Here is a 55,789-nt window from a genome sequence, read left to right on the forward strand (position 1 = left end):
TCCACCGAACAATCCCCACCTCGAGATTGTGAAGCAGTCCCGCAAACCGGGGGACAACTCGGCGGCAAGTCTAACAGAACTTGCCTACACGTAAGAGATATTTGCGCCGAACTAAGTTTCAGCAATGCCTGCAAATTTCTCACGCAATTTGTCTAGAGCGCGTTTGTACCGCATTTTTGTTGCACTCAAACCCATGTGCATGATGTCTGCGATCTCCTGAAACTCCAGCTCTGCGACAAATCGTAGCACCAGAATTTCACGGTCAATCGGGTTCACATACACCAGCCAGCGATCGAGTCCGCCCTTTTCCTCGGGTTTCGGCGCCTTCTCTTCAGACGCTTCCTCAAGGGGGTCCAGACTCAAAGCATCCATCAAGCGACGCTTTCGCCGTTCTTTCCGATACTGCGTGATGCACTCGTTGTACGTGATGCTATAGAGCCATGTCTTGAACTTCGATTTGCCCTCGAAGTTCTTCAAGCCGTAAAGCACCTTCAACATCACTTCCTGACAGACATCGTCTGCATCTCGATCGTTCCCAAGATATCGTGCACAGACGTTAAATAATGTTCGTTGGTAACGCCGCATCAGTTCTTCATAGGCGCGCGTTACGTGAAACAGCTCGGTGTGCGAGCGCGCGACCAACTCCTCATCAGAGAGCTCGCGGGGGTCGTAGCGCGTGGAGAGCGATTGAGCTTTATTCAAAACAAGTCGGGCCGACAGTCAGGTCAATGTCCGCCGCAGCCCTTCAGGGCATTTAGCGGCGGCATACATTAGCAGGGTTTGCCGGGTTAGCGGCTACTCACATGCTGCTCCAGGAGGATCCGATTGGAGAGAGAGACTAGCTCACCCTCATCGGTCAGCAATGTGGTTTTAACCGTGCCGATCTCCTCGATCTGACCTTCGACCTCGCCAACACGCACTTGTTGCCCAACCTGATACAACTCACGCACGTAGATTCCCGCAAGAATCTGGCCGGCAATTTCCCGGCTTCCCAACCCCATGGCCAGCGCAACCGCCAGACCAACGGTAATCAAAACAATCACAATCACATGGTTCAGAAGGTCAGTCTTGACCTCCAACTGGCTGATTGCCACCGAAATACTGATGATAATCACCAGGCCCTGGGCAATTCGCCCCAGACCGGCGGCGTAATCCAGCCCTACACCCTCTGCCGCACCACGCACCAGCCCATTGGCCAGTTGCGCCAGCAATACACCCACCAACAGCACCAGCGCAGCACCGAATACCTTCGGCAGATACAGCGCAAGCATATCAAGCGTAGCTGAAACTCGCTCAAGTCCAAGGGATTCTGCCGCAGAAACCAGAAAAATCAGCAGAACGAACCAGTAGACAATCTTGCCGATCAACGTCGAGATCGGCACCTGGAGACCGGCCCGGGACAGCAATTTTGTCAGACCGGTGCCGCCCATCAGGCGATCGAGTCCCAGCTTGGCGAGCAACTTAGACAGCAAAGTGTCTAAAAGTTTCGCCACGACAAAACCTAGCAGCAATACAACCAACGCGCCAAACAGGTTCGGGATGAAATTTGCAACCTTGGTCCATAACGCAGTCATTGCAGTGACGAGGCTCTGTGTCCAGAGATCAAGTTCCATATTCAATCAGCCTTATCAGCAGTGCGAACGGTAGGTTTACGGTGACGGGAAACCGGCGAGACATGGGCCGATCCGTTATTCAGGGCGATCATCAGCGCGGGCAGCCAGCGGCCCAGCAGGCTGAACAGATCACCGGCGCCGACCTGGCGGTTGGCGGTTTTCAGTACACGGCCAAGGCACGCATCGTCGTCCCGAGTGGACGGTGATGCCTTGAGCATGTCACGCAAAGACTGTTCAAACGGATCGTGCATACGCACCTCTCGTGATGTCTGTGAAAGACGCGACCAAATTTGCCCGGGTCACATGGCTCACCTTCAGACCCAGCGCAAACGTCGGAATAACCACCACTGCCCGAGCGCCACCGAGACCATCATCAGGCAGGCAATCAGGAAGCCATAAGGGCTTGCCGAGAACGGAATTCCACCGACGTTGATGCCCAGAAGACCGGTCAGAAAACTCATCGGCAAAAAGATCCCGGTGATGATCCCGAAACGGTACATCGTGCGATTCATGCGCACGCTCAAACGTCTATCTTCGGCCTCAAGGACCAGCCCCACCCGCTCCCGGGTCAATTCCAGCTCTTCGAGATAGCGGGTCAGGCTGTTGTTCAATTCGTTCCAGTAATCGCCGTCATCCTCGACAAACCACGGCAGTTTTATCCGCGTCAGCTGAGCGAAAATATCCCGCTGCGGAGCGAGAAAGCGCTTCAACGCAGCAGCCCGCCGACGGATCTGCAAAATGGCGCCATGCTCGGGTGTATACCGTTCGTCGGCATCCAGCTTTTCTTCTTCCTCATCGACCACTTCCGAGAGGCAACTGACCAGATCCTGCACTTTGTTGGTGAGGAATTGCGCCATATAAAGGACGAGTTCGGAGGCGGTTTTGGGGCCTTTGCCTTCCGCGAGCTGTACCAACAACTCATCAGTGGCGCGCAAGGGACGCAAACGCAGGGAAATCACCCGTTGGGCCGAAGCGAAGATCCGCACCGAGACCATGTCTTCCGGCTCGGCGCCGGGGTTCAGGTTGACCCCACGCAAAAATAACAGCAGTTCGCTGTCGGAAAGCTGTAGAAGACGCGGTCGGGTGTTCTCTTCGAGCAGCAGGTCACAGCTGAATTCGCTCAGACCGCTGGATTTGCGCAGCCAGGTCTGGGTTTGCGGGTGACTGCGATCCCAGTGCAGCCACAGGCTTTCATGGGCCTGCAGCTGCAAGTCATCGAGTTCAGTCCGGGCTATCGAACGCGCACCGCCTTTTCCGTCCAGCACCAGGGCATGCACCAGCCCCCACTGCGCGTTTTCTTCCTCGAACATCCTCACCCCTTTGTTGGTCCAGCGCTTTATTCAGGCATTTTCAGCGGGCTTGGCGAGATGATCACGCCGTTGTTGTCCGCGTAAATGAAATGGCCCGGATGGAACGTCACGCCCGCAAAGGTCACCGCCACGTTGAGATCGCCGAGACCGCGCTTGTCGGTTTTCATCGGGTGGCTGGCCAGGGCCTGAACCCCCAGGTCGGTTTGGGCAATGACGTCGACGTCGCGGATGCAACCGTAGATCACCAGCCCTTCCCAGCCGTTACTGGCGGCTTTCTCGGCGATCATGTCGCCCAGCAGCGCTCGGCGCAGGGAACCGCCACCATCGACCACCAGCACCTTGCCATGCCCCTTGAGTTCGGCTTGCTCCTTGACCAGCGAGTTGTCTTCGAAGCACTTGATGGTGACGATTTCACCGCCGAAGGAATCACGGCCGCCGAAATTGCTGAACATCGGTTCCAGCACCTGCACCAGCTCTGGATAGGCGTCGCACAGGTCAGGCGTGAGGTAATGGTTCATCGAGAAACTCCTGTAAAGAGGAAGGCACATCGAGGATGTCGCAAAGTGACCAGAAAAGCTCAATGCGTCATATCTTAGCCGCAAGCCGATCAGAGCGAAATGCCCTTGTTAGAGCATCAGGCTCAAACTGCCGCGGCCAAATCCGGCTTCCCACCCAGTAACGGCGTTTGCTGATCCGCCAGCCAGCGGGCCACCAACGGCCAGACTTCAGTCTGGGCGGCTTTGCTGACGAGCATTTCCACGTGACCGAAATTATCGCCAAAGCCCTGCTCGCGTCCCAGGTTGATAAATTGCTTGTGCTCGGAGCCCACCTGATCGAACAACTTGCGACAGGCCCAGGCCGGGTCCTGATGATCGCCCGCTGCGCTCACGGCCAGTACGGGTAACTGAACCTCCGCCAACCCAGCCCACCAATCCTTGTCGGCATCACCGAAGCGCCCGAACAGGCCGTACCAGCGCATGCTTTCCAGGGCCAGGCCAATCGGCTCGTCCTCCGGGCCACGCTTGAGCCGGGAACCGGACAGTTGGGCAAAACGCTTGAGAATGAAGCGTCCGCTCCACTCCACCGGCGGGATCTTCAACGGCCAGTAGGTGCGGCTGACCTGCGTACCGAAAAACGCCGCAGAGGCCACGACCGGTTCGCCGATGTACTCACCGCCCAATGCCGCCGCCAGGGTAATCCCGCCCAGCGAGTGACCAATCCAGTGCGGGACCTGGCCACTTTGCTCACGTACGAACGCGCCAATGGCCGGCAGATCGTAGCGCGCATAGTCGGATACGCGGTTCTTGCGGTAGTCGTGGTTGCGCTGGGACAGGCCATGACCGCGCATTTCCGGAATCCACACGTCGAACCCCAGGCGAGTCAGGTAAGCGCCCAACCCCAGGCCTTTCGGGGAAAACCAGAAGCGTCGATTGGAAAAACTGCCGTGCAACAGGATCACCGGCACGCCACGCACGGACGATTCATCGGCCAGGCCGAGGCGGGTTACAGCCAGTTCGACGGTGCCGTCGGGGCTGTTGCCAGGTTTCAAACGATAGACGTCTTCGCTCAGATCGCCGCGCCGCTCGGCGCTGATCAGGGCGACAGGAAATAGGTTGCTGCTGCTTTGCATAATGCTCTTGCACAAAAAAGGGCGGCTTCCAGAGGAGCCCGCCCTGCTTGAATCTTAATGGAACCGGTCATCGACCGCGCCGCCAATCATTGTAGGAGCGAGCTTGCTCGCGATGGACTTCAAAACAGCGCGTTTATCCAGCAAGCACGCGTTTTCGTTAGCGACCATCGCGAGCGAGCTCGCTCCTACAGCAACATCATCAAGCCGAGGCTTGACCTTCAGCCAGGAAGAACCAGGTTTCCAGTACGGAATCGGGGTTCAGCGAAACGCTTTCAATGCCCTGCTCCATCAGCCACTTGGCCAGATCAGGGTGGTCCGAAGGGCCCTGACCGCAAATGCCGATGTACTTGCCCGCCTTGTTGCACGCGGCAATGGCGTTCGCCAGCAGCTTCTTGACCGCAGGGTTACGCTCGTCGAACAGGTGAGCGATGATCCCGGAGTCACGGTCCAGGCCCAGGGTCAACTGGGTCAGGTCGTTGGAGCCGATGGAGAAGCCATCGAAGAACTCGAGGAATTCTTCAGCCAAAATTGCGTTGGACGGCAGTTCGCACATCATGATGATGCGCAGGCCGTTTTCGCCACGCTTCAAGCCGTTTTCCGCCAGCAGGTCGATGACCTGGCTCGCTTCGCCCAGGGTACGGACGAATGGCACCATGATTTCGACGTTGGTCAGGCCCATCTCGTTGCGCACGCGCTTGAGGGCACGGCATTCGAGTTCGAAGCAGTCGCGGAACGATTCGCTGATGTAACGCGAAGCGCCACGGAAGCCCAGCATCGGGTTTTCTTCTTCCGGCTCGTACAGTTTGCCGCCGATCAGGTTCGCGTATTCGTTGGACTTGAAGTCCGACAGACGCACGATGACCTTTTTCGGGGTGAACGCAGCGGCCAGGGTGCTGATGCCCTCAACCAGCTTCTCGACGTAGAAGCCGACCGGATCGTCGTAGCCGGCAATCCGCTTGTCGACGCTGTCCTTGATGTCCTGCGGCAGCCCGGCGTAGTTCAGCAGCGCCTTGGGGTGCACGCCGATCATGCGGTTGATGATGAATTCCAGACGGGCCAGGCCCACACCGGCGTTCGGCAGCTGCGCGAAGTCGAAGGCGCGGTCCGGGTTACCGACGTTCATCATGATCTTGAACGGCAGATCAGGCATGGCGTCGACGGAGTTTTTCTTGATGTCGAAGCCCAGTTCGCCTTCGAAGATGTAGCCGGTGTCGCCTTCAGCGCAGGAAACGGTCACGCCCTGGCCGTCTTGCAACAGCTGGGTGGCGTTGCCGCAACCGACCACGGCCGGGATGCCCAGCTCGCGAGCGATGATCGCCGCGTGGCAGGTACGACCGCCACGGTTGGTGACGATGGCGCTGGCGCGCTTCATGACCGGTTCCCAGTCCGGGTCGGTCATGTCGGAAACCAGCACGTCGCCTGGCTGGACTTTGTCCATCTCGGACACGTCCTTGATGATGCGGACCTTGCCGGCGCCAATGCGCTGGCCGATGGCGCGACCTTCAACCAGCACGGTGCCGGTTTCTTTCAACAGGTAACGCTCCATGACGTTGGCCTGGGTGCGACTCTTCACGGTTTCAGGACGGGCCTGAACGATGTAGAGCTTGCCGTCGTCGCCGTCTTTGGCCCACTCGATGTCCATCGGGCACTTGTAGTGCTTCTCGATGATCATCGCTTGCTTGGCCAGTTCGCTGACTTCGGCGTCGGTCAGGCAGAAACGTGCACGATCAGCTTTGTCGACGTCGATGGTCTTGACCGACTTACCGGCCGTGGCCACTTCGCCGTAGATCATCTTGATGGCTTTGCTGCCCAGGTTGCGACGCAGGATGGCCGGACGACCGGCGGCCAGCGTGCCCTTGTGGACGTAGAACTCATCCGGGTTCACCGCGCCTTGTACGACGGTTTCACCCAGGCCGTAGGCGCCGGTGATGAACACCACGTCACGGAAGCCCGATTCGGTATCGAGGGTGAACATCACGCCGGCGGTGCCGGTTTCGGAGCGGACCATGCGCTGCACACCGGCCGACAGGGCTACCAGCTTGTGGTCGAAGCCCTGGTGGACGCGGTAGGAAATGGCGCGGTCGTTAAACAGTGAAGCGAACACCTCTTTGGCGGCGCGAATGACGTTTTCGACACCACGGATGTTCAGGAAGGTTTCCTGCTGACCGGCGAAGGAAGCGTCCGGCAGGTCTTCGGCGGTAGCGGAAGAGCGCACCGCCACGGCCATGTCAGGGTTGCCGGCCGACAGTGTGGCGAACGCAGTGCGGATCTCGGCGTTGAGCTTCTCGGGGAACTCGGCTTCCATGATCCACTGACGGATCTGGGCGCCGGTCTTGGCAAGGGCATTGACATCGTCGACGTCCAGGGCGTCGAGGGCGGCGTGGATCTGATCGTTCAGGCCGCTCAGTTCGAGAAAATCACGATAAGCCTGAGCTGTCGTGGCGAAGCCACCGGGCACCGATACACCGGCACCTGCAAGGTTACTGATCATCTCGCCAAGGGATGCGTTCTTGCCCCCTACGTGCTCTACATCATGGACGCCGAGCTTATCGAGGGAAACTACGTACTCTACCAAGGTGATCTCTCCACTAACTGTGTTGGAAAAGCTCAGAAGCCGGCTGCTCGGGGGAGCGTTTGCCAGCTGTATGGCCTGGACCTGGAAAATAAGTGAGAATGCGGGCCACTGGCGGCCAGCAAATCGCGCCTATCATATCCAAGAATGATCATTAGCTTAAGGCCCAAGGTGCAAATGAAACGATCTGCTTTCTTTATTTCCGACGGCACCGGCATCACTGCCGAGACCCTTGGCCAAAGCCTCTTGGCGCAGTTCGAGAACATTACCTTCAGCAAATTCACGCGTCCGTATATCGACAACGTGGATAAAGCGCGGGCCATGGTACAACAAATCAACAAAGCCGCCGAAAACGACGGCTTTCGGCCGATCATCTTCGACACCATCGTCAACCAGGACATTCGTGAGATCCTCGCAACGTCCAATGGTTTCATGATCGACATTTTCTCGACCTTCCTGGCGCCGCTTGAACAGGAACTGACCGAGCATTCTTCCTACACCGTTGGCAAATCGCACTCGATTGGCAGCAGCACCAATTACATGGAGCGCATCGAGGCGGTGAACTTCGCCCTCGACAACGACGACGGCGCCCGTACGCACTATTACGACAAGGCCGACCTGATCCTGGTGGGCGTGTCGCGCTGCGGCAAAACCCCGACCTGCCTGTACATGGCCATGCAATTCGGCATCCGCGCGGCCAACTACCCGTTGACCGAAGACGACATGGAGCGCCTGCAACTGCCCAACGCGCTGCGCGCCCACCAGCACAAGCTGTTCGGCCTGACCATCGACCCGGACCGCCTCACCGCGATCCGCAACGAACGCAAGCCCAACAGCCGCTATTCGAGTTATGCACAGTGCGAATTCGAAGTGCGCGAGGTGGAGAACCTGTTCCGCCGCGAGAACATCCCGAACATCAATTCCACGCATTTTTCGGTGGAAGAGATTTCGGCGAAGATTCTGGTGGAGAAAGGTGTTGAGCGGCGGTTCAAGTAGTTCTTTAGCGTCTGTTGCACCGCCTTCGCGAGCAAGCCCGCTTCCACATTTGACCGAGTCTCGGCAAAGGTACGCGGTCAAATGTGGGAGCGGGCTTGCTCGCGAAGAACGATTACACGGTCTCTCCCAATGCCCCCGCCAACGCCTCAAACCCTCGAAGCAACAACCGATCATCCCCCGTTGAATGACACACACTCGCCCTGATGAACTGCGGCACCGCGCCATGCCCAACCGCAAACATCTCGGCCGTAGCCACCAGATAGTTGTTTTCCTTCAACTCCGCAGCAATCTGCGAGGCCCGCCACGGCTCAGGCACTTCGATCCAGAAATGCGGACTGTGAGGATGGGTTTTGAACACCAGACCGTCCAACTGCCCGCTGACCAACGCCTTGCGCCGGCCAATCTCGACAATCTGCTGGCCCAGCAACTGCTGTGCAACGCCGTTTTCTATCCACTGGCTCGCCACTTCCAGCGTCAACGGGCTGGCCATCCAGCACGTCCCGCGCACTGCCGCACTCAAGCGTCCGATCAACGGTTGTGGCGCATGCAGGTAACCGACCCGCAACCCCGCCGAAACCGCCTTGCTCAGGCTGCCAATCAGCACCGAGCGCTCCGGGGCGAAATGGCTCAACGGTAACGGACGCTGTTGAGCCAATACCGCGTGGGCCTCGTCCTCGAAGATCAACAGATTATTCTGCCGGCAGACCTCTGCAATCGCCTCGCGCCGTGCGACCGACATCACTGCCGCCGTAGGATTCTGGATTGTCGGCGTGCAATACAGCGCTGAGACGCGATGGTGACGGCAAACCTCCTCGAGGGCAGCGGGATCCAGTCCTTCATCATCCATCGCTACGCCGATGAGTTTTATCCCCAGCAGGCGTGCGGCGCTGATCAATCCTGGGTAGGTCAGGTGTTCGGTCACCACGGTGTCGCCAGCCTTGAGCAACCCCATCAATGCACACAACAAACCGTGCTGACCGCCGTTCACGCAGACGATCTGCTCGGCGCTCGGAACAAACGCCCCGTGCCGGAGCCAATGCGCGCCCGCCGCTCGGTAGCGGGGCAGTCCGGCCTCGGCGGTGTAGACACCGAGGTGTTGCATCGCGTGGGGATCGAGGGCCAAGGCTCGTAGAGTCTGACTCAGGAAATGCGCTTCCTGTCCCGGAATCGGCTGATTGCGGCTCATGTCGAAAAACGGCCGGGGTTCATCGCTGACATTGCGAAAGCCGACGTCTCGCGGACGCTCCATCCCCCGCTGACGCACATAAGTGCCGTCTCCTACACGGGCGACCACCAACCCCACACGTTCCAGTTCGCCATACGCGCGACTGATGGTGCCAATGGTGACGCCCAGGCTATCCGCCAACAGTCGATGCGGCGGCAATTTGCAGCCGGGTTCGATCAGCCCTTCAGCAATGCCTTTTTCAACCGCGTCGGCGAGGCGTTTGTACTTCACGCCCAGACCGTTGGCGAGGCCGTCGCGCAGGATTGACACCATGGCAATACTTACTTTGACAGTCATTACAGCCCCGAATAGCGTGCTTGAAACAGGTTCAATCAGGGATAGACCTTTTGCCTTTAAAGGTCAATTCCGACAACAACAGGAATCGAGCATGTCCATCGCTATCGGCGCGCCTGCAAGCATTCGTAAACCCTGGTTGACCGCGTTGGTCACCAGCACGTTGTTTCTCATCGTGTGCCTGAGTTGGGGGACGACGTGGCTGGGGATAAAAATCGCCGTGGAAAGCGTGCCGCCGCTGACGGCTGCCGGCCTGCGGTTCCTGATCGCCTTCCCGCTGTTTCTCTGCTTCGCCCGGCTGCGTCGTGAGCCGCTGCTGTTTCCCAGGGAAAGCCGCTGGTTCTTTGTGTTCGTCACGCTGTCGTATTTCAGCCTGCCGTACTACTTGCTCAACTACGGCGAAATGCACGTTTCGTCCGGTCTGTCGGCGCTGCTGTTCAGCTGCATGCCGGTGTTTATCCTGCTGTTTTCCGCGCTGTTTCTGCGGGAGAAAATCTACCCTTCACAGGTGCTGGGCATCGCCATCGGCTTCGGCAGCCTGTTCATGATTATCCGCAGCCAAGGGCTGCATCTGGACCATGCCGAATTGTTCGGGGTGCTGGCGATTCTTTGCGCGGCGGTGATGCATGCGCTGTGTTACGTGGTGACCAAGAAACACGGCACGGCGATCAGCGTGATCACCTACAACACCCTGCCGATCGGCATCGCCGGGCTGATGCTGTTTGTCGCGGGATTAAGTGTTGAGGCGCCGGTGTTTGCGGCCATCAGCTTGCGCTCGTGGAGCGCCCTGCTCTATCTCGGGCTGGTGGCGTCGGTGGGTGGATTTATCGTTTACTTTTTGCTGCTCAAACGACTGAGCCCGATCATTTTGTCGTTTGTGTTCATTATTTTTCCGGTGTTCGCGGTAGTGATGGGTGCGTGGTACGAAGGGCAGGTCATTTCTCGAGAACTTGTGATCTATTCGGCGGTATTGCTGACGGGGTTTGCCATCACCAAATTGCCCATCGAGAAATGGCTCAACGGTTGAACACATTCCTGTAGGAGCCAGGCTTGCCGGCGAAGGCGCCCTCAAGAACGCCTTCGCCGGCAAGCCTGGCTCCTACAGGGATTGATGGGTGTCAGATCACGAATAGATCGACAAACCGATTCACCGGCGTGGCTTCAAGCTTCGCCTGATCGGTGCACAACGCAAAAATCTCGGCGCTGCGTTGCGCTGTAAAACGCGTCGCCAGATTGGCCTTGAACTTGTCCTCCAGCAGCGGGATGCCATCGACACGGCGACGACGGTGGCCGATCGGGTACTCCACCACCACGTTCTCGGTGCTGGAGCCGTCCTTGAAGAACACCTGAATGGCATTGGCGATCGAACGCTTGTCGGCCTCCAGGTATTCGCGGGTGTAGCGCGGCTCTTCGACGATGACCATTTTCTCGCGCAGCACATCGATGATCGGGTGCGCCGCATGGAACTCGTCTTCGTACTGCTCGGCCACCAGATTGCCGAACGCCAACGGCACGGCGGTCATGTACTGGATGCAATGGTCGCGATCCGCGGCGTTGGCCAACGGGCCGACCTTGGAAATGATGCGGATCGCCGATTCATGGGTGGTGATGACGATCCTGTCGATTTCGTGCAGGCGATTCCGGACTTGCGGATGCAGGGTGACCGCAGCTTCGCAAGCGGTTTGCGCGTGGAACTCGGCGGGGAAGCTGATCTTGAACAGTACGTTCTCCATCACATAACTGCCGTACTTGCGCGAGAAGCTGAACGTGCGTTTGTCTTCGGGCTTGAGCGCCAGATCATTGTTGGTGTGGCTGAACAACACGTCGTAGAAGCCCCATTGCTTGGCGGTCAGCACGCCGGGGATGCCCATTTCACCGCGCATCGCGATGTCTGCCAGGCGCACGCCACGACTCGACGCATCACCGGCCGCCCAGGACTTTCGCGACCCGGCGTTCGGCGCATGGCGGTAGGTGCGCAGCGCCTGGCCATCGGCAAACGCGTGGGACAACGCCGATAGCAATTGCTCACGATTGGCGCCCATCAGTTTGGCCGTGACGGCGGTCGAGGCGACTTTCACCAGGATGACGTGATCGAGGCCTACACGGTTGAAGGAGTTTTCCAGGGCGATGACGCCCTGAATCTCGTGGGCCATGACCATGGCTTCGAGCACGGCGCGAACGGTCAGCGGCGCCTCGCCATTGGCCAGGCGTTTTTGCGACAGGTGATCGGCCACCGCGAGAATCCCCCCGAGGTTATCGGACGGATGGCCCCACTCGGCCGCGAGCCAGGTGTCGTTGTAATCGAGCCAGCGCACGATGCAGCCGATGTCCCAGGCCGCCTTGACCGGGTCGAGACGAAAACGGGTGCCCGGCACCCGGGCGCCAAAAGGCACGACGGTGCCCTCGACGATAGGGCCCAGGTGTTTGGTGCATTCGGGAAAGCGCAGGGCCAGCAGGCCGCAGCCTAGCGTGTCCATCAGGCAGTTGCGGGCGGTGTCCAACGCTTCTTGGGATTCGATGTTGAAGGTGAGGACATAGTCAGCGATGTCCTGCAGGACCGTGTCGTAGTCGGGGCGGTTGTTCAGGTCGACGTTGGCGCTCATGTTCGATTCACTCGGTCAGTGGTTCGTTGATGGGACCTCGGTTCAGGTAAATCTCGGTGTCTGCTTTCTTATTCTGAAAATGCAATCCCCCTGTAGGAGCTGTCGAGTGAAACGAGGCTGCGATCTTTAGATCTTGCTCTTTGAAAACAACATCAAAAGATCGCAGCCTCGTTTCACTCGACAGCTCCTACAGGGTTGGGGATCAGTTGGAGGCAAGGTTTGTGTTTGATTAGAAGGAATCACCCGGCACGCGGACGAAGCCTTCCATCAATACCCGTGCACTGCGGCTCATGATGGCTTTGTTCACGGTCCATTCACCGTTGACCTGGCTGGCCTCGGCGCCTACGCGTAAGGTGCCCGACGGATGGCCGAAGCGCACGGCGTTGCGTTCGATGCCGCCCGCCGCGAGGTTGACCAACGTGCCGGAGATTGCCGCGGCCGTGCCAATCGCCACGGCTGCCGTGCCCATCATTGCATGGTGCAACTTGCCCATGGACAACGCACGCACCAGCAAATCGACATCGCCGGCCGCGATGGCCTTGCCGCTGGACGCGACGTAATCAGCTGGCTTGGCCACGAACGCCACCTTGGGCGTGTGCTGACGCTTGGCCGCTTCGTCCAGGTCCTTGATCAGGCCCATACGCAACGCACCGTAAGCGCGGATGGTCTCGAACATCAGCAGCGCTTTCGGGTCACCGTTGATCGCGCCTTGCAGCTCGGTGCCGGTGTAGCCGATGTCTTCGGCGTTGACGAAGATGGTCGGGATGCCAGCGTTGATCATGGTCGCCTTGAAGGTGCCGACGCCGGGCACTTCCAGGTCATCCACCAGGTTGCCGGTGGGGAACATCGAACCGCCACCGCCCTCTTCTTCCGCTGCCGGGTCCATGAATTCGACCTGCACTTCGGCGGCCGGAAAGGTCACACCGTCGAGTTCGAAATCGCCGGTTTCCTGCACTTCACCGTTGGTGATTGGCACGTGGGCGATGATGGTCTTGCCGATGTTGGCCTGCCACACGCGCACCACGGCCACGCCGTTCTGCGGGATGCGGCTGGCGTCCACCAGGCCGTTGCTGATGGCGAACGAACCGACGGCGGCCGACAGGTTGCCGCAGTTGCCGCTCCAGTCGACGAAAGGCTTGTCGATGGACACCTGACCGAACAGGTAATCGACGTCGTGATCGGCCTTGATGCTTTTCGACAGGATCACGGTTTTGCTGGTGCTGGACGTCGCGCCGCCCATGCCGTCGATTTGCTTGTCGTACGGGTCGGGGCTGCCGATAACGCGCAGCAACAAGGCATCGCGCGCCGGGCCAGGAATCTGTGCCGCTTCGGGCAGGTCTTGCAGGCTGAAGAACACGCCTTTACTGGTGCCGCCACGCATGTAGGTGGCGGGGATCTTGATTTGAGGTGCGTGAGCCATAGTGTTCCCTATCAGCAGACACGGGACCGAACGTCCCGTGTCGCGTAGCGTGTGTTAGACGGCGACCGCCGATTCTTCGAGGAAGTCCTGGGCGAAGCGTTGCAGCACGCCACCGGCCTCGTAGATCGACACTTCTTCGGCGGTGTCGAGGCGGCAGGTCACCGGCACGTCGACGCGTTCGCCGTTCTTGCGGTTGATCACCAGCGTCAGTTCGGCACGCGGCGTACGCTCACCGATCACGTCGTAGGTTTCGCTGCCGTCGATGTTCAGCGTGTGACGATCAGTGCCCGGTTTGAACTCCAGCGGCAACACGCCCATGCCCACCAGGTTGGTGCGGTGAATACGCTCGAAGCCTTCGGCGGCAATCGCTTCGACACCGGCCAGACGCACGCCCTTCGCTGCCCAGTCGCGGGACGAGCCCTGACCGTAGTCGGCGCCGGCAATGATGATCAGCGGCTGCTTGCGTTCCATGTAGGTTTCGATGGCTTCCCACATGCGCATCACTTTGCCTTCCGGCTCGACGCGCGCCAGCGAACCCTGCTTGACCTTGCCATTTTCCTGGACCATTTCGTTGAACAGTTTCGGGTTGGCGAAGGTCGCGCGTTGCGCGGTCAAGTGGTCGCCACGGTGCGTGGCGTAAGAGTTGAAGTCCTCTTCCGGCAAGCCCATTTTCGCCAGGTATTCGCCGGCGGCGCTGTCGAGCATGATCGCGTTCGATGGCGACAAGTGATCGGTGGTGATGTTGTCCGGCAGCACGGCCAACGGACGCATGCCCTTGAGCGGACGTGCACCGGCCAATGCGCCTTCCCAGTACGGCGGACGGCGGATGTAGGTGCTCATTTCGCGCCAGTCATACAACGGCGTGACTTTCGGGCCGGTGTCTTCATGGATGGCGAACATCGGAATGTAGACCTGGCGGAACTGCTCCGGCTTGACCGAGGCTTTTACCACCGCGTCGATCTCTTCGTCGCTCGGCCAGATGTCTTTCAGGCGGATTTCCTTGCCCTCGGCGTCGAGGCCCAGCACGTCTTTTTCGATGTCGAAACGGATGGTCCCGGCGATGGCGTAAGCCACCACCAAAGGTGGCGAGGCGAGGAACGCGTTCTTCGCGTACGGGTGAATCCGCCCGTCGAAGTTACGGTTGCCGGACAGTACCGCAGTGGCGTACAGGTCGCGGTCGATGATCTCTTGCTGGATCACCGGGTCCAGTGCGCCGGACATGCCGTTGCAGGTGGTGCAAGCGAAGGCCACGACGCCGAAGCCGAGCTGTTCCAGCTCATCGGTCAGGCCCGCTTCATCGAGGTACAACGCCACGGTTTTCGAACCCGGCGCCAGGGACGATTTGACCCATGGCTTGCGGGTCAACCCGAGCTTGTTGGCATTGCGCGCCAGCAGGCCGGCGGCGATGACGTTGCGCGGGTTACTGGTGTTGGTGCAGCTGGTGATGGCGGCGATGATCACTGCGCCGTCCGGCATTTGCCCTGGCACATCGTCCCACTGGCCGGAGATGCCTTTGGCGGCCAGATCCGAAACCGCCACACGGGCGTGCGGGTTGCTCGGGCCGGCCATGTTGCGCACGACCGAGGACAGATCGAAAGTCAGGCCGCGCTCATACTGCGCGCCTTTGAGGCTGTCAGCCCACAGGCCGACCTGCTTGGCGTAGGTCTCGACCAACTGCACTTGCTCGTCTTCACGGCCGGTGAGTTTGAGGTAGTCGATGGTCTGCTGGTCGATGTAGAACATCGCCGCCGTGGCGCCGTATTCCGGGGCCATGTTGGAGATGGTCGCACGGTCGCCGAGGGTCAGCTTCGATGCGCCTTCGCCGAAGAACTCCAGCCACGCGCCGACGACTTTTTGCTGACGCAGGAACTCGGTCAGCGCCAGCACCATGTCGGTGGCGGTGATGCCCGGTTGCAGCTTGCCGGTCAATTCAACACCGACGCTTTCCGGCAGACGCATCCACGACGCGCGGCCGAGCATCACGCTTTCCGCTTCCAGGCCACCGACGCCGATGGCGATCACGCCCAGGGCATCGACGTGCGGGGTGTGGCTGTCGGTGCCGACGCAGGTATCAGGGAAAGCAACGCCGTCACGCACCTGGATCACCGGAGACATTTTCTCCAGGTTGATCTGGTGCATGATCCCGTTGCCCGGCGGGATCACGTCGACGTTCTTGAACGCCTTCTTGGTCCAGTTGATGAAGTGGAAACGGTCTTCGTTGCGACGGTCTTCGATGGCGCGGTTCTTCTCGAACGCCTCCGGATCGAAACCACCGCGCTCGACGGCCAGGGAGTGGTCGACGATCAGTTGCGTCGGCACCACCGGGTTGACTTGCGCCGGGTCGCCACCTTGCAGGGCGATGGCGTCACGCAGGCCGGCGAGGTCGACCAATGCGGTCTGGCCGAGGATGTCGTGGCACACCACGCGCGCCGGGAACCACGGGAAGTCGAGGTCGCGTTTGCGCTCGATGAATTGCTTGAGGGATTCGGTCAGCGTGGCCGGGTCGCAGCGACGCACCAGGTTTTCCGCCAGCACGCGGGAGGTGTACGGCAGAGTGTCGTAGGCGCCGGGCTGGATGGCTTCGACAGCCGCACGGACGTCGAAGTAATCCAGATGGCTGCCGGGCAGCGGTTTGCGGAATTCAGTGTTCATCGTCAGGACTCGGTCACGGTAGTTTCAAAAGGTGGGGCCTGGCACCGGGTTTGAATTGAAACCGGATCACATGTGGGAGCGGGCTTGCTCGCGAAAGCGGTATGTCAGTCGACATCAATGTTGAATGTCAGTCCGTCTTCGCGAGCAAGCCCGCTCCCACATTGGTTTCGGTTCCTTCAGTTATCGATACTCAGGCCACCCACCGGTCAGCGTTGTTCGATTGGCACGAACTTGCGCTGTTCGACGCCGACGTACTCGGCGCTTGGGCGGATGATGCGGTTGTTGGCACGTTGTTCGAACACATGCGCAGCCCAGCCGGTCAGGCGCGAGCAGACGAAGATCGGTGTGAACAACTTGGTCGGAATACCCATGAAATGGTACGTCGACGCATGGTAGAAGTCGGCGTTCGGGAACAGCTTCTTCTGTTCCCACATGGTCTTGTCGATGGCCTCGGACACCGGGAACAACACCGTGTCGCCCACTTCGTCAGCGAGTTTTTTCGACCAGCCCTTGATCACCTCGTTGCGCGGATCGTTGTCCTTATAGATCGCGTGGCCGAAGCCCATGATCTTGTCCTTGCGCTCGAGCATGCCGAGGGTGCCTTTGATCGCCTCTTCCGGCGAGCTGAAGCGTTCGATCATTTCCATCGCCGCTTCGTTGGCGCCGCCGTGCAGCGGACCGCGCAGCGAGCCGATGGCAGCAGTGATGCAAGAGAACATGTCCGACAGGGTCGATGCGCACACCCGCGCGGTGAAGGTCGATGCGTTGAATTCGTGTTCCGCGTAGAGGATCAGCGAAACGTTCATCACCTTGACGTGCAACTCGCTCGGCTTCTTGTCATGCAGCAGGTGCAGGAAGTGGCCGCCGATCGATTGTTCGTCGCTCACGCAGCTGATGCGCTTGCCGTCGTGGCTGAAGCGATACCAGTAGCACATGATCGCCGGGAACGCGGCCAACAGACGGTCGGTGACGTCGTGTTGTTCGGAGAAGTCCTTCTCCGGTTCGAGGTTGCCCAGGAACGAGCAACCGGTGCGCATCACGTCCATCGGATGGGCGTCGGCGGGAATGCGTTCCAGCACTTCTTTCAGCGCTTGCGGCAGGTCACGCAGTTTGCTCAGCTTGCTCACATAGGCAGCGAGTTGCGTTTTGGTCGGCAGCTCGCCGTACAGCAGCAGGTAAGCCACTTCTTCGAATTGTGCGTCAGCCGCCAGTTCGCGAACGTCGTAACCGCGATAGGTCAGACCGGCGCCCGACTGGCCCACGGTGGACAGTGCGGTTTGCCCGGCAACCTGGCCACGGAGCCCGGCGCCACTGAGTACTTTTGCTTCGGCCATTGCTGTCTCCAGTTTTCTTGAAATTTTTAGGGGAAACTTGTGGGAGCGAGCCTGCTCGCGATGGTGGACGCTACACCTCGGTGCATCAGGGACACCGCATTATCGTTAACGTCCATCGCGAGCAGGCTCGCTCCCACACGGGTGTTCATTACTTCTTGGCAGCAAACAACGCATCAAGCTTCTGTTCGAAGGTGTGGTAGTCGATGCGATCGTAAAGCTCCATGCGGGTCTGCATGGTGTCGATCACGTTCTGCTGCGTGCCGTCGCGGCGGATGGCGGTGTAGACGTTTTCCGCAGCCTTGTTCATCGCGCGGAAGGCCGACAACGGGTACAGCACCAGCGACACGTCGGCAGCGGCGAGTTGCTCGGTGGTGTACAGCGGGGTCGCGCCGAACTCGGTGATATTGGCCAGGATCGGCGCTTTCACGCGACTGGCGAACAGCTTGTACATTTCAAGTTCAGTGATGGCTTCCGGGAACACCATGTCGGCGCCGGCCTCGATGCACGCCGCGGCGCGATCCAGTGCGGACTCCAGACCTTCCACCGCCAGGGCGTCGGTGCGGGCCATGATCACGAAGCTGTCATCGGTGCGCGCATCCACGGCGGCCTTGATCCGGTCGACCATTTCTCCCAGCGACACGATCTCTTTATTAGGGCGGTGACCGCAGCGCTTGGCGCCGACCTGGTCTTCGATGTGGATCGCCGCGGCGCCGAACTTGATCATCGCCTTGACGGTGCGCGCGACGTTGAACGCCGAGGAACCGAAACCGGTGTCCACGTCCACCAGCAGCGGCAGGTCGCAGACGTCAGTGATGCGGCGCACGTCGGTTAGCACGTCGTCCAGGCTGGTGATGCCCAGGTCCGGCACGCCGAGGGAGCCGGCAGCCACGCCGCCACCCGACAGGTAAATAGCCTTGAAACCGGCGCGCTTGGCCAGCAGCGCGTGGTTGGCGTTGATCGCGCCGACCACTTGCAGCGGATGTTCGCTGGCGACCGCATCGCGGAAACGCTGGCCTGGAGTGCTCTTGTTCAAACTCATGACTCACCTCGTTCAGTGGCTGTCGGGTTAGCGCCGTCCTGGTAATGACGGGCGATATTGCGTTTGGAGGCGCCGATGTGGCGGCGCATCAACAACTCGGCCAGTTCACCGTCACGGTCGGCGATGGCGTCGAGAATTCGGTGGTGCTCGGCAAAGGCCTGGCGCGGGCGATTGGGCGTGGTGGAAAACTGGATGCGGTACATGCGCACCAGTTGATACAGCTCGCCGCAGAGCATTTGCGTCAAAGTGCGGTTGCCGCTGCCCTGGATGATTCGGTAATGAAAGTCGAAATCGCCTTCCTGCTGGTAGTAGCCGACACCGGCCTGAAACGCCGCATCGCGCTCGTGGGTTTCGAGGACCCGGCGCAGTTCGTCGATTTCTTCGAGGGTCATGCGTTCGGCTGCCAGGCGGCAGGCCATGCCTTCGAGGGACTCGCGAATTTCGTAGAGTTCCAGCAGTTCGGCATGATTGAGCGACACCACCCGCGCCCCGACGTGCGGTACGCGCACCAGCAGGCGCTGGCCTTCGAGGCGGTGGATCGCCTCGCGCAGCGGCCCGCGGCTGATGCCATAGGTACGCGCCAGTTCCGGCTCGGAGATCTTGCTGCCCGGGGCGATCTCGCCCTTGACGATGGCCGCCTGAATGCGTCGGAAGACGTTCTCGGAAAGCGTTTCCGAATCGTCTTGAGCAATGACCGGGGGATCGAGTTGATCCAGCATATTGTCGACACCTTGAAAGCTGATGCCGCAAAAACTAGCGAATACAGGCCAAATAGTCAAAGAGAAAATCGGTATTGTCGACAATCGTCTAATAACCGGCCGCACCATAACGAAGCAGCACATCTGTTTATAGCCGCCTGCCAGCGCTGGCGCCATACACCCACCGTGCTAGAATGCCGCCCGCATTTGTCTGTGACATCTGCACTGCTTGTCATAAACAGCTGATAGGCATACGAGGGAGCTTGCGCAGCGATGCCAGGGCCTTGAATCGAAACACGGACCGCTGCGCACCAGGATTTATGAGACTCAAGCCCTTCCCCGCTTTCCTTTACCTACTGTGCCTGCCCGGTGTTGCCGCGGCGGGGGGAAAGACCGTGTACGGCCTCAATGAGTACGCGTCCCTGGACGGCATCGACCTGGAAGTCGCCGCCAAACTCGACACCGGGGCGAAAACCGCGTCCCTGAGCGCCCGTGACATCAAGCGCTTCAAACGCAATGGCGAATCCTGGGTGCGCTTTTATCTGGCGATCGACGCCGCTCATTCGCACCCGATCGAACGCCCGCTGGCCCGCGTCAGCAAGATCAAGCGCCGGGCCGGCGACTACGACCCGGACGAGGGCAAGAAGTACACCGCCCGTCCGGTGATCGAGCTGGATATCTGCATGGGTTCGGCTTTACGCAGCATAGAAGTGAACTTGACCGACCGCAGCGCCTTCCAATACCCGCTCCTGATCGGCTCCGAAGCGCTCAAACGCTTCGATGCGCTGGTCGACCCCAGCCTTAAATACGCTGCTGGCAAACCCGCCTGCGCCACCGACGCACATACCGCAGAGTAATTCCAATGCGCTCTCTTACCCTCCACCTGAAGTTCCTGATCGCCATCCTGGTGGTGCTGGGCATTTCAGTTACGGCCTATCAGATCTTCGTGCTCGGGATTCCCGTGACCGAAGACGCCACCGACGACTTGTGGAACATCGACGCCAAGGTCGAGTTCGTCGCCAGTGCCAAAGACCCGGTCAAGATCCAGATGTTCGTGCCGCCGCTGAGCCGCGATTACGTCAGCCTCAACGAGAGCTTCATCTCCAATAACTACGGCGTGGCCGTGAACCGTGTCGACGGCAACCGCAAGGTCACCTGGTCGGCACGTCGGGCCAAAGGCAACCAGACCCTGTATTACCGCCTGGTACTGACCAAGCGCTACTCCGGTGAAAAGCTCAAGGTCAAAGGCCCGACCTTTCGCGACAGTATCGCCGTCGAAGGCGCGGAAAAAATCGCCGCCGAAGCCCTGCTCGCGCCAATCCGCCAACACTCGGCCGACGTCGAAACCTTCATCGGCGAAGCCATCAAGCGGGTCAACAACCTCAACGACGACAACGTGAAACTGCTCCTGGCTGGCGATCCGGCCACCGCCAACAAAGCCAGGATCGTCGAGTTGGTCCTGTCGATTGCCCACGTGCCGGTGGAAAAGGTCCACACCATCCGTCTGGTGGCCGACCAACCGCAAGTCCCGGAACTCTGGCTGCGCAGCTTCAACGGCACCGACTGGCTGTACTTCAACCCGGAAACCGGCGAACAGGGCCTGCCGACCGACCGCCTGCTGTGGTGGACCGGCGATGAAAACCTGATCACCGTCGATGGCGGCAAGAAAGCCACCGTGACGTTCAGCATGAACAACAGCGAAATGAACGCGATTCGCCTGGCCAAGCTGACCGACGAAAACACCGACGCCAACTTCCTCGAATACTCGCTGTACGGCCTGCCGCTGCAAACCCAGCAGACGTTCATGATCATGGTGATGATCCCGATTGGCGTGCTGGTGATCCTGATCCTGCGCAACCTGATCGGTATCCAGACCCTGGGCACCTTTACGCCGGTGCTGATTGCCCTGGCCTTCCGCGAAACCCAGCTCGGCTTCGGCATCGTGCTGTTTACCATCATCACGGCGCTGGGGCTGTCGCTGCGCTCCTACCTTGAGCACTTGAAGCTGCAAATGCTGCCGAGGCTGTCGGTGGTGCTGACCTTCGTGGTGGTGCTGATCGCGACGATCAGCCTGCTCAGCCATAAACTCGGCCTCGAACGCGGGCTGTCGGTGGCGCTGTTCCCGATGGTGATTCTGACCATGACCATCGAACGCCTGTCGATCACCTGGGAAGAACGCGGCTCCGGCCACGCCATGAAAGTGGCGATCGGCACGCTGTTCGCAGCATCCCTGGCGCACCTGATCATGACCGTGCCAGAGCTGGTTTACTTCGTGTTCACCTTCCCCGCGATCCTGCTGATCCTGGTGGGTTTCATGCTGGCCATGGGTCGCTATCGCGGTTACCGCCTGACCGAACTGGTGCGCTTCAAGGCTTTCCTCAAGAAGGCTGACGCCTGATGTTCGGTTTCTGGAAAACCTGGAAGGCCCTGGAAGCCCGGGGCATCATGGGGATCAATCGGCGCAACGCGGACTACGTGCTCAAGTACAACAAACGTAGCCTGTACCCGATTGTCGATGACAAGATCATCACCAAGGAGCGCGCCATCGCCGCCGGCATTCACGTGCCGGAACTGTATGGCGTGATCTCCACCGAGAAGGAAATCGACAACCTCGACGAGATCATCGGCGGGCGCAACGATTTCGTGATCAAGCCGGCCCAGGGTGCGGGCGGCGACGGCATCATTGTGGTGGCCGACCGTTTCGAGGGCCGCTATCGCACGGTGTCCGGCAAGATCATCAGCCATGAGGAAATCGAGCACCATATTTCGAGCATCCTCACCGGCCTCTATTCGCTGGGCGGGCACCGGGATCGCGCGCTGATCGAATACCGCGTAACCCCGGACCAAATCTTCAAGAGCATCAGCTACGAAGGCGTGCCGGATATTCGCATCATTGTGCTGCTGGGTTATCCGGTGATGGCCATGCTGCGGCTGCCCACCCGCCAGTCCGGCGGCAAGGCCAACCTGCATCAGGGCGCCATCGGCGTCGGTGTCGACCTCGCGACAGGCCTGACATTGCGCGGCACCTGGCTGAACAACATCATCACCAAGCACCCGGACACCACCAACGCGGTGGACGGCGTGCAACTGCCCTACTGGGACGGTTTCATGAAACTCGCCGCCGGCTGTTATGAGCTGTGCGGGCTGGGTTACATCGGTGTCGACATGGTGCTGGACCAGGAAAAAGGCCCGCTGATTCTTGAGCTCAATGCCCGGCCGGGGTTGAACATTCAGATTGCCAATGATTGCGGCCTGACGTTGCGCACCCATGCGGTCGAGGCGCGGCTGGAAGAATTGAAGGCGCGCGGAGTGATAGAAACGGTTGAAGAGCGCGTGGCGTTTGTTCAGGAAATGTTTGGGCATATTCCGGCGGTTGAGGGTTGATCCGAGACCGCGTTGCTGCCTTCGCGGGCAAGCCTCGCTCCTACAGGTTTTGCGTCGTTCGCCCAATATATGAACCACACAAAACCTGTAGGAGCGAGGCTTGCCCGCGAAGACTGACTACCCGTCACCACAGCACTCAACCCTGCCCCCAATCTGCCAATCCCCTCTAGGAGCAATTCCCGCAGAGGACTACAATCGCTGCCCCGCCACGATGGCTGACCTGCCCCGCCCATGTTGACCTGTTCCGTACACCCGCTGCCCTATCGCGCCAACCCCGCCGAGTACTTCGCGGCGATTCGTCATGCCCCTGGCGCCGTGCTGCTCGACAGTGGCAGGCCGATCGCCGATCGCGGCCGTTACGACTTGCTCAGTGCCTGGCCGCTGGAGCAATTGGCCGTGTTGCCCGAGGAAAGCGGTGACGATTTCCTGCAACGCCTTCGTGTCAACTTGACTCGACTCGGTGAAGCGAACGTTCCTGATGAACTGCCGTTTGCCGGCGGCCTGATCGGTTACCTGAGTTACGACTTCGGTCGGCATCTGGAAAACCTGCCGAGCCAGGCGCAAGACGACCTGCAATTGCCCGACGCACGCTTCGGCCTGTACGACTGGGCGTTGATCAGCGACCACCAATTAATGACCAGTCAGTTGGTGTTCCATCCAACACTGCCCGAGACTGAGCGTCAGCGCCTGATCGTGCTGTTCAGTGATCCAGCACCCGCCTCCATTGAGCCCTTCAAACTGAACGGCCCGATGAGCGCCGATTTGAGCGCTGAGCAGTATCGTCAGGCGCTGGAGCGCATTCAGAATTACATCCAGGCTGGCGACTGTTACCAGGTCAACTTCGCCCAGCGTTTCCGCGCTCAGTGCCAAGGCGATCCGTGGGCCGCGTATGTCGCGTTACGGGCGGCGTGCCCGACACCGTTTTCCGGTTTCCAGAGCCTGCCCGACGGCGGCGCGGTATTGAGCCTGTCGCCGGAGCGTTTCGTCAAAGTCAGCGAACGTCATGTGGAAACCCGCCCGATCAAAGGCACCCGGCCTCGTGGGCTGACCCCGGCAGAAGATGCCGCGAACGCCGCCGAGTTGCTGGCCAGCCCCAAGGACCGCGCGGAAAACTTGATGATCGTCGACCTGCTGCGCAACGATTTGGGTCGCACCTGCCGCATCGGCTCGGTGCGAGTGCCGGAATTGTTCAGCCTGGAAAGCTACCCGAACGTGCATCACCTGGTGAGCAGCGTGACCGGGGAATTGGCGGATGAGCGGGACGCACTGGACTTGATCGCCGGCAGTTTCCCGGGCGGTTCGATCACCGGGGCGCCGAAGATTCGCGCGATGCAGATCATTGATGAGCTGGAGCCGACCCGACGCGGGTTGTATTGCGGTTCGTTGCTATATCTGGACGTGCGCGGCGAAATGGACAGCTCCATCGCCATTCGCAGCTTGCTGGTCAAGGATGGGCAGGTGTGTTGCTGGGGCGGCGGCGGAATCGTCGCAGACTCCGAGTGGCAGGCCGAATACCAGGAATCGATCACCAAGGTGAAAGTGCTGCTCGATACCCTGCAAAACCTTTAAGAGCTTCGCGGGCAAGCCTCGCTCCTACAGGTTTGTGTCGTTCGTCGGTCATTTGATCGACACAAACCTGTAGGAGCGAGGCTTGCCCGCGAAGGCGTCCTCGAAAATGACTACAAACTCAATGCGCGGTTGGAGGCCTTGATGAATTCCTGCTTCAAATCCTCAAACGTATGCACCGCCGGGAACTGCGGGAACTCGCGAATCACGTTGTCCGGCGCATGGAACAGAATCCCGGCATCAGCCTCGCCCAGCATCGTGGTGTCGTTGTAGGAATCACCCGCCGCAATCACCCGGTAGTAAAGGCTCTTGAAGGCCAACACCGACTGACGCTTCGGATCTTTCTGACGCAACTGATAGCTCGTCACCCGACCGGCATCGTCGGTAATCAAACGATGGCAGAGCAAGGTCGGGAAGCCCAGCTGACGCATCAGCGGCTGGGAGAATTCGTAGAAGGTGTCCGACAGAATCACCACCTGAAAGCGCTCGCGCAGCCAGTTGACGAACTCGATGGCACCGTCCAGCGGCTTGAGCGTGGCGATCACTTCCTGGATGTCGGTGAGTTTCAGGCCGTGCTCATCCAGAATCCGCAGGCGCTGCTTCATTAGAACGTCGTAGTCGGGGATGTCCCGAGTGGTGGCCCGGAGGGATTCGATCCCGGTTTTTTCGGCGAAGGCGATCCAGATTTCCGGGACCAGTACACCTTCAAGATCCAGACAGGCAATTTCCACAAGACACTCCCATTTGTATTGATTATTGAGTCGAGCGAACAAAAAGATTGCCGAACTCTAGCGACTCGAGCCGGCCTGCGCAACGCAGAGGGCGCGCCAGTGGCCGCAGGTTTTTGTTACCATCAGGGCCATATAGAGCGCCCAGCGCCACCGACCTGTAGGAAGCCGCCCTGATGAGCCCAACGTTCGACGTCGTGGAACTCGCCACGACCTATGCCAACAAATCCGCCCAGGACATCCTGAAACTCGCGTTCGCCGAGTTCGGCGATGACCTGTGGATATCTTTCAGCGGCGCCGAGGATGTGGTGCTGGTGGACATGGCCTGGAAGCTGAACAAGAACGTCAAAGTGTTCAGCCTCGACACGGGCCGCTTGCACCCCGAGACCTACCGCTTCATCGATCAGGTGCGCGAGCACTACAAGATCGACATCGAGCTGGTGTCGCCGGACTACACCAAGCTTGAACCGTTCGTGAAGGAAAAGGGCCTGTTCAGTTTCTACAAGGACGGCCATGGCGAATGCTGCGGCATCCGCAAGATCGAGCCGCTGCGCCGCAAGCTCTCGGGCGTCACCGCCTGGGCCACCGGCCAGCGTCGGGACCAGAGCCCCGGCACCCGCAGCGCCGTGGCCGTGCTGGAAATCGACACCGCGTTCTCCACGCCGGAGCGCACCCTGTACAAATTCAACCCGTTGGCGCAAATGACCAGCGAAGAGATCTGGGGTTACATCCGCATGCTTGAGCTGCCGTATAACAGCCTGCATGAGCGCGGCTTTATCAGCATTGGCTGCGAGCCGTGCACCCGCCCCGTGTTGCCGAACCAGCACGAGCGTGAAGGTCGCTGGTGGTGGGAAGAAGCGACGCAGAAAGAATGCGGGCTGCATGCCGGCAACATCATCAGCAAATCCAAGGCCTGACCCCCGCCTCATAGAGATCCAAATGTGGGAGCGGGCTTGCTCGCGAATGCGGTGGGTCAGTCGACATCACCGTTGACTGACCCACCGCATTCGCGAGCAAGCCCGCTCACACAGGGGATTCGTTTTCAGCCTGAGAAATGTGTACACAGGAATGTCACCATAGGTGCCATTTATGTGTGCACTTTTTGTTTCTGCGCCCCCAAAAGTTACATCCTCGTGTCCTGACTTCCTCAGTCAGACTTTCCTGAAAATCCCGCTTAAAAATAAATACCTGTTCAATCGGTCAATTTATAGTGCCTGTTTTTCAGCAACTTACAGAACAAGCATAACGAAACGAAATTAACAGTGAAATTCATAGACCGGGAACTGGCATAGATCTGGCTTAAGTGCATACATGTTTTGTATACAATCACAATCAAAACATACACACACTTTAGATCCGCAAGCCTGAAGCGCCCTATCCCGTACAGGCTGCAGATGCCCCGTAACCAATGATGCTGACTACCCGCGACGAAGATTTGTCGAGCCCACGCTCATGCACAGTCATCGCGACGCCAAGCTTCAGGAGCCTGCCGGAATGCGTACTAGTCTCTCCAATAACAACATCGCGCTGGATCTGCCCTCCTCCCACCCCACTTCCGTCACCCACGATCAAACGTATCAAGCACCCGTGGTGCTCAGTCCCCGACTGCACAACAAGGACCTGGCGCCGACCAAGGCCGAAGGCCGGCGCTGGGGCCGTTACAGCATCTTTGCCCTGTGGACCAATGACGTTCACAACATTGCCAACTACTCCTTCGCCATCGGTCTGTATGCGTTGGGTCTGGGTGGCTGGCAGATTTTGCTGTCCCTGGGGATCGGCGCGGCGCTGGTGTATTGCTTCATGAACCTTTCCGGTTACATGGGCCAGAAGACCGGCGTGCCGTTTCCGGTCATCAGCCGGATCAGTTTCGGCATTCACGGGGCGCAGATTCCTGCGTTGATCCGCGCGGTTATCGCCATCGCCTGGTTCGGGATTCAGACGTACCTGGCGTCAGTGGTCTTTCGCGTGTTGCTGACAGCGGTACATCCCGGCTTCGCCGAGTACGACCACAACTCGATCCTCGGCCTATCGACCTTGGGCTGGGTATGTTTCGTGGCGATCTGGTTCGTGCAATTGGCGATCCTGGCGTACGGCATGGAAATGGTGCGGCGCTACGAAGCCTTCGCCGGGCCGGTGATTCTGCTGACCGTCGCCTCTCTCGCCGGGTGGATGTACTTCCAGGCCGACGCGACCATCGCCTGGTCGATCCGCGAACCGCTGACCGGTGGCGAGATGTGGCGCAACATCTTTGCCGGCGGCGCGTTGTGGCTGTCGATCTACGGCACGCTGATCCTCAACTTCTGCGACTTCGCCCGCTCTTCGCCGTGCCGCAAGACCATCAAGGTCGGCAATTTCTGGGGCTTGCCGGTGAATATTCTGGTGTTCGCGAGCATCACCGTCCTGCTGTGTGGCGCGCAATTTCAGATCAATGGCCGGATCATCGAAAGCCCGACAGAAATCATCGCCTCGATCCCCAACACCTTCTTCCTGGTACTCGGCTGCCTGGCGTTCATGATCGTTACCGTGGCGGTGAACATCATGGCCAACTTCGTCGCCCCGGCCTTCGTGCTCAGCAACCTGGCGCCGAAATACCTGACGTTCCGCCGCGCCGGGCTCATCAGCGCAACCATCGCGGTGCTGATCCTGCCGTGGAACCTCTACAACAGCCCGCTGGTGATCGTGTATTTCCTCTCCGGCCTCGGCGCCCTGCTCGGCCCGTTGTACGGAGTGATCATGGTCGATTACTGGCTGGTACGAAAAGCTCAGGTCAACGTGCCGCAGTTGTACAGCGAAGATCCCAACGGCGCTTATTACTACAGCCGCGGGGTCAACTTACGCGCCGTGGCGGCGTTCATTCCTGCGGCGCTGATCGCCATCGTCCTGGCGCTGGTGCCGGGTTTCCACAGCGTATCGCCGTTCTCCTGGCTGATTGGCGCCGGTATCGCCGGAATGCTCTACCTGATCATCGCCAAGCGGCAGCCGCATTACGCCGACGTCAGCGGTGAAGCCATAGCGGTCGATAACGTCTGCCATTAATCCCACGGCGGCCCTGCACCGTCGGGCCGCAGAACCACCCGCTATAAGGACTTCCCATGCGAATTCTCGTGGTCAACGTCAACACCACCGAATCCATCACCCAGGCCATCGCCCGCCAGGCGCAGACTGTCGCCGCGCCCGGCACTGAAATCGTCGGCCTGACGCCTTACTTCGGTGCCGATTCCATCGAAGGCAATTTCGAAAGCTACCTGGCCGCCATCGCCGTCATGGACCGGGTGATGGCCTACGACCACCCCTTCGACGCGGTGATCCAGGCCGGTTACGGCGAGCACGGTCGCGAGGGTTTGCAGGAATTGCTCAACGTGCCGGTGGTGGACATCACCGATGCCGGCGCCAGCACCGCGATGTTTCTAGGCCATGCCTATTCGGTGGTCACCACCCTCGACCGCACCGTGCCGCTGATCGAGGATCGCCTCAAGCTGTCCGGGCTGTGGGACCGCTGCGCATCGGTTCGGGCCAGTGGTTTGGCAGTACTGGAGCTGGAGTCCGATCCCGAGCGTGCGCTGGAGGCGATTGTGCGCCAGGCGGAATTAGCGGTGCTTGAGGACAAGGCCGAGGTGATTTGCCTGGGCTGCGGCGGGATGGCCGGGCTGGGCGAGCAGATTCGTCGGCGCACCGGCGTGCCGGTGGTGGATGGCGTGACGGCGGCAGTGACGATTGCCGAGTCGCTGGTGCGGTTGGGGTTGTCCACGTCCAAAGTGCGGACGTATGCGACGCCACGGCCGAAAAACATTATCGGCTGGCCGGGGCGGTTTGGCCGTTGAGTTTGCAGCTTTAGACCGGGTCGACCCCTTCGCGAGCAAGCCCGCTCCCACATTTGATTTGTGCACGACACAGATCCAATGTGGGAGCGGGCTTGCTCGCGAAGGCCGCACTGCGGTATCGAGCCAAACTCAGATAGCACTAAACCGCTGCCCCAACCCCTGCTCCGCAAACTGCTCAATGATGAAATCCACAAACGCCCGGGTCTTGCCCGGCAGCAGTTTGTGCTCAGCGTAATAGATAGAAATGTTGCCATCGTCGACGTACCAATCGGGCAACACCCGCTGCAAAGTCCCCGCCTGCAGATACCCCGAAGCGAACGGCATGCTCACCAGCGCGATACCCAAGCCCTGAGTCGCGGTCGCACACGCGGCTTCCGAATCACTCATAGTCATCCGCGCGGTGAGCGTCAACGGACTGTGTTGCCGGGTGCGACTGGTCAATTGCCACGAACGCACGCGACCGGTCTGCGGTGACCGAATGAGGATGCCATCGTGAAGCTTGAGATCTTCAGGCTCGATGATCGCCTCACGTTCCGCCAGATAGTCGGCTGACGCCACCAACACCCGATGCGCCGGGGTCAGCTTGCGCGCCACCACGCCTTGGGGCAGCTCGAATCCGCCACCAATCGCCGCATCGAAACCCTGGGCAATCAGGTCGACCTGACGATTGTCGAAATGCCAGTCCGGATTGATCGCCGGGAAGCGCCGCAGAAACTCCCCGAGCAACGGCACCACGTACAGACGCCCGAACACCGTGCCCATGCTGACTTTCAGCGTGCCGGCCGGGCGCCCTTCGGCGCTGGCCAGATTGGCCACGGCATTCTGGATCGTGTGCAGGCTGGCGCTGACTTCGCCGAGAAACAACTGACCGGCTTCGGTCAATGTCAGGCTGCGGGTGCTGCGCTGAAACAGCCGCACACCCAACCGCGCCTCAAGCTTGGCGACGCTCTTGCCCACCGCCGCCGGGGTCAGGCTCAGGCGTCGCGCGGCTTCGGCGAAGCTGCCGACCTCGGCACTGCGCACGAAGCATTCGATACTGCTGAAGGTTTCCATAAGCGCCACTATAAACTTTTGGTTTACACAGACTATCGCAATTACCGTCTACACAGCCTGTAATCCGCAATCGATACTAGGCTCCATCAACCGAGACAATCTCGCCTCGGGACTTCGGAGATCGATATGACTACTCAGAACCTCAGCGGCAAAGTGGCGTTGATTCAAGGCGGGTCTCGCGGCATCGGCGCAGCCATCGTCAAACGCCTCGCCGCTGAAGGCGCGACAGTCGCCTTCACTTACGTCAGCTCCACGGCCAAAGCCGAAGCATTGCAAAACAGCATCACCGATAACGGCGGCAAAGCCCTGGCTATCAAGGCTGACAGTGCTGATGCCGAGGCCATTCGCAACGCCGTGAACACCACCGTCGAAACCTTTGGTCGCCTGGACATTCTGGTCAACAACGCCGGTGTGCTGGCCGTTGCACCGCTGGAAGAGTTCAAACTCGAAGACTTCGACCAGACTCTCGCAATCAACGTGCGCAGCGTATTCATCGCGACCCAGGCCGCCGCCAAACACATGACCGAAGGCGGTCGCATCATCAACATCGGCAGCACCAACGCCGACCGCATGCCCTTCGCCGGTGGCGGCCCGTACGCCATGAGCAAATCGGCACTGGTCGGCCTGACCAAAGGCCTGGCCCGTGACCTCGGCCCTCGCGGCATCACCATCAACAACGTGCAACCGGGCCCGGTCGACACCGACATGAACCCGGCCGACGGCGACTTCGCCGACAGCCTGATCCCGCTGATGGCCGTAGGTCGTTATGGCAAAGCGGAAGAAATTGCCAGCTTCGTCGCCTACCTCGTCAGCCCGGAAGCCGGCTACATCACCGGTGCCAGCCTGACCATCGACGGTGGTTTCGGCGCCTGATACCGGTCACAACGCCAATCAAATGTGGGAGCGGGCTTGCTCGCGAAAGCGCTGTGTCAGCCAACATCAATGTCGACTGACACTCCCTCTTCGCGATCAAGCCCGCTCCTACATTTGTTCTGCGTCAGGCCCAATCGAGCGCTGGTAATCCACAGGCGCTCGGCTTGAACGCCTTCAACGTACGAAGAATGCCATCGGCGTGTGCGTACTTTTCGTCGGCCATCGCCGCATCCGGGATCGCAATCGCCGTCATCCCCGCCGCTTTCGCCGCCGTGACACCAAACGGCGAATCCTCGAACACCAGGCAATCCTCGGGCGCGACGCCCAGGCGTCGTGCCGCCGTGAGAAAGATGTCCGGTGCCGGTTTGGCGGCGCCCACTTCCGGGTCGTCAGCCGTCACGACAAAATCGAACAGCGCAAACCAGTCACGGTGCAAGGTGGTTTTCTGGCCAAACGACTGGCGCGAAGAACTGGTGCCCACCGCGATCGGAATGTTGTTGGCCTTCAAGTGCCGAACCAGTTCCTGCGCCCCCGGCATGGCCAGCGCTTTAGGAAAACGCTCGCGCATCAAGGGTTCGCGAATCAACAGGAATTCTTCGGCGGTAATCGGCAGGTCCAGCGCCTCGACCACATAACGCGCCAGATCACCGGCACCACGGCCAATGATGTGCTGCTTGATGCTCCAGTCGAACGTCCGGCCGTAACGCCCGGCAATGATCGACGTGACCTCGGTGTAAATGCCTTCGGTGTCCAGCAGCAAACCGTCCATATCGAAAATAACGGCCTTGATCGGGCCGAATTCTTTCAGCGGTGCATTCATCGCATCTGATCCGTTTTTAATGACATCCCAGGCGGCTCAGGTACGGCCGGATCCGTGATCGATTAAAGGTTTCAGCAGCATAACGAGCGCCGTGGGCATAGGGCAACGACCAATGCCCCGGCGGTCATCATCAATTAGCGATTCGCCCTACACCAAACACCTCTTTTCCCGACTTCTTTCCCCGTTGATACCCCGCAAAGTCTCGCGACCCACATCGATCCGTGCGAGAGGCTGCGAATGTTCGACCCCGATAAGCTCCTGGCCTTGAACAACAGCATCGGCCTGCTGGTGGTCGCCGCCATGAACCCCGAGCATCCGGATGTCGAAGCGTTGCTCGGTGATTTCCGGCTCTGCCTCAATGATTACGAGGCCTGGGCGGAACGCTTCTGGACCGGTTCGGTGCTTGATGTCGAGCAAGTATTCAAGGTCGGTGACGAGGTCCGACTCAGCGCGCCGACGGATTCCACCGGCCCCAGTTCGACAGTCGCCCTGTGCCCGGCCAGCGGTCCGTTGACCCTGGTGCATATGTTTGAAGCCGCGAGGTTCGTGCCGATCGGTAATACGCCGGTCATGCTCGAACGCATCCTCTCGGAGCACAACGGCGAGTGGGTGGTCGCAGACCCCATTCACGAAACCATTGGCCCCAGCGGCATCCTCGAAATTCCCGAATGCTGGCGTGGCCATCGCTACCGCATCACTTTTTTTCCCCATGTTTCGGCCGCGCACGTCAAAGCGCTCTACGCCTCTTATCAAGGTGTGATCGGCGAGCTGGAAGGCTGGCTGCGTAACGAGTGGACCACAGAGTTCCAACCGTTGTGGGCCGCATTTTCCGACGCCGGTTTCAGCCAACGCTACGGCATGCTGCAACAGGCTGACTGGCGTGGCTTCGAGAACTCGCTGAACAGTCTGTGGGATGACGTGAAGCAGCTCTACGCCCTGATTGCGGATCTGCAGACCAACAGCGAAAAGCTCCTTGAATACTTGACCCAAAGCGAACTCGAAACCCTGCTGAACGCCTCGGCTGAAGCCATCGCCACCGTGTTAATGGTGTTGAGCGACGAGCCGTTGCTGTTCATTTACCTCGCGGCGTTCACCAGTTGGCTGAGGATGTTGCCGCCGCAACACGTCGCCGAAGTCGTAGCGGAAATCCGCACAGGCCTATTGATCAGCTTCCTGCTGCTATGCCTCACAGGTCCTGCGGGTTTGAAGCTCGGCTTTAGCGCGAAAGTGTTGGGCAAGATCAAGTCTGCGCGAGCCCGGGAATGGCTGGCGGGTGCGGGCTTGCGCCTGTCCGGACTGATGACCAGGTCTGACCTCAATGCGCACGCGGGTGTGCTCAAGCCGTTGATGGTCAGCGCCCGCAATGCGCCGCTCAAACCTGCGCCGGCGGTTCCTTTGCGTATCGCCGCCGCCGATTCGCCGGTGCTGCTGGTGAACAATCCGGTCGCTATGGCTCGCAACAAGTCCGAGGCCATGACCAGGATAGTCAGGCAGGAGCATCGCGATGAGGCCCCTGCTCAGGCGAAAAACCCCAACGGCGACAGCGCCGATTGCTCAGCGCTGACCTGCACCAGCGGTTGTCCGGTATCGATGGTCACGGGCGAAGAGTTGCTCACGCTGACCGATGGTTCGCTGGATGGGAACTTGCCGTTCGACTTCACCCGGCTCTATCGCACCAGCGCCGCCGAACTCGATTGCGGGCTCGGCTTTGGTTGGAGTCACAGCCTCGCGCATCGACTGGACATCGATCACAACGACGTCATCTGGATTGACCATGAAAACCGTCGTACGACTTTTCCGCTGCCGAGTAGCGAGCGTCCGACGATTCACAACAGCCTGTCACGGGCGGCGATTTATCGGGGGGCAGAGCCAGAAGAGCTGATCGTTGCACTGGCCGGCGAGAAAACGCGATTTTTGCATTTTCGTACAGGACTCCTGACCGCGATCAGCGATGCCTATGGCAATCGACTGACGGTTCAGCGGGATTCTTCCGACAGGATCAAGCGCCTAGACAACGGCGCCGGGCGCTCCCTGCTCTTGCGTTATGAACGCCGACATCTGATCGCCATCGATTATCAGAGTTTTCATCCCGCCGACACCCTGGAGCACGCCTGGCGTACCGAGCAGACACTGGCTGCCTACCGCTATGACGCCTGCCATCGCTTGATCGAAGCGACCAATGCCGCCGGCGAAAGCGAACGTTATGACTACGACGATCAGCAAGTCCTTCTCCAGCGGCAATTGGCGGGTGGGGCAAGCTTCTTCTGGGAGTGGGAAAGGTCTGGCAAGGCGGCGCGATGCGTGCGGCATTGGGCGTCGTTTTCGCAGATGGACACGCGCTACGTCTGGGATGACCACGGCAGCGTCACCGTCCTCAACGTCGATGGCAGCGAAGAAGTTTACGTCCATGACGACCGGGCGCGACTGGTGCGCAGGGTCGGCCTGGATGGCGGCGAACAGCTCAAGACCTACGACGATGCGGGTCGGTTGATCGCCGAACAAGATCCACTCGGCGCGATAACCCGATACGACTATGACGAGATGGGGCGGCTGGTTGCGCAGATTCCACCGGAAGATGCACCCACCACCTACGAGTACCGCCACGGTTTCCTGCACGCTCGGTATCGCGGTAAAGCGGTGTGGAAATATCAGCGCAATGTTCAGGGTGACGTCACCGAAGCGACCGACCCCGAGGGCCATGTCACCCACTATTACTACGACGAAAAAGGTCGGCTGCTGTCGATCCGCTATCCGGATAGCAGTCGGCAGGTGTTCGTCTGGAATGCCTTGGGACAATGGGTCGAGGAGACCCTGCCGGACGGAGGTCAACGGCGGTTTTCCTACGATGCGTTGGGCCGGCGGATTACTCGTCAGGATGAACACGGCGCCATCACCCGTTATCAATGGGACGCCGTCGGCCGACTGATTCTGACAACGCTGCCCAATGGCGCCAGCCGCGCGTTCAGCTACAACGCCTACGGCAAGGTTACCGCCGAACGCGATGAACTGGGCCGCATCACCCGTTTTGAATACGCCGAAGACCTGCACCTGGTCAGCCGTCGGATCAATCCCGATGGCACCCAACTGCGCTATCGCTACGACAACGCCCAGCTATTGCTGACGGAAATCGAGAATGAATCCGGCGAAAAGTATCAGCTGGACTACACGCCCAATGGATTGATCCGACAGGAAACCGGTTTTGACGGTCGACGCACCGCTTATGCCTACGACCTCGCCGGTCAGCTGTTGGAGAAAACCGAGTTTGGCAACGACGGTACACAGCGGGTTACAGGCTATCAGCGCAATTCGACGGGTCGGCTGCTGGTCAAGACGCTGCCCGACGGGGTCAAGGTCGAATATCGCTACGACAGCCTGGGTCGACTGGTCAGCGTCGACGATGGCCACGATCATCCGCTCGAGTTCGAGTACGACCCTCAGGATCGCCTGATCACCGAGCACCAAGGTTGGGGCACGCTGCGTTACGGCTACGACGCCTGTGGCCGACTCAACCACCTGCGACTGCCGGACAACAGCAAACTCGATTACCACCACGTCAAGGGCGGCGCGCTTACGGCCATCGACCTCAATGGCACCCAACTGACGGCTCATGCATTCCTCGCTGGCCGCGAGCAAAGCCGTCAACAAGGTCTGTTGCTCAGCGATTATCAGTACGACGATCAGGGCCGTCTGAAAGCTCACTCTGTCAGACTACAGCGACAACCGCTGTATTGCCGCGATTACACCTACAGTGCCAATGGCAATCTCGACGCCATTGCCGACACCCGACATGGCCAACGCAGCTACCAATACGATCCACTCGACCGCCTGATCCGCGTCCGCCACTCCCGCGATCACCAACCGGAAAGCTTTGCCCACGATCCGGCGGGCAACCTGCTCATGCAGGATCGTCCCGGCGCCGCGAAGATCTCGGGTAACCGCCTGATGATGCAAGGCGACCGGCATTACGACTACGACGCCTTCGGCAACCTCATTCGCGAACGCCGAGGCACTGCACAAAAACTCGTCACTGAATACCGCTACGACTGCCAGCACCGACTGGTCGGCGTCACGTTGCCGGATGGAAGTTGTGCGAGTTACCGCTACGACGCCTTCGGCCGCCGTATCGCCAAAACCGTCGACGGCAACACCACCGAGTTCTTCTGGCAGGGCGACAACCTCGTCGCCGAAAGCGGCCCCGAGTATTACCGCAGCTACCTCTACGAACCCGGCACCTTTCGCCCGCTGGCGATGCTCGACGGCAAAGGCCCACGCCAGGCGTGCCCGTTCTACTACCAACTCGACCACCTCGGCACACCGCTGGAACTCACCGACTACAGCGGCGACATCATCTGGGCCGCCCAATACACCGCCTATGGCCGACTCACCCGCCTCAACCGCGACACCCACCAGGTTCTCGACCAGCCATTGAGGTTTCAGGGTCAGTACTTCGATGCGGAAACGGGCCTGCATTACAACCGGCATCGTTACTACAATCCGGAAATTGGGCGGTACCTGACGCAGGATCCGGTCAAGCTGGCGGGTGGGTTGAATGGGTATCGGTATGGGCTGAATCCGACGGGTCGGGTTGATCCGTTGGGGTTGAGTGAGTGTCCGGGGAGTGGTAAATGCAGGCCGGCGGAGGGTGTTGAGGATCCGTCTGGGAAAGCGAAGGTTGATGAGGGAGAAGTAGCACTTCCCTCTTCAAACGGAGAAAGCGACTATCTGTATCGTGGTGATCTTCGTCGTCCGGATGAAATTTTTAGAGCTGGGTTCGAGAGCCTAGGAAACAGTACTGACTTGTTGCTTCATGCGTGGGATAACAAAAATCCACCTAGCAATTTTGTAAGTACATCGACAGACCGTGAGGTGGGCATTGATTTCGGCACAAGGTACAGAACCACAAAAGGCTACTTATACACATTGAAAAGAATCCAAGGCCACGACATTAACAAGGAGCTACACCCTGACGACATCCCCTATAGCTATGAAGATGAGATAGCAATCCCAGGCCGAGTCAAAAGCGAAGACATTCTTGGTGCTTCCCCTCTTAAAAAAGATGGCAGCTACGTGGGATATTCAGTGCCGAATCCTCGAAGGAAGTAATCCATGCCTACTAAGAAAATACCTGTATTGATCGATGGAAAATTAGAGTCAGCCATTCTTGATTACGATGAAAAAACCCCGGCCATACGTCTGACGATGGAAAGCGGATGGACAAAGCAATTCACGGGACAAGACATCTATGAGTGCCTGGGAAAAATAATCAAGGAACTGCCTGAAGTTAAATTCCTATGCAAAGGAGCAAAAATAAACGTACGCCCATCCAGCATGTCATCACAAATGACCTCGGGAATTATGGCTTACGAGCATAAGTTAGGTGTCCGGGTCACCCGAAATGACATTGTCAATATCTTCGACTACGACGACCAAGACATCATTAGCGATCCACAAATGCAGACAGACTTTTTCTTCCAGTGGTTAGAATCGATCAAGCAGAAATAAGAAGCCCAGCTTACAGCCGGGCGCACAGCTGGTCTTGGTAAAGGCGTCCCGCAATTGAATTACGGGAGTAAAACCTGGAATGTCTCTCAACTCGGCTCACCCGAACCATCCTCACCCGCAATGTCCGGATCATCTGGCAGCGCCTCAACATCCCCGCGCTTCACATCATCCGACGGCACTTGCTCAACCTCCGTGTCATCGTCCGGCGGACGTTGATCGCGGCTCAACGAATCGGTGGGAGACGGCAGCGGGTATTCGGGGGTTTCATCGATGTCGGCGTTTTTCGGATCAGCGTTCATAAGGCACCTCTCGAAGAGCCTGAAAAGCAGGCCCTGATATTTCGAGAGCGGTGCAATGCGCGCGTTCGATCAGAGAGACGATCGGTCACCAGGCTGATCAATCCTCTTCTTCGTCCTCCTCTTCTTCATATTCGAGGTTTCCTACATCGCCCGCGTCATCAGAATCGTTCAGGGGCACCGTCGCATCATCCATCAGAGAACCCGGGTCTTCGTTGCCGGGGTCATTAATGAACGGCAGCCCGCTCGGGCCTTTTTCTTCCTTGCCTTCGGTTTCAGGAGTCATGGCATGCCTCATAACGTTCAGGGTGTATGAAGTTCGAGGCAACCTGCGGCCAAACGTTCCGACGTCCTGTCCACAGATACGAAAAACCCGGCACGAGGCCGGGTTTTTGCTGTGACTCGATGTCGATTAATGATGTTTGTTTCTGTGCTTGTTCCGATGTTTATTTTTGCTGCCGTTCCCCGAATGAGAACTGCCACTGTCGGTGCCCAGGTTATTACCGACCGCGCCACCTGCCGCACCGCCCAGGCCGGCGCCGATGGTGGAGCCGGTCGAGCCACCAAGACTGTTACCAATCACCGAGCCGCCAGCCGAGCCCAAACCACCGCCGATGGCGGCTTCGGTGCGGCTGCCTTTTTTGGCACCCACCGCACTGCCCGCCGCACCGCCAACGCCGGCACCAATTGCTGCCCCCGTGCTGCCGCCCATTTGCTGGCCGACCACGTTACCCAGTGCACCGCCAATACCACCGCCAACTGCAGCTGTGCCGTCACCGGCAGCCATTGCACCTTGAGCGACCAAAAGTCCCAGAACTACTGTGGACAATGTCAAACGCATGATATGAACCTCTAATTTCGCATCGGGGGTGAGGAAAACGCGCTGCGGATGGGCGTGAGTCTAGCACCTGCGCCCGCTGAACCGGCCAGCGATAACGGTTGGACCGCGAAGGCTTGCGAAGCGCTCGACAGGAAACATTCAGACATGAAAAAGCCCGGCATCAAGCCGGGCTTTTCAATGGAGCGATTTCGATCAGTGACGCTTGTGACCTTTGGCCAGGTTGCTGCCGACGCCGCCACCCAATGCGCCGCCCAAACCTGCGCCGATGGTGGAGCCGGTCTTGCCGCCCAGGCTGTTACCGATCACCGAACCACCGGCTGCGCCGACGCCGCCACCAATGGCTGCTTTAGTGCGGCTGCCTTTGCGCGCGGCGACGGCACTGCCCGCTGCACCCGCAACGCCGGCACCAATCGCAGCACCGGTGCTGCCGCCCATGCTTTGGCCGACCACGTTGCCCAGTGCGCCACCCAGACCACCACCGATAGCGGCAGTGCCATCACCAGCAGCCATCGCACCTTGAGCAACCAGAAGCCCAAGAACCAGAGCAGGCAGTGTTAAACGCATGACGAAAACCTCAAAAATAGGGGGAAACCGAAAGCCGGGGATTGAATGCTTTAGCGCAGGAAACGTCCACACAAAAACCTCCGTCCCTCGCAAATAGCGACGATTGGACAGCATTTATGGAAAAGGTTTTATGACAGGCAAAAAAAAGCCCGCTGGGGAACGGGCTAGGAGTTGCTTTCTAACGGATGAGTTGAGCCTACGTAAGACGTTGTGAAAACTTTGTGAAAGACGCGGCGCTAAACATTCGCTGTCACACAATCCTCCAGACATAAAAAACCCCGTTCGATGACGGGGTCTGTAAGGTGGGTTCATCACTTCCTGGCAGGGGCCGTTACCTTAGGCAAGAATTTCGCCTTCGGCCCTGCGCTTACCTTGGATTTCATCTTGCCGACCTCGGTCTGGTCTTCGCCGAAGCTAGCCACGTAATCCGTCTGGCCACACTGCACGCAATTGTTGATCGGAAACTCTGCCCCGTCGTCTTCGATATACGGATCAGCCATAAATTCGCCCCTCTCAAAAACGGGATCGACACCGGCAAGCCCTATTTGCCTGAAAAATATCGACCACCAAGGATTTTGAGACTAGTCGGTCATTACTGGACTTGTAGTTCAGATTACCCAGCGCCCGACGAATGGCCTCTCGTCAGGCTCACCGCAATTTGACCGCCGTCCCGGTCACGAACACCACCACCATCCCGCCCTTCCCGGCCGGCATACTGATCTCGAAATCGAGCCCCACCACCGCATCCGCCTGAAGCGCCCGCGCCCGTTCCTTGATTTCGTCAGTGGCCTGAATACGCGCTTCCTTCAACGCCCGCTCCAACGTCTGCGAGCGCCCCCCGAAAAAATCCCGCATCCCGGCGAACATATCGCGGACAACGTTGACGCCCTGCACCGACTCGGCGCTGACGATGTCCAGGTAAGCGGTGATTTGCCGGCCTTCGATGGTGTGGGTTGTGGTGGTGATCATGAGATTTCCTTGTTCATAGTGTCTGGATAGTTATTCAAGGCAACCTCGACAAATACTGAGCCAACGCATCAAACGCCGGCAACGTAACAGGATCATTCGCCGAATTACTGGCGACCGGATGCGAGGCATAACGAACAATCACCATCTCGGCTTTCGGGTCGACATAGAGGCGTTGGCCATGAACGCCACGCGCCATAAACGCGCCGCCCTCCTTGTCCGTCACCCACCACATCGACCGATAACTCCAGCCTTTGAGCAAGTCATAACCGGCCTTGGCGAACGCCTGTTTATCGCCTCCACGACGGATGTCGTCCACCACCGCTTTTGGCACGATCTGTTGACCGTCAAACTGGCCGTCGTTGCGCAGCATTTCACCAAATCGTGCGAGGTCGCGCAGGCCGGTGTTCAAACCGCCGCCGGCAAACGGAGTACCGATCGAGTCCACTGTGAAATAGGCGTCCTGCTCGACGCCGAGGCGACTCCAGATACGTTCCGACAACAATTGCGCGACGTTGCGGCCGGTGACTCGAGCGATGACCCAGCCCAATACGTCGGTGTTGACGGTTTTGTAGCCGAACGCGCTGCCGTGTTGACCTTGCAACTGGACGGTCTGCAAAAACTCGTAGTAGCTTCTCGGCCCGGTGTAGTCCTTGGGCTTGGGCAAAGGGCTGCCGGCTTTTGCATGCGCCCAGACCTCGGCGTTCGGGTCGGCGTAGTCTTCGCTGTATTTGAGGCTGGTCGTCATGTCCAGGACCTGGCGCACCGTGGCAGTGCCAAAGGCAGAACTCGCGAGTTCGGGGACGTAATCGGCAACCTGCTTGCTGGCATCGATTCGCCCCTCAGCCACCAACATCGCGCCCAGCGTGCCGACCACGGATTTGGTGACCGACATCGCCGCGTGCTGACCGTCGGGTTTCAGCACGCCGAAGTAACGTTCGTAGACAACTTTCCCACGGTGCATCACCAGGATGCCATCGGTGTACGTCGCCGCGAGGGATTGATCCCACGTCATCGACGCCTGTGAGCCGAGCGGGACAAAACTGATGGTGTCGATGTCTTTGCGCAACGCAGATGCCAAGGGAACTGGAGCGCCCAGCCCCCTTGAAACATTGATCGTTGGCATCAGCTGACGGAAGTTCGAGACACTCCAGCGCATCGCCGGAAACTGGAAATAGCTGCCATCTTCGAAACGCACGGTGCGATCGGCGGGCGGTGGAGAGCCGACCATCCAGCCCAGTTTTGCAGGATCACTGGCGGCAGCGTCGGGAAAGGTTGCAGGCGTGGAGGCGATGGCTAGGGATGACATGAGGCCGATCAAAATGGCTGTCATTGATTTGGCCAAACGCAGGGTGGTGGCACAAGGAGGGCACATGGTATCGATTCCGTTCGAGGGGGTTGGCAGTCTAACAGCTGGCCGCAAGCAGCCTGAGGTCGGGGCGTTTGGCGGGTTGATAAACAAAATCAACGGTCAGTACTCTGGAAAATCGTCCAGGTAACACACTGGCGAACTGGAGCTTGAGTAACGATCGAGTTCCTCTTCCAACCATTCGGCGAGCACCACGGCGTTGTTTGCCTGCGAATCTTTGGCCCCGTAGACGAGGGTAAGCGTGCCCCTTTCGGCGAACTGTAAAAGCGCCCACCAATTCTGTGGACGGGCGGCTAGCTCAAGGCGATAGGCAACCGTGAACTGTGCGAAATCCAGCGTCCCGGTGTTGAATGCCTTATACAGTAGAGGAGACGGTGCGACGTCTGGCAGCCATGCGTTTAACGGCAACTGATCTTTCCGACAATTTCGTGGCCACAGGCGGTCTACCAGGACGCGCCGCCCGTCTTCTTGAGTTGCAGGGGTAGAAGCATGTTTGCACTGGATCATGACGACCGGATAAATACCAAGTTCTCATCGAGTGTTAAACCGAAAGGACTATAGAAGCTTGATCAACATCGCAGTAATGGTAGCCACCGTGCCGATCAGGCCAGTCGCAACGGCTACCGGATACCAAAACGTTTCACGGGTCATCTTGCCTGCCTCGGCGTTCAGCTTGCGCTGCTCAGCGAGCAATTTGACGATCTCCACATGAACCTTTTCCAGCTCGGCCTGCTTCATGGTGAGTTCCTGCCTATGCCCTTACATTCATTCTGTACCCTGAAGGCGCATAGCGAATACCCCTCCGATTCGGCTCATGTCAGATATCAAAACCTATGGAAGCCCCAAACCATCTGGCTTTCCAGCAATGCTTCCCACACGCCAATCACTTTTCCCACAGCAATTTCGGAAGCGCCTTCGCTGACAGCAACAGGCCAATAACCTCATATCCACAAAATTCAGACACCAGAAACCACAAAACCCCTGACTTCTCTCGAAATCAGGGGTTTTGCTTACATCGAATTTGGCGGTGAAGGAGAGATTCGAAAGCACCCGATCGCGGTTTTCGACAAATCAGCCCCCGGTTTATAAGGGTTTCGCGGCGATAGTTAGCGCGCAAGCATTCCCATGGCGTTCCCATGGATCTGTATGTGCGACTGAAGACGACCCGGCATGTAAGGCTTAATGTGTTTTTTGGGTGAACCATCGGAAAGAAGTAATTTTGGTAACCCAAGCCTGATGACTGGCTACAAGCCTTGGTTTGAAAGGCTTTGAGAGGAAAGCGGAAAGGTAAGATCCAAGTAATTTTAAGGTAATGTAATTACTCTTCTTAAAGGTAATCTTTCATCACATTCACTACCTTATAAATCAATAGCTTACGAGAATATTACCTGATGCATTACTAAAAATAACCTAATTGAGTAATCTGTCAAAACCAGTGAATCCGTGGCTTTCAGCCGTGTCACCAGCCTCACATTACAAAATTACCTTTTTCCGACGCTTTTCCTGAAAAAGCCCCCAGTCCGCTCCCAGACCATGCAGCAACCGCCCTACCCTCGCAGGGTTCCGCAGGATTCCAACATCCCCAAATTGCGAGCCAGGCGCCCAGCCTTAGCGGCGTCCGGTGGACCGCAGTAATGCAGAAAAAAAGACCCATTTAGCCCGCAGGCGAGGTGGGGGGACGACGGCGCGCGCCAGGTGATGCCCACCGTCCCGCCGCCACCGAAGCACCAAATCGGGGCACCACATCAGCTCCGGTGAGGCCACCTAAAAAACCGCCCCACTTCCCACGTCAAGCTTCATCCGCTCATTATTTTAAATTCAAGCCTCGGAAACGTGGACGTGCACAGATGAGCTTGATATGTTCGGGTGGGGAGTTTCTTACGGCACAAAGAACTTTTTAGAGCCTTCGAGTGACGTCAGGAAGCCTCGCTTAGGTCATCGACTACATCTCTCAACGCGTAAAACTCAATCCCTTTCAATAAACTCGAGATTACTAGTCTCAAGTCAGGGGCATGAATAGACAATGGCTGACCGCTACCCAGGGGCTCGTTCGTTCTACAAGTACGCCACCCCAGAAACCGCAATAGCTGTGCTCCAAAACAGGACGGTTAGGTATTCTTCCCCGCTGACGTACAATGACCCGTTTGATGTTCAGACAGGCTTACACTTCGACTTCGACCCCGACCAACTGCATGAAAAGCTCATAGACTTCCTTGAGAAGTTTGCAAGCGGCAGTGAAGTTTTAGCGATTAATCAGAGTAATCCTTGGGGAGAACTTGCATTAATAGCCAGACGCAAATATCCGAGGCATGGGTTTGACAAACAGCGCTGGCTCGATATGACCGCGCCCGACTTCAACGAATCTCTGTTACCCATAATCAAAGAGACAAGGCTTCAATACCAACAGTACTGGCATAACTCTCTAGCAACAATGAGGGTATTCTGCGTTAGCGAAGAGCGCGACAACTTATTGATGTGGGCACATTACGCACAAGACCACACGGGCGTTGTGTTCGAGTTTCTTTCGCGACCTGAAGACGACAACGTGCTGTCAATCGCGCAGAAAGTAGAGTACGTCTCGTCGCCTCCTCCTTTTTTTACAGAGCAGGAATGGCTAGAAAGTGTTTTTATTACGGGTGGTTTTGACGCGGAGGCTCTTCATCGACGATATGTTTTACGCAAAAGCATGGATTGGAACTACGAAAAAGAATGGCGAGTCTGGTATCCCGATGCTTCGCCGGATAGCCCTCATGACTTCATGCCGATCAGAGACAATGAACTTCCGCGACTATTCATTGGCTGCAGAGCAGCCAGCGAATTTTCATCTGAAATAATCGAATTAGCTCGAACATCGTTCCCCAACATCAAAATCTTTAAGGCCAATCGTCGCACAGACGCGTACAGATTGGATTACACGGAGGTATGATTGGAGTGTTTTATTCAGGAGCACATTCGAGAGCGAAGGCTCATCTCCAACAATCTACCCTCACACTTCGCGCAGCAGATCCATTAAAAATAAAACTTCATAAGAGCTCACAATGAAAATTGTAATTCCTCCAATCGAAATTAAGGAAGGAGAAGGCTTTGGGCCAGATCTATTTGGCCGGGAACCTTTTGCCAAGTCATTAACAAACGTAATTCGCCAAAATAACGACCCTTTAGTTATAGGCATTCATGGAAGCTGGGGCGAAGGGAAGACGACTTTCGTTAAGTCCTGGCAGAACTTATTAAATCAGAACCACATCCCTAATATCTATATCGACGCATTTGCATCAGATTACGTTGATGACGCATTCATGGTAGTCGCAGGTGCCATTTCAGACTATATGCAGGAAAGATGTCCAGCTGACAAATCTGAGGCTTTCGTAGAAAAAGCTAAGTCAGTTGGAGCGCACTTACTCTCAGTCGGAACAAAAGTTGCGATCAGAGTAGCGAGCGCTGGTTTGGCAAATGCTGATGACTTCAAGGACTTCGATAAAGCTCTAGAGGGTACCGGTGACGATATCGGGAAAAGTGCCGAGAAATTCATTAAGGAACGGCTGCTCAACCACAAACGTGAATTAGCCTCTGTAGAGCAATTTAAAGAATTCCTCTCTACCGTTCCGTCTGCGCTAAGCTCCCAATCGGATCACCCCCTCACAGTAATCATTGACGAACTGGATCGTTGCAGACCAAGCTTCGCAGTGGAAATGCTTGAAAAAATTAAACATCTTTTTTCCGTGAAAAATGTCACTTTCATTCTTGTTATAAACAAAATTCAACTCGAAGAGTCTATTCGCGCCACCTATGGTCTAACATAGATGCTCACACCTATCTACAGAAGTTCTTGACCATCGAAGTTTCCATACCCCACAAAGGACAGAGCCGCGAAAGCAACATTGTTAAATACTGTGACTATCTAGCTGCAGCTCATGACTTGAAAAACCCGGATATTCCTCAAGTTTTCGCAGGTATCGGAGAGCACCTCAATCTAACACTGAGACAGTTAGAAAAAGGATTTTCAAACTTCGCGCTGACGGCGTCTTCATTTAACTCCAACAGCCTTTACTCCGCACCGCTCCTAATCGCCCTCTGCATCATCAAAACAACTAACCCTAAGCTTTTTATCAGACTACAAAGCAAAAATATAGGCTACACCGAAATCTTCAAATCGCTTAACTACACCGAAGACACCGAAGACGACAACTTCCCAATGACTCATGCCATGACATGGTTCAAAGGATGCCTTATGAGTGATGCCGAATATCTATCATTTGACTTGGGCAGTCCAGAAAGAAAGATTTTTGACCGAACACATATAAGATCAAGACGAGAATTCTTCGATGCCACTCTCGACAAAGTTAGAATTTTCAATGTTAACTGAGCCTGGGAGCCTTCCCTTCTTCTCCCCAATCATGGATTGGTCAGAGTCGGGTTTACTCGTACTCCTTGAAGCGAATTACCTCTTCACCTAACCATTCATTGACTTGTTGTAAACGAGCTTGGATCGGCTCAAGCTCGTTCATCACCCAGATTTGCGCTGCTTCTTTGATCGAGCCAAAGCCGCCGGCGTTTTGCGGCACGATCCCCATCAACTGCGGCGGTATCCGCAGTGCCGCCAACATGTCATCGCGGCTGATGTTCTTGATCGAACTGAACTCATCCTTGGCCGCTACCTCGCTCACCGGGATCAACTGGATGCCGTCTTTCTTGCCAGCCGGCGCGTACACGAACAGGTTGCGAAAGTTGCCTGGCCCTTTAGAGTTCTTCAGCGCGGTACGCAGTGAATCGATGTCCTCCTCCTTTTGCGCCGCGTCGGTCATGTACAGGATGAAACCGGCGTGGCTGCCGTTGTTGTAGTACTTGCGACGGAACAGCGTGGCGCTCTCGTTGAGCAGCGCACTTTGCAGCGCTGCCAGCCACTCCGGCAGACCGTAGATCTCTTGATTGATATCGGCCTCACGCAGGTGGCAGATCGAGCCGGGTGCAAACTCGTGCTCATCCTTCCAGCCACGCACCTGGTAATAGGTCTCCATGTCCACGCCTCGGCGCATGTACTTCGCCAGTGGCGGCAGCAGGCCCATGGTGTTTCGGAGCATGTTGTTGCGCTTTTCCAGGTAGCAGTTGCCGCACCAGAGCCAATCCAGAGCGAACTGCTCAAATGCTTGACGACTCAACAGCCGGTGGGGAACAAACGTGCGGGCGAGCATGTTTCGCTTGAAGTTCAGCCCAGACTGAAGGTACACGCTGGCCCGGGTCGTTTTCGCCAGGCCGTCCATGGACATAGGTGTTTCAAACCAACGCCCGTTGGCCCAGCACTCCAGGTAGTCGAGGATCTCCCGGCTATCCAGCACGGGCGCAGGATCACCGAAAGTGAACGCCTCAACAGACCCAGACTCCGGTGGCAGCAGATCGCCCTCAATAGTTGGCTGAGCGGTGTTCAGCTGGGTTTCGCGCTTACGTCTGCTCATCAGTAGGACTCCATAAATCCGGTGTTCGCCGTGGTCTGCCCTTCAAGGGGTTCGTTGTGCAGCGCGTGGAACGTCGCCCACGCCAAATCGGCATGGCCGGTCTCGTCGGTGCGACCGGCCGTGTAAGTAAACTGGCGCCCGGAGGCGGTGATTGTTTTGCGGATGGCCATAAGGGACTGGGCCAAGTCGGTCCAACCGGCGTCGAACTCCAGGCGGCCGTTTTTGATGACGTCGTAGGCTTTCAGCACCAGGCGGGTTTTGACTTCGGGCGAGTAACTGAACGCGGTGATGTTCGGGAAGAATTGCTTCACCAACTGGGCAACGCCCGAGCCCATACCGGTGATGTCGATGCCGATGTAAGTCACCCAATAGCGTTTGGTGACCTGGCGGATGGCCTCAGCCTGGGCCGCAAAGTCCATGCCCCGGAACTGATGTTTTTCCAGCACCCGGAACTTGCCACCGGGCACCATCGGCGGTGCGATTACCACCAGGCCGGCGCTGTCGCCGCTCTCGGCGGGGTCGTACCCAACCCAAACCTGACGATCCCCAAATGGGCGCGCGGCAAACGGCTTGTAGTCCTGGGCCCAAAGGTCCCAACTGTCCACCATGCACGGCTGCAACATCGCAAGCGGGAAGATGCTGGCCCCATCGTCGATGAACTGGCACATCAGCAGGTTCTGGAAGGCCTCGGCATCGTATTCCTGGCGCAGCTCGTCGAGGTCGAACAGGTCGCAGCCACGGTCTTCCGCGTCCAGGATGGTGACGATCTGCCGCCACACCCGGTCCTCACACAGCCGCCCCTGTTGCAGTGCGTTGTGGGAGACGTCGATTTTGACCCGTTGCGCCGCCGGCTTGCCCTTGTTGAACCGCTCACCGGTCCAGAACGTATAGGCTTCGTGCGCCATGCTGGAAGGCGTCGAAAAGTAGGTTCGGCGGTACTGCTTCTGCATCGCCATGCCGCTGGCGACCTTGTTCAGTTCCTTGAACTTGAACGTCCAGAAGAATTCGTCGAAGTAGAAATTGCCGTGGTAGCCCTGGGCAGTCCGGGCGTTGGTGCCTAGGAAGTGCAGCTCCGCACCATTGCCCAGAATGATCGGATCCCCCGTCAGCTCGACACCGACCACCTCGCGGGCAAAAGCCTGGATGTAGGCCTTGAAGATATGCGCCTGGTTTTTCGATGCAGACAGGAATATCTGGTTGCGACCTGTCGTCAGTGCATCGATCAGCGCTTCGCGGGCGAAATAGTATGTTGCTCCGATCTGCCGTGACTTGAGAATCGCGCGAGTTCGCTGATTGCCCGCCTTATACCAATCCAACTGATAACCGAAACACCCGTCGATGAAGGCCTCAGTCAGCTTTTCGATATGCTCTTCGTCGAACTCGTTGCGTTTCGGAGCCTTCTTCGGCCCCTCGTTGCGCTTGGCTAGGTTCGGATTCAGCTCGGTTTCAGTACCGCCGTCGTTGAAGCGTTGAATGCGAGCCTGGCGCTCCAGCTGGCGGTGCAGCAGGTCAATTTCCTTGTAGTCCGACCCTGACTTTGGGTCCTTGAGGATCAACTGCACGAGCCTGGCTTCGGTCGCCGCCTGTATACGTTCCAGGGGTGTAGCCCGGTCCCACTCGTCGCGGGCCTTCCAGCTGTGCAGGGTCTTTTCCTTCTCTCCGATCAGCTCGGCGATCTCGCACACGCGATAGCCCTGCCAGTACAGGTGCTTGGCATGGCGGCGGTGATCGGTGGGTAGTTCGACGATGGCATTCATGGCGCAGATGCTGCCGCCCGCGCGCGAACAGTTCCCGCTCCGGTCCTTGTAGCGCCTTGAACTACAACAGTGCCTCGTTGCCCGTCGCGCTCGCGCTCAACAACATGCGCTCATCGCCAAGGCACACAGCCACCGCTCTGAGGATTCACGCATGGCCGGCAAAACCGACAACCCAGGCAAAAAACAACTCTCCAAGTTCTTCCGCGTCGCTGTCGAGGGCGCCACCACCGACGGCCGCCAGATCGAACGTCAATGGCTGGTGGATGCCGCCGAAACCTATAGCCAAAACACCTACGGTGCGCGCGTTTGGATTGAGCATATGCGAAGCCTGCTGCCCGACAGCCCGTTCCGTGCTTACGGCGATGTGGTCGCGCTGAAGACTGAGGAAGTCGAAATTGCCGGGGCCAAAAAGCTCGCCCTGTTTGCCCAAATTGAACCGACTGCCGACCTGGTTACCATGAACAAGGCTCGGCAAAAAATGTACACCAGCATCGAGATTCGCCCGAAGTTCGCCGACACAGGGCGAGCCTATTTAGACGGCATTGCAGTCACCGACACACCGGCCAGCCTGGGTACCGAAATGCTGACCTTCAGCGCTCAACACCCGGACATGAACCCGCTTGCAAGCCGTAAACGCGATCCCGGCAACTTGTTTTCCGAGGCCGTCGAGATCGAACTTGAATTCGAAGAAATTGAGGACGAAAGCGGCAAAGTCGTAGGCCTGTTCACCCGTGTTCTCGAACTCCTCGGCAAGAGCAAGGACAAGGAAGGCAAGGACGCCGCTCTATTCACTGAACTCGGCGATGCCGTCGAGGCCATGGCCGAACATGTCGCCAGCCAGGGCGAGGCCTTCACTGCCGAAAAGTCAGCCCGCGAAAAGCTGCAGGCCGACCACGCCAAGCTGTCCGCCGACTTCGTGGCGTTGGTCAAAAAGCTCGAAAACATCCCGGACACCACCGGAAAACAACCGCAGTACTCCGTTCGCCCGCCGGCTACGGGCGGTGACGGCGCGCTCGTCACCGACTGCTGATCACACCACGGACAACACCCAGCCAAGGAACATCGGAGAACACCATGCGTAACGATACCCGCGTCCTGTACAACGCCTACCTTCAACAACTCGCGCAACTGCACGGCGTGAGCGACGTCACCACCAAATTCACCGCTGCCCCAAGCGTCGCCCAGACTCTGGAAACCCGTATTCAGGAATCCAGCGCGTTCCTCAGCTCCATCAACGTTTACGGCGTCGGTGAGCAGTCTGGCGAGAAAATCGGCATCGGTATCGACGGCACCATCGCCAGCACCACCGACACCACCGTCAAGGACCGTGAACCCCGTGATCCAAGCGGCCTGGATAACCGTGGGTACACCTGCACCCAGACCAACTTCGACACCGGCATCCGCTACCAGAAGCTAGACCAGTGGGCCAAGTTCAAGGACTTCCAAGCGCGTATTCGCGACGCCATCATAAAGGCCCAAGCGCTCAACCGCATCATGATCGGCTGGAACGGCACCAGTCGCGCAGCCACCTCGAACTCAACCACCAACCCACTATTGCAGGACGTGAACGTTGGCTGGTTGCAGAAAATGCGCCTGGAAAACGCCGCTCGCGTGTTGCATGAAGTGGTCAGTGGTAGCGGCAAGATCGAGATCGGCGCGGGCAAGGACTTCGAAAACATCGACGCCCTGGTCGTCAGCATGGTCAACGAGTTCATCGAGCCCTGGTACCAGGAAGACACCGACCTGGTGGTGATCTGCGGTCGTCAACTGTTGGCCGACAAGTACTTCCCGATCATCAACAAATCCCAGGCGCCGACCGAGATGCTTGCGGCCGACATCGTCACCAGCCAAAAACGTATCGGCAACTTGCCAGCCGTGCGCGTCCCGCACTTCCCGGCCAACGGCCTGCTGGTGACCCGCCTGGATAACCTGTCGCTGTACTGGCAGGAAGGTACCCGCCGCCGCACCGTCGTCGACAACGCCAAACGCGACCGCATCGAAAACTTCGAATCGGTCAATGAAAGCTACGTGATTGAAGACCTGGGCTGCGCTGCCATGGCCGAAAACATCACCCTGAGCTGAGGCCGTCGGTCATGACCAATCCTTGCCGTCATCACTTCCAACGTGTCACAGCAGCCATAGCAGCGGCTGCTGTGGCCGGTCCTGCCATGACCATGGAAGGCGCATCCGTTTACGAGCTGCACCTCGCGAAACTCCAGCAGGACTACCTCCGCCTGAAACAGGTGCAGTCGATCGAAGGAAAGGCAGAGCTGAAACGGCAATTGCTGCCTGAATATGTTCCGTACGTGACAGGCGTACTCGCCGAAGGTAAAGGTGCGCAAGACCAGGTGCTCACCACCCTGATGGTCTGGCGAATGGATGCCGGCGACTTTTCCGGCGCCCTGGACATTGCTGAGTACGTCATCAATCACGCGCTGCTGATGGCTGACCGCTTCGAACGCACCACGGGCACCATCGTCGCGGAAGAAATTTCCGAAGTTGCCCTGAAGACGCAAAAGGCGGGGGGCACCTTCGATCTCGATCTGCTGCTACGCACCGAGCAAATCGCGGGTGAGGAGGACATGCCTGACCAGGCTAAAGCCAAGCTACATCTAGCGCTAGGCAAGGCGTGTGCAGAGAAGGTTTCTGACGATGCCCCCCCGGAAACCAAGGTGATCGCCATCGGCTACTTGGAATCAGCAAAAAACTATCTGGCCCGCGCCATTGAGCTGCACACCAACTGCGGTGGCAAGAAGGATCTGGAGCGCGTTGAACGCCTCCTAAAAAAATACGCTGCTCCCAGCAGCTAATCGAGCGTCCCCACGCACCCCGCCGGCTCGGGGCAGATCGGCCAGGCCGCTCCTCCTGAACGTGAAGCCCCGACCACCGGCGATCTATTCTTGAGTGCCGTTTCATGAGCGCATTTGTAGCCAGCGGCCCCGTAGACAGCGGCCACATCAACACCGACCCATTCTGGCCATCGATCGATCTCGACGACGTGCGCGGCACACTGCGCATCGATTCCAGCGTCACCGCCATCAGGCTGGAAACCGCGACCATCTCTGCCGCCATCACAGTCAACCGTGAATTTGCAAAATGGCGCATAGCCCAACAAGCAGCGGGCTACACCACTCTCGCCGACGTACCAGCGGGAAAAGTCAAAGAAGTGTCTGAATACATCCACCTGTACCAGCGGGCCATCTATGCCGCCACCGGTGCCGAAATCTGCGAGCGCTACCGCTCCTACGACAGCACCAATAGCGGTAATCAGAACGCCGAAGAACTTACGCCGAGTATCGACGAGCTGCGCCGCGATCAACGCTGGGCGGTGCGTGACTTCCTCGGCCTTGGCCGCACCACTGTGGAGTTGATCTGATGCCCGTGACCGTCCGCGCCCACCAGAACGAAACCGTCGACGCCCTGTGCTGGCGTCACTACGGGCGAACCGCTGGTGTCACCGAGGCGGTATTCCAAGCCAACTCCGAGCTTGCGGAACATGGTCCCACGCTGCCCCAAGGCCTACCCGTGGTAATGCCCGAAGCTCAAACCTCAGCGCCTCACCGGCAGATGGTGAACCTATGGGACTGACCCCTCTCAACCAAGGAAACCCGCACCATGGCTGATCCGACTTCCAGCGCCGTGACCGGCCTGCTCATGGGCCTTGGCCTGGCCACCGCTATGCCCGTGATCGACGGTAAGGCTTTGTTCGGTGCAATTCTCGGCGCGTGGCTGGTGACCAGCACCAAGCACGACCTCAAAGTCTGGCAGCGGCTGGGATCAATGTTCCTCTCAGCCGGCGTCGGCTACCTGTTCGCGCCCATGGCGTTGCAGCTGGTGCCATTAGTCACCAGCGGAGGCGCTGCGTTCGGCTGCGCCTTGATCATTATTCCCATCAGCATCAAAGGCATGGTGTGGGTCGAGAAGGCAGATTTCTGGGAAATCCTGCGACGCATCAGAGGGGGGAGCTGATATGCCTACCGTGGATATCATCGTGCAGCTGGTCGCGGCGTTTGCCTACCTCCTCAGCGCACTGCGCCTGGCCTGCTACAGCCGTGGCGCGGCTCGATTCCGTCGCGGCATCTCATTGCTCGCCAGTCTATTCGGCGCCTCGCTGTGCCTGTGTGGGCTGGAAATCCTGCTGTATCGCCCGCCTACCAGCCTCTGGCAAGCCGTCGCCATCGTGCTGCTTTGCACCTTGATCTTTCGTTCTCGCGGCAACGTCGCCGCCCTGCTGAGGCCCAGCGCATGACCACCACTCTCCGACATGGCGACCGCTCACAAGCAGTGCGTACGCTGCAAAAGAACCTGAATCGCGACGGCGCCAAGCTGGTCGTCGACGGTGCCTTTGGCGACAACACCGAAACCGCCGTTCGGGCCTATCAGCTGAAGGCCGGCTTAGTGGTCGACGGTGTCGCCGGCACCAAGACCCAGATCAGCCTGGCCGGCGGCGATTGCTCAAAACTGTTGAAAAACACCGACCTGGTCAACGCTGCCGAACGCCTCAGCGTACCCTTGGCCAGCGTCTACGCAGTCAACGAAGTGGAATCCAGCGGCAAGGGGTTTCTCGACAACGGCAAGCCGGTGATCCTGTTCGAACGGCACATCATGTACCGCCAACTGTCATCCCCACGGCACGATGGTGATGACCCGGCGGAACTCAAACGCCACGCCGATCAGCTTGCCGCGATCAATCCTGCCCTGGTCAATCCAAAATACGGCGGATACGCGGGCGGCACGGCCGAACACCAGCGTCTGAATAGCGCTCGCCTCATCGACGATACCGCTGCACTGGAGTCTGCGTCCTGGGGCGCGTTCCAGATCATGGGCTTTCATTGGCAGCGCCTGGGCTACGCCAGCGTGCAGGACTTCGTCCAGGCCATGAGCGCCAGCGAGTCGATGCAGTTCGACGCCTTCGTGCGCTTCATCGAAACGGACCCGGCTCTGCACAAGGCATTGAAGGCCGGCAAATGGGCCGACTTTGCCAAGCTCTACAACGGACCGGACTACAAGCGGAATCTCTACGACATCAAGTTGCAGCGCGCTTTTGAACGGCACGCCGACTGCGGTTGCGGTCAGGCGGAGGCGGCATGATTGATCTCGACCAGGTGCGCAGATTGAACATCCAGGACGGCGATCTGCTGGTGGTTCCAGAAAACACCGAACAGGAAGGCATGGAGCTGCTGGCCGAGGCTCTTCACTTTTTGATGCCCGGCTGCAGAGTCATCATCGTTCGCGGCCCCATGAAACAGTTGGACGTCGGTGACATGAACAAGCTCGGCTGGTACCGCGCATGAGCACCGTGCGCCAGGTCCTGTATGGCATCGCTCTGCTCGGTGCCCTGGCGTTGCTGATCTGGTGCCAAGAGCTGCGCATCGCAGTCGCCGACAAGAACACGGAACTGGCAGGGAAAGACGTTGATACCGCCCGCGAAGAGGCTGGCCGCAACCTGATCACCGCCAATACCCTTCGAACCGCTTTGCAACAGGAGCGGAATGCACAGGCGGACCTGCGCACCCAGCAGGATCTGCTGCGACAGGGCCTGGCAAAACGTGATCGATCGATCGAGGAATTGAAACGTGAGAACTCAGAACTACGTGATTGGGCTGCTCAGTTGCTGCCTGATGCTGCTCGCCGGTTGCGCGAGCGCCCCGCCCTCACCGGCGCCGACGCTTATCGTCAGTGGCTGTCCGGCCGTAGTGCCGTGCAGCATGCCGGCAACAGCACCAAACGATAACGGCAACCTGCTCACCGACCAGGATCGTACCGAGGCTGCATGGGCCGAATGCGCGGCACAAGTCGACACCATCTACAGACACCAGGTGCAACATGAACAAGCCCGATAGCCTACGCGCCCACCTGCTGGCCAGCGTCGCGGACCTCAAGCACGATCCCGACCGTCTGCTGATCTTCATCGACAATGGCAAGGTGCGCTGCACGGCGGCCGCCAGCCTGTCTTTTGAATACGGTTATAGCCTGCAGATCATTCTGACCGACTTCGCCGGCCACCCCGACAGCGTCATGCTGCCGCTACTGGGTTGGGTCCGCGTCAACCAATCTGAACTGCTGGAGAACCTGAGCAAATCCGCCGATGGCATCCAGTTCGAAGCCGATATTCTGGATAACAGCAAGGTCGACATGAGCATTACCCTGCCGTTGACCGAACGTGTAGTCGTCGGTACCGACACCGAAGGAAAAACCACCATCAAGCACGCTCAAGAACCTCAACGCGTGGCCGACTTCCTTGACCCCGCGTGGATACCAGGTGCTCAAGGCACCAGCAGCGAATGGGTCGTCCCCAAATGAGCACAAGATTGGAAACGCTGGAGGACTGGGCGGCCGGCTTGCTCGGTCAGCTTGAACCATCCGCTCGCAATCAGCTCGCACGTCGCCTCGGGCAAACACTTCGCCGAAGCCAGCAGGCGCGCATGATTGCTCAACAGAACCCGGACGGAAGCAAGTACGCACCGCGCAAACAGCGCAACCTGCGCGGGAAGCAGGGCCGGGTGAAACGCAAGGTTCGTATGTTCCAGAAAGTCCGAACTGCGAAGTTTCTGAAAGTCCAAGGCGATGGCAATGCCATTAGCATCGGCTTCACCGGTCGAATTGCCCGCATCGCTCGGGTGCATCAGTACGGACTGAAAGACCGCGCCGCACCTGGCGCACCTGACGTGGAATACGAACAGCGGGAGCTGCTTGGCTTCACTGACGCCGATATCGACTTGATCCGAGACGGCTTGCTCTCTCATTTGACTGCGTAGACTACACAGGCTGACCGGTGTAAAAACTCATCGAAAGTTTAGCTCGCAGCAGGGCGAAAATTAAACCGGACAGAATGGAGTTGTTCAAATGACAGAAGCTTTCCGTGCACACTGCCCCCGATGCGATGATGAGAGAGTCTGCATCATTCGGGGTGAATTCGATCAGCCATGGAGTGTGGATGATGGAAGAAACCATATGGAGGGTGAGATAGATCACAAGTTAGTTCAATGCGCCGGTTGCGAAACAGTATTTTATTATAAAAGTAGTTGGGACGACCAAGACTGGGACGGTGAATACCACCCGGTAACAGGGGAAAGTATTATCACTTTCCCACGAACAGTTGAAACCTACCCATCCCCTGAGAAAAAAAGCCAAAAGCCTGACTGGGTCTGGAGCATTGGGCAGATTGACCCACAACTTCACACAATACTTTATGAGGTATATCAGGCCTACGAAATTGAGTCCTTTATACTTGCCTCCGTTGGATTGAGAACTGCTTTAGATCGAACCACCGAGTTCCTTAATATAGATCCAGGTCACTCGTTAGAAAGAAAAGTTAAAGAGTTACTGGATAATGGCTTTATTGGAGAGACCGAAGCCGCAACGCTCGCAATTGTCGCCGATGCGGGAAATGCAGCTGCTCATCGCGGATGG

Annotated in this window: 56 protein-coding genes and 1 pseudogene (1 of these 57 cut by a window edge); 29 read left to right on the forward strand and 28 right to left on the reverse strand. The window is 58.4% G+C overall.

All coding sequences use genetic code 11. The annotated features are described in order from the left end of the window. Nucleotides 1-111: 111 nt before the first annotated feature. The 7 genes from sigX to ppsA form a co-directional block, all read right to left on the reverse strand. Entirely contained in the window at nt 112-702 is a 591-nt protein-coding gene (gene sigX / locus ACIPL2_RS16660; RefSeq protein WP_017337463.1) for an RNA polymerase sigma factor SigX, read from the reverse strand. Nucleotides 703-788: 86 nt separating this feature from the next. Then, complete coding sequence (locus ACIPL2_RS16665) at nt 789-1,613, reverse strand: mechanosensitive ion channel family protein (protein ID WP_008027407.1); 825 nt, start codon at nt 1,611-1,613, stop codon at nt 789-791. 2 nt (nt 1,614-1,615) lie between these two features. Beyond that, nucleotides 1,616-1,864, reverse strand: coding sequence for a hypothetical protein (locus tag ACIPL2_RS16670; RefSeq protein WP_045060997.1), 249 nt, complete (start codon nt 1,862-1,864; stop codon nt 1,616-1,618). A gap of 63 nt (nt 1,865-1,927) precedes the next feature. Further along, complete coding sequence (locus tag ACIPL2_RS16675) at nt 1,928-2,923, reverse strand: zinc transporter ZntB (protein WP_401357986.1); 996 nt, start codon at nt 2,921-2,923, stop codon at nt 1,928-1,930. A 26-nt stretch (nt 2,924-2,949) separates the two neighbouring features. Then, entirely contained in the window at nt 2,950-3,441 is a 492-nt protein-coding gene (gene rraA / locus ACIPL2_RS16680) for a ribonuclease E activity regulator RraA (protein WP_401357988.1), read from the reverse strand. 122 nt (nt 3,442-3,563) lie between these two features. Continuing rightward, entirely contained in the window at nt 3,564-4,553 is a 990-nt protein-coding gene (locus ACIPL2_RS16685; RefSeq protein ID WP_401357989.1) for an alpha/beta fold hydrolase, read from the reverse strand. 199 nt (nt 4,554-4,752) lie between these two features. Continuing rightward, a complete protein-coding gene (gene ppsA / locus ACIPL2_RS16690) occupies nt 4,753-7,128 on the reverse strand; it encodes a phosphoenolpyruvate synthase (protein ID WP_401357991.1) in 2,376 nt (791 codons plus the stop codon). 174 nt (nt 7,129-7,302) lie between these two features. Here ppsA and ACIPL2_RS16695 point away from each other — a divergent pair, with 174 nt between their 5' ends. Continuing rightward, on the forward strand, nt 7,303-8,121 hold the full coding sequence (locus tag ACIPL2_RS16695; RefSeq protein WP_401357992.1) for a pyruvate, water dikinase regulatory protein: 819 nt from the start codon (nt 7,303-7,305) through the stop codon (nt 8,119-8,121). Between the two features lie 112 nt (nt 8,122-8,233). On the opposite strand, the gene ACIPL2_RS16700 is transcribed toward ACIPL2_RS16695, so the two are convergent. Then, a complete protein-coding gene (locus ACIPL2_RS16700) occupies nt 8,234-9,643 on the reverse strand; it encodes a PLP-dependent aminotransferase family protein (RefSeq protein WP_401357993.1) in 1,410 nt (469 codons plus the stop codon). Nucleotides 9,644-9,779: 136 nt separating this feature from the next. Here ACIPL2_RS16700 and ACIPL2_RS16705 point away from each other — a divergent pair, with 136 nt between their 5' ends. Then, a complete protein-coding gene (locus tag ACIPL2_RS16705) occupies nt 9,780-10,667 on the forward strand; it encodes a DMT family transporter (protein ID WP_401358227.1) in 888 nt (295 codons plus the stop codon). A 91-nt stretch (nt 10,668-10,758) separates the two neighbouring features. Here ACIPL2_RS16705 and prpD read toward each other — a convergent pair whose 3' ends face one another. The 6 genes from prpD to ACIPL2_RS16735 all read right to left on the reverse strand — a co-directional run bounded on the left by prpD (nt 10,759) and on the right by ACIPL2_RS16735 (nt 19,404). Next, nucleotides 10,759-12,243: a 2-methylcitrate dehydratase gene (gene prpD, locus ACIPL2_RS16710; RefSeq protein WP_401357994.1), complete on the reverse strand. Its 1,485-nt coding sequence runs from the start codon at nt 12,241-12,243 to the stop codon at nt 10,759-10,761. Between the two features lie 229 nt (nt 12,244-12,472). Further along, complete coding sequence (gene prpF, locus ACIPL2_RS16715; protein WP_059404634.1) at nt 12,473-13,663, reverse strand: 2-methylaconitate cis-trans isomerase PrpF; 1,191 nt, start codon at nt 13,661-13,663, stop codon at nt 12,473-12,475. A gap of 54 nt (nt 13,664-13,717) precedes the next feature. Next, a complete protein-coding gene (gene acnD / locus ACIPL2_RS16720) occupies nt 13,718-16,315 on the reverse strand; it encodes a Fe/S-dependent 2-methylisocitrate dehydratase AcnD (RefSeq protein ID WP_401357996.1) in 2,598 nt (865 codons plus the stop codon). Nucleotides 16,316-16,521: 206 nt separating this feature from the next. Then, a complete protein-coding gene (prpC, locus tag ACIPL2_RS16725) occupies nt 16,522-17,649 on the reverse strand; it encodes a 2-methylcitrate synthase (protein ID WP_401357997.1) in 1,128 nt (375 codons plus the stop codon). A 148-nt stretch (nt 17,650-17,797) separates the two neighbouring features. Beyond that, on the reverse strand, nt 17,798-18,688 hold the full coding sequence (gene prpB, locus ACIPL2_RS16730) for a methylisocitrate lyase (RefSeq protein WP_401357998.1): 891 nt from the start codon (nt 18,686-18,688) through the stop codon (nt 17,798-17,800). Then, the gene (locus ACIPL2_RS16735) at nt 18,685-19,404 is read right to left on the reverse strand and encodes a GntR family transcriptional regulator (RefSeq protein WP_177333652.1); all 720 of its coding nucleotides are present in this window, start codon (nt 19,402-19,404) and stop codon (nt 18,685-18,687) included. Before ACIPL2_RS16735 ends, prpB begins: the two co-directional genes overlap by 4 nt. Before the next feature lie 302 nt (nt 19,405-19,706). Here ACIPL2_RS16735 and ACIPL2_RS16740 point away from each other — a divergent pair, with 302 nt between their 5' ends. From ACIPL2_RS16740 to pabB, 4 genes are all read left to right on the forward strand, one after another. Then, nucleotides 19,707-20,243 carry an ATP-dependent zinc protease gene (locus ACIPL2_RS16740; RefSeq protein WP_401358000.1) on the forward strand — a complete coding sequence of 179 codons (537 nt, stop codon included), beginning with the start codon at nt 19,707-19,709 and terminating at the stop codon, nt 20,241-20,243. A 5-nt stretch (nt 20,244-20,248) separates the two neighbouring features. Next, a complete protein-coding gene (locus ACIPL2_RS16745; RefSeq protein WP_059404640.1) occupies nt 20,249-21,784 on the forward strand; it encodes an inactive transglutaminase family protein in 1,536 nt (511 codons plus the stop codon). Further along, nucleotides 21,784-22,770: an alpha-L-glutamate ligase-like protein gene (locus tag ACIPL2_RS16750; protein ID WP_401358001.1), complete on the forward strand. Its 987-nt coding sequence runs from the start codon at nt 21,784-21,786 to the stop codon at nt 22,768-22,770. Before ACIPL2_RS16745 ends, ACIPL2_RS16750 begins: the two co-directional genes overlap by 1 nt. Before the next feature lie 231 nt (nt 22,771-23,001). Then, on the forward strand, nt 23,002-24,339 hold the full coding sequence (pabB, locus tag ACIPL2_RS16755) for an aminodeoxychorismate synthase component I (RefSeq protein ID WP_401358003.1): 1,338 nt from the start codon (nt 23,002-23,004) through the stop codon (nt 24,337-24,339). Between the two features lie 110 nt (nt 24,340-24,449). Here the strand turns inward: pabB and thrH are convergent, their stop codons facing one another. Next, nucleotides 24,450-25,067 carry a bifunctional phosphoserine phosphatase/homoserine phosphotransferase ThrH gene (thrH, locus tag ACIPL2_RS16760; RefSeq protein WP_008027341.1) on the reverse strand — a complete coding sequence of 206 codons (618 nt, stop codon included), beginning with the start codon at nt 25,065-25,067 and terminating at the stop codon, nt 24,450-24,452. Nucleotides 25,068-25,240: 173 nt separating this feature from the next. On the opposite strand from thrH, the gene ACIPL2_RS16765 reads away from it, so the two are divergent. The 3 genes from ACIPL2_RS16765 to ACIPL2_RS16775 all read left to right on the forward strand — a co-directional run bounded on the left by ACIPL2_RS16765 (nt 25,241) and on the right by ACIPL2_RS16775 (nt 28,885). Beyond that, nucleotides 25,241-25,981, forward strand: a complete 741-nt coding sequence (locus ACIPL2_RS16765) for a phosphoadenylyl-sulfate reductase (protein WP_008027340.1) — start codon at nt 25,241-25,243, stop codon at nt 25,979-25,981. A 577-nt stretch (nt 25,982-26,558) separates the two neighbouring features. Further along, nucleotides 26,559-28,100 (forward strand): NCS1 family nucleobase:cation symporter-1, encoded by a 1,542-nt coding sequence (locus ACIPL2_RS16770; protein ID WP_401358005.1) that lies wholly within the window; start codon nt 26,559-26,561, stop codon nt 28,098-28,100. 56 nt (nt 28,101-28,156) lie between these two features. Then, on the forward strand, nt 28,157-28,885 hold the full coding sequence (locus tag ACIPL2_RS16775; RefSeq protein WP_401358007.1) for an aspartate/glutamate racemase family protein: 729 nt from the start codon (nt 28,157-28,159) through the stop codon (nt 28,883-28,885). A 129-nt stretch (nt 28,886-29,014) separates the two neighbouring features. Here ACIPL2_RS16775 and ACIPL2_RS16780 read toward each other — a convergent pair whose 3' ends face one another. Next, on the reverse strand, nt 29,015-29,938 hold the full coding sequence (locus ACIPL2_RS16780) for a LysR family transcriptional regulator (RefSeq protein WP_401358009.1): 924 nt from the start codon (nt 29,936-29,938) through the stop codon (nt 29,015-29,017). 126 nt (nt 29,939-30,064) lie between these two features. Here ACIPL2_RS16780 and ACIPL2_RS16785 point away from each other — a divergent pair, with 126 nt between their 5' ends. Continuing rightward, nucleotides 30,065-30,811 (forward strand): 3-oxoacyl-ACP reductase family protein, encoded by a 747-nt coding sequence (locus ACIPL2_RS16785; RefSeq protein WP_401358011.1) that lies wholly within the window; start codon nt 30,065-30,067, stop codon nt 30,809-30,811. 124 nt (nt 30,812-30,935) lie between these two features. On the opposite strand, the gene ACIPL2_RS16790 is transcribed toward ACIPL2_RS16785, so the two are convergent. Then, nucleotides 30,936-31,631: an HAD-IA family hydrolase gene (locus tag ACIPL2_RS16790; RefSeq protein WP_401358013.1), complete on the reverse strand. Its 696-nt coding sequence runs from the start codon at nt 31,629-31,631 to the stop codon at nt 30,936-30,938. Nucleotides 31,632-31,868: 237 nt separating this feature from the next. Here ACIPL2_RS16790 and ACIPL2_RS16795 point away from each other — a divergent pair, with 237 nt between their 5' ends. Further along, nucleotides 31,869-36,734, forward strand: coding sequence for an RHS repeat-associated core domain-containing protein (locus tag ACIPL2_RS16795; protein ID WP_401358014.1), 4,866 nt, complete (start codon nt 31,869-31,871; stop codon nt 36,732-36,734). Between the two features lie 3 nt (nt 36,735-36,737). Continuing rightward, nucleotides 36,738-37,133, forward strand: a complete 396-nt coding sequence (locus tag ACIPL2_RS16800; protein WP_401358015.1) for a hypothetical protein — start codon at nt 36,738-36,740, stop codon at nt 37,131-37,133. Between the two features lie 86 nt (nt 37,134-37,219). Here ACIPL2_RS16800 and ACIPL2_RS16805 read toward each other — a convergent pair whose 3' ends face one another. From ACIPL2_RS16805 to ACIPL2_RS16845, 9 genes are all read right to left on the reverse strand, one after another. Beyond that, the gene (locus ACIPL2_RS16805) at nt 37,220-37,432 is read right to left on the reverse strand and encodes a hypothetical protein (RefSeq protein ID WP_401358016.1); all 213 of its coding nucleotides are present in this window, start codon (nt 37,430-37,432) and stop codon (nt 37,220-37,222) included. A gap of 97 nt (nt 37,433-37,529) precedes the next feature. After that, on the reverse strand, nt 37,530-37,715 hold the full coding sequence (locus tag ACIPL2_RS16810; RefSeq protein ID WP_401358017.1) for a hypothetical protein: 186 nt from the start codon (nt 37,713-37,715) through the stop codon (nt 37,530-37,532). 126 nt (nt 37,716-37,841) lie between these two features. Continuing rightward, nucleotides 37,842-38,270, reverse strand: a complete 429-nt coding sequence (locus ACIPL2_RS16815; RefSeq protein ID WP_401358018.1) for a glycine zipper domain-containing protein — start codon at nt 38,268-38,270, stop codon at nt 37,842-37,844. A gap of 192 nt (nt 38,271-38,462) precedes the next feature. Beyond that, complete coding sequence (locus tag ACIPL2_RS16820; protein ID WP_059404653.1) at nt 38,463-38,834, reverse strand: hypothetical protein; 372 nt, start codon at nt 38,832-38,834, stop codon at nt 38,463-38,465. Nucleotides 38,835-39,145: 311 nt separating this feature from the next. Continuing rightward, nucleotides 39,146-39,334 (reverse strand): hypothetical protein, encoded by a 189-nt coding sequence (locus ACIPL2_RS16825; RefSeq protein ID WP_401358019.1) that lies wholly within the window; start codon nt 39,332-39,334, stop codon nt 39,146-39,148. 148 nt (nt 39,335-39,482) lie between these two features. After that, a complete protein-coding gene (locus ACIPL2_RS16830; RefSeq protein ID WP_059404655.1) occupies nt 39,483-39,803 on the reverse strand; it encodes a YbjQ family protein in 321 nt (106 codons plus the stop codon). A gap of 34 nt (nt 39,804-39,837) precedes the next feature. Beyond that, on the reverse strand, nt 39,838-41,133 hold the full coding sequence (locus tag ACIPL2_RS16835; RefSeq protein ID WP_401358021.1) for a serine hydrolase domain-containing protein: 1,296 nt from the start codon (nt 41,131-41,133) through the stop codon (nt 39,838-39,840). Between the two features lie 138 nt (nt 41,134-41,271). After that, nucleotides 41,272-41,676, reverse strand: a complete 405-nt coding sequence (locus tag ACIPL2_RS16840) for a DUF488 domain-containing protein (RefSeq protein ID WP_401358022.1) — start codon at nt 41,674-41,676, stop codon at nt 41,272-41,274. A gap of 48 nt (nt 41,677-41,724) precedes the next feature. Next, nucleotides 41,725-41,907, reverse strand: a complete 183-nt coding sequence (locus ACIPL2_RS16845; protein WP_401358024.1) for a hypothetical protein — start codon at nt 41,905-41,907, stop codon at nt 41,725-41,727. Nucleotides 41,908-43,192: 1,285 nt separating this feature from the next. On the opposite strand from ACIPL2_RS16845, the gene ACIPL2_RS16850 reads away from it, so the two are divergent. The 3 genes from ACIPL2_RS16850 (at nt 43,193) to ACIPL2_RS16860 (ending at nt 45,532) form a co-directional block, all read left to right on the forward strand. Further along, nucleotides 43,193-44,095: a DUF2971 domain-containing protein gene (locus ACIPL2_RS16850; protein WP_401358025.1), complete on the forward strand. Its 903-nt coding sequence runs from the start codon at nt 43,193-43,195 to the stop codon at nt 44,093-44,095. A 112-nt stretch (nt 44,096-44,207) separates the two neighbouring features. Continuing rightward, nucleotides 44,208-44,969, forward strand: a complete 762-nt coding sequence (locus tag ACIPL2_RS16855; RefSeq protein WP_401358026.1) for a P-loop NTPase fold protein — start codon at nt 44,208-44,210, stop codon at nt 44,967-44,969. A gap of 26 nt (nt 44,970-44,995) precedes the next feature. Continuing rightward, nucleotides 44,996-45,532 carry a hypothetical protein gene (locus ACIPL2_RS16860; protein ID WP_401358028.1) on the forward strand — a complete coding sequence of 179 codons (537 nt, stop codon included), beginning with the start codon at nt 44,996-44,998 and terminating at the stop codon, nt 45,530-45,532. Between the two features lie 52 nt (nt 45,533-45,584). Here the strand turns inward: ACIPL2_RS16860 and ACIPL2_RS16865 are convergent, their stop codons facing one another. Then, complete coding sequence (locus ACIPL2_RS16865) at nt 45,585-46,619, reverse strand: phage portal protein (protein ID WP_401358029.1); 1,035 nt, start codon at nt 46,617-46,619, stop codon at nt 45,585-45,587. Next, nucleotides 46,619-48,376, reverse strand: a complete 1,758-nt coding sequence (locus tag ACIPL2_RS16870) for a terminase ATPase subunit family protein (protein WP_401358030.1) — start codon at nt 48,374-48,376, stop codon at nt 46,619-46,621. Before ACIPL2_RS16870 ends, ACIPL2_RS16865 begins: the two co-directional genes overlap by 1 nt. A 151-nt stretch (nt 48,377-48,527) precedes the next feature. Between ACIPL2_RS16870 and ACIPL2_RS16875 the strand changes: the two genes are divergently transcribed. From ACIPL2_RS16875 to ACIPL2_RS16940, 14 genes and pseudogenes are all read left to right on the forward strand, one after another. After that, the gene (locus ACIPL2_RS16875; RefSeq protein WP_401358032.1) at nt 48,528-49,406 is read left to right on the forward strand and encodes a GPO family capsid scaffolding protein; all 879 of its coding nucleotides are present in this window, start codon (nt 48,528-48,530) and stop codon (nt 49,404-49,406) included. Between the two features lie 44 nt (nt 49,407-49,450). Continuing rightward, a complete protein-coding gene (locus tag ACIPL2_RS16880) occupies nt 49,451-50,458 on the forward strand; it encodes a phage major capsid protein, P2 family (RefSeq protein ID WP_401358034.1) in 1,008 nt (335 codons plus the stop codon). Between the two features lie 11 nt (nt 50,459-50,469). Beyond that, nucleotides 50,470-51,186, forward strand: coding sequence for a phage terminase small subunit (gpM, locus tag ACIPL2_RS16885; protein ID WP_401358035.1), 717 nt, complete (start codon nt 50,470-50,472; stop codon nt 51,184-51,186). A gap of 104 nt (nt 51,187-51,290) precedes the next feature. Further along, nucleotides 51,291-51,752: a head completion/stabilization protein gene (locus tag ACIPL2_RS16890; protein WP_401358037.1), complete on the forward strand. Its 462-nt coding sequence runs from the start codon at nt 51,291-51,293 to the stop codon at nt 51,750-51,752. Next, nucleotides 51,752-51,964, forward strand: coding sequence for a tail protein X (locus tag ACIPL2_RS16895; RefSeq protein ID WP_401358038.1), 213 nt, complete (start codon nt 51,752-51,754; stop codon nt 51,962-51,964). The genes ACIPL2_RS16890 and ACIPL2_RS16895 overlap by 1 nt, the downstream gene beginning before the upstream one ends. A gap of 27 nt (nt 51,965-51,991) precedes the next feature. Continuing rightward, on the forward strand, nt 51,992-52,345 hold the full coding sequence (locus ACIPL2_RS16900) for a putative holin (protein WP_401358039.1): 354 nt from the start codon (nt 51,992-51,994) through the stop codon (nt 52,343-52,345). 1 nt (nt 52,346) lies between these two features. Continuing rightward, nucleotides 52,347-52,625, forward strand: a complete 279-nt coding sequence (locus tag ACIPL2_RS16905; RefSeq protein WP_401358040.1) for a phage holin family protein — start codon at nt 52,347-52,349, stop codon at nt 52,623-52,625. Further along, complete coding sequence (locus ACIPL2_RS16910) at nt 52,622-53,467, forward strand: N-acetylmuramidase domain-containing protein (protein WP_401358041.1); 846 nt, start codon at nt 52,622-52,624, stop codon at nt 53,465-53,467. Before ACIPL2_RS16905 ends, ACIPL2_RS16910 begins: the two co-directional genes overlap by 4 nt. Beyond that, nucleotides 53,464-53,670: a hypothetical protein gene (locus tag ACIPL2_RS16915; RefSeq protein WP_401358042.1), complete on the forward strand. Its 207-nt coding sequence runs from the start codon at nt 53,464-53,466 to the stop codon at nt 53,668-53,670. The genes ACIPL2_RS16910 and ACIPL2_RS16915 overlap by 4 nt, the downstream gene beginning before the upstream one ends. Then, nucleotides 53,667-54,110, forward strand: coding sequence for an Rz-like lysis system protein LysB (lysB, locus tag ACIPL2_RS16920; RefSeq protein ID WP_401358043.1), 444 nt, complete (start codon nt 53,667-53,669; stop codon nt 54,108-54,110). Before ACIPL2_RS16915 ends, lysB begins: the two co-directional genes overlap by 4 nt. After that, nucleotides 54,025-54,219: pseudogene (gene lysC / locus ACIPL2_RS16925) on the forward strand (Rz1-like lysis system protein LysC); the annotation flags it as partial. The gene lysB and the pseudogene lysC, both read left to right, overlap by 86 nt. Next, nucleotides 54,203-54,679 (forward strand): phage tail protein, encoded by a 477-nt coding sequence (locus ACIPL2_RS16930; protein WP_401358044.1) that lies wholly within the window; start codon nt 54,203-54,205, stop codon nt 54,677-54,679. The pseudogene lysC and the gene ACIPL2_RS16930, both read left to right, overlap by 17 nt. After that, nucleotides 54,676-55,134: a phage virion morphogenesis protein gene (locus ACIPL2_RS16935; protein ID WP_401358046.1), complete on the forward strand. Its 459-nt coding sequence runs from the start codon at nt 54,676-54,678 to the stop codon at nt 55,132-55,134. The genes ACIPL2_RS16930 and ACIPL2_RS16935 overlap by 4 nt, the downstream gene beginning before the upstream one ends. An 88-nt stretch (nt 55,135-55,222) precedes the next feature. After that, a protein-coding gene (locus tag ACIPL2_RS16940) for a DUF4145 domain-containing protein (protein WP_401358047.1) crosses the window boundary here: on the forward strand, nt 55,223-55,789 show its 5' portion. It continues 153 nt past the right edge of the window; 567 of the gene's 720 nt are visible here — the first part of the coding sequence; the start codon lies at nt 55,223-55,225; its stop codon lies beyond the right edge, outside the window.

The sequence above is a fragment of the Pseudomonas sp. NPDC086251 genome, from assembly GCF_044746405.1.
In the GTDB taxonomy this organism is placed as follows: Bacteria; Pseudomonadota; Gammaproteobacteria; order Pseudomonadales; family Pseudomonadaceae; genus Aquipseudomonas.

Excerpts from the sequence above, each read along its gene's own strand:
- ACIPL2_RS16665 (WP_008027407.1), bottom strand. The coding sequence starts at position 1,613 with ATGGAACTTGATCTCTGGACACAGAGCCTCGTCACTGCAATGACTGCG.
- ACIPL2_RS16670 (WP_045060997.1), bottom strand. The coding sequence starts at position 1,864 with ATGCACGATCCGTTTGAACAGTCTTTGCGTGACATGCTCAAGGCATCA.
- ACIPL2_RS16675 (WP_401357986.1), bottom strand. The coding sequence starts at position 2,923 with ATGTTCGAGGAAGAAAACGCGCAGTGGGGGCTGGTGCATGCCCTGGTG.
- rraA (WP_401357988.1), bottom strand. The coding sequence starts at position 3,441 with ATGAACCATTACCTCACGCCTGACCTGTGCGACGCCTATCCAGAGCTG.
- ACIPL2_RS16685 (WP_401357989.1), bottom strand. The coding sequence starts at position 4,553 with ATGCAAAGCAGCAGCAACCTATTTCCTGTCGCCCTGATCAGCGCCGAG.
- ACIPL2_RS16695 (WP_401357992.1), top strand. The coding sequence starts at position 7,303 with ATGAAACGATCTGCTTTCTTTATTTCCGACGGCACCGGCATCACTGCC.
- ACIPL2_RS16700 (WP_401357993.1), bottom strand. The coding sequence starts at position 9,643 with ATGACTGTCAAAGTAAGTATTGCCATGGTGTCAATCCTGCGCGACGGC.
- prpD (WP_401357994.1), bottom strand. The coding sequence starts at position 12,243 with ATGAGCGCCAACGTCGACCTGAACAACCGCCCCGACTACGACACGGTC.
- prpF (WP_059404634.1), bottom strand. The coding sequence starts at position 13,663 with ATGGCTCACGCACCTCAAATCAAGATCCCCGCCACCTACATGCGTGGC.
- acnD (WP_401357996.1), bottom strand. The coding sequence starts at position 16,315 with ATGAACACTGAATTCCGCAAACCGCTGCCCGGCAGCCATCTGGATTAC.
- prpC (WP_401357997.1), bottom strand. The coding sequence starts at position 17,649 with ATGGCCGAAGCAAAAGTACTCAGTGGCGCCGGGCTCCGTGGCCAGGTT.
- prpB (WP_401357998.1), bottom strand. The coding sequence starts at position 18,688 with ATGAGTTTGAACAAGAGCACTCCAGGCCAGCGTTTCCGCGATGCGGTC.
- ACIPL2_RS16740 (WP_401358000.1), top strand. The coding sequence starts at position 19,707 with ATGAGACTCAAGCCCTTCCCCGCTTTCCTTTACCTACTGTGCCTGCCC.
- ACIPL2_RS16745 (WP_059404640.1), top strand. The coding sequence starts at position 20,249 with ATGCGCTCTCTTACCCTCCACCTGAAGTTCCTGATCGCCATCCTGGTG.
- ACIPL2_RS16750 (WP_401358001.1), top strand. The coding sequence starts at position 21,784 with ATGTTCGGTTTCTGGAAAACCTGGAAGGCCCTGGAAGCCCGGGGCATC.
- pabB (WP_401358003.1), top strand. The coding sequence starts at position 23,002 with ATGTTGACCTGTTCCGTACACCCGCTGCCCTATCGCGCCAACCCCGCC.
- ACIPL2_RS16765 (WP_008027340.1), top strand. The coding sequence starts at position 25,241 with ATGAGCCCAACGTTCGACGTCGTGGAACTCGCCACGACCTATGCCAAC.
- ACIPL2_RS16770 (WP_401358005.1), top strand. The coding sequence starts at position 26,559 with ATGCGTACTAGTCTCTCCAATAACAACATCGCGCTGGATCTGCCCTCC.
- ACIPL2_RS16775 (WP_401358007.1), top strand. The coding sequence starts at position 28,157 with ATGCGAATTCTCGTGGTCAACGTCAACACCACCGAATCCATCACCCAG.
- ACIPL2_RS16780 (WP_401358009.1), bottom strand. The coding sequence starts at position 29,938 with ATGGAAACCTTCAGCAGTATCGAATGCTTCGTGCGCAGTGCCGAGGTC.
- ACIPL2_RS16785 (WP_401358011.1), top strand. The coding sequence starts at position 30,065 with ATGACTACTCAGAACCTCAGCGGCAAAGTGGCGTTGATTCAAGGCGGG.
- ACIPL2_RS16790 (WP_401358013.1), bottom strand. The coding sequence starts at position 31,631 with ATGAATGCACCGCTGAAAGAATTCGGCCCGATCAAGGCCGTTATTTTC.
- ACIPL2_RS16795 (WP_401358014.1), top strand. The coding sequence starts at position 31,869 with ATGTTCGACCCCGATAAGCTCCTGGCCTTGAACAACAGCATCGGCCTG.
- ACIPL2_RS16800 (WP_401358015.1), top strand. The coding sequence starts at position 36,738 with ATGCCTACTAAGAAAATACCTGTATTGATCGATGGAAAATTAGAGTCA.
- ACIPL2_RS16805 (WP_401358016.1), bottom strand. The coding sequence starts at position 37,432 with ATGAACGCTGATCCGAAAAACGCCGACATCGATGAAACCCCCGAATAC.
- ACIPL2_RS16810 (WP_401358017.1), bottom strand. The coding sequence starts at position 37,715 with ATGACTCCTGAAACCGAAGGCAAGGAAGAAAAAGGCCCGAGCGGGCTG.
- ACIPL2_RS16815 (WP_401358018.1), bottom strand. The coding sequence starts at position 38,270 with ATGCGTTTGACATTGTCCACAGTAGTTCTGGGACTTTTGGTCGCTCAA.
- ACIPL2_RS16820 (WP_059404653.1), bottom strand. The coding sequence starts at position 38,834 with ATGCGTTTAACACTGCCTGCTCTGGTTCTTGGGCTTCTGGTTGCTCAA.
- ACIPL2_RS16825 (WP_401358019.1), bottom strand. The coding sequence starts at position 39,334 with ATGGCTGATCCGTATATCGAAGACGACGGGGCAGAGTTTCCGATCAAC.
- ACIPL2_RS16830 (WP_059404655.1), bottom strand. The coding sequence starts at position 39,803 with ATGATCACCACCACAACCCACACCATCGAAGGCCGGCAAATCACCGCT.
- ACIPL2_RS16835 (WP_401358021.1), bottom strand. The coding sequence starts at position 41,133 with ATGACAGCCATTTTGATCGGCCTCATGTCATCCCTAGCCATCGCCTCC.
- ACIPL2_RS16840 (WP_401358022.1), bottom strand. The coding sequence starts at position 41,676 with ATGATCCAGTGCAAACATGCTTCTACCCCTGCAACTCAAGAAGACGGG.
- ACIPL2_RS16845 (WP_401358024.1), bottom strand. The coding sequence starts at position 41,907 with ATGAAGCAGGCCGAGCTGGAAAAGGTTCATGTGGAGATCGTCAAATTG.
- ACIPL2_RS16850 (WP_401358025.1), top strand. The coding sequence starts at position 43,193 with ATGGCTGACCGCTACCCAGGGGCTCGTTCGTTCTACAAGTACGCCACC.
- ACIPL2_RS16855 (WP_401358026.1), top strand. The coding sequence starts at position 44,208 with ATGAAAATTGTAATTCCTCCAATCGAAATTAAGGAAGGAGAAGGCTTT.
- ACIPL2_RS16865 (WP_401358029.1), bottom strand. The coding sequence starts at position 46,619 with ATGAGCAGACGTAAGCGCGAAACCCAGCTGAACACCGCTCAGCCAACT.
- ACIPL2_RS16870 (WP_401358030.1), bottom strand. The coding sequence starts at position 48,376 with ATGAATGCCATCGTCGAACTACCCACCGATCACCGCCGCCATGCCAAG.
- ACIPL2_RS16875 (WP_401358032.1), top strand. The coding sequence starts at position 48,528 with ATGGCCGGCAAAACCGACAACCCAGGCAAAAAACAACTCTCCAAGTTC.
- ACIPL2_RS16880 (WP_401358034.1), top strand. The coding sequence starts at position 49,451 with ATGCGTAACGATACCCGCGTCCTGTACAACGCCTACCTTCAACAACTC.
- gpM (WP_401358035.1), top strand. The coding sequence starts at position 50,470 with ATGACCAATCCTTGCCGTCATCACTTCCAACGTGTCACAGCAGCCATA.
- ACIPL2_RS16890 (WP_401358037.1), top strand. The coding sequence starts at position 51,291 with ATGAGCGCATTTGTAGCCAGCGGCCCCGTAGACAGCGGCCACATCAAC.
- ACIPL2_RS16895 (WP_401358038.1), top strand. The coding sequence starts at position 51,752 with ATGCCCGTGACCGTCCGCGCCCACCAGAACGAAACCGTCGACGCCCTG.
- ACIPL2_RS16900 (WP_401358039.1), top strand. The coding sequence starts at position 51,992 with ATGGCTGATCCGACTTCCAGCGCCGTGACCGGCCTGCTCATGGGCCTT.
- ACIPL2_RS16905 (WP_401358040.1), top strand. The coding sequence starts at position 52,347 with ATGCCTACCGTGGATATCATCGTGCAGCTGGTCGCGGCGTTTGCCTAC.
- ACIPL2_RS16910 (WP_401358041.1), top strand. The coding sequence starts at position 52,622 with ATGACCACCACTCTCCGACATGGCGACCGCTCACAAGCAGTGCGTACG.
- ACIPL2_RS16915 (WP_401358042.1), top strand. The coding sequence starts at position 53,464 with ATGATTGATCTCGACCAGGTGCGCAGATTGAACATCCAGGACGGCGAT.
- lysB (WP_401358043.1), top strand. The coding sequence starts at position 53,667 with ATGAGCACCGTGCGCCAGGTCCTGTATGGCATCGCTCTGCTCGGTGCC.
- ACIPL2_RS16930 (WP_401358044.1), top strand. The coding sequence starts at position 54,203 with ATGAACAAGCCCGATAGCCTACGCGCCCACCTGCTGGCCAGCGTCGCG.
- ACIPL2_RS16935 (WP_401358046.1), top strand. The coding sequence starts at position 54,676 with ATGAGCACAAGATTGGAAACGCTGGAGGACTGGGCGGCCGGCTTGCTC.